Raw genomic sequence first — 57,671 nt, forward strand, 5'->3', positions numbered from 1 at the left:
TGCTCCCTATCCGTCGCTCGTGTTGCGTTTCGTTTTTTGCTGGGCGCCTCCGCGTCTTCCCTCCGCCCTCCTTCTTTCCTTTTCTCCCCCCCCCCCCCGCCCCCGGCCCCCCCCCCCCCCCCGCCCAGGAGCGGCATCCGGACGGTGAAGACAGCGCCGCCCCCGTTCCGGCCGCCCACCTCGACCGTGCCGCCGTATTGCCCGGCGATGTCGAGTACGAGCGCGAGACCCTCGCCCCGGGGCCGTACGCCGGTGCGCCGTTTCGTGGAGAAGCCCCGGCCGAAGATCCACTCGCGCAGGTCCCCGGCGACGCCGGGGCCGTTGTCGGTGACGCCGAGTTCCACTTCGTCGCCGGTCTCACGGAAGGACACCTCGATCCAGGGGGCGGGGGTGCCGAAGCAGCCCACGGCGTCCATGGCGTTGTCGATGAGGTTGCCGAGCACGGTGATGATCTCGCCGGACCGTTCGGGATGGCAGCCCAGTGAGGAGCGCGGGCCCAGTCGCAGGGTGATGCCGCGCTTCCCGGCAGCCATGGTCTTGCCGACCAACTGGGCGCGGATCAGCGGGTCTTCGACGCACCTCATGACATTCGCGACCTCGGCGAGCGGGACGCCCGGGGAGGCGGCGAGCAGTTCGGGGCGCTTCTCGGCGTGCCGGGCTAATTCCATCAGGCCATGCAGGGTGTGCAGCGCGTTGCGCCGCTCGTGCCGCCGGATACGGGGGTCGGCCAGATAGCGGCCGTCGCCGGGTGCGTCCAGCAGCGCGTGCTCCATGGACACCAGGAACGCTTCGCTCCGGCCGTGCGAGGACGGCGCCGCGCCTCCGGGGAGGGACGGCGTACTGGTATCTCGGCCCGGTCGTGCGGCTTTTGGCTGCGGGGCGGCTGGAAGAAGGTGGTGGATCACGTGGAACAGCCTTCCTGTGATGCTTGAACCGCGTGAGGTGGGTTCTATTGGATCCAGAAGGCCAGCGGCTCAGCAAGATCCGGAGGGTAACGAGATCTTGGCGAGATCACGCTGACCGACCGGGAAGCTGCTGGGGAAATGCGGACATCAGTGACCGAAGCCCTGGTGGTTCGTACATCTGCGGGCGCGGGGAGTGGCCGGATGTGTCGATTCGGCCGGCAGGGAAAGCAGTGATCACGACATCCGGGATGTGGTGAGTGCCGCATCGCGTGCTCGATCGCGGCGTGGGCGGCACCCGTTGGATTTACGCGGTAAACGAGGTGAACGCTGTCTTCGGGGTCAAGTCCGTTTGCGCCCACAAAGGCTGTGCGGCCCGGCCCATGGCCTAGCCTCCACCACGAACGCCCAGTGATACGACAGGAAGCCGATCCGTGCTGACCCGTATTCTCCCGCCGCCCGGTCCTGCCCGGATGCTCACCTTCATCACCATGGTGATGAGCCTGGGGCAAGGGCTGTGGATGGCGATCAACGCGATCTACGCGGTGACGATGGTCCACCTCACGCCGGGGCAACTCGGCCTCAGCTTGGGTATATCGGCTGCCCTGGTGCTCGTCTCCAGCATCCCGCTCGGCCATCTCGCGGACCGGGCCGGGCCGCGCACCATACAGATGTGGTCCTTCCTGGCGCTGGCCCCGCTGACCGCGGCGCTGCTGCTCGTCGAGGGCTTCTGGTCGTATCTGATCGTCACCTCGGTGCAGGGCTTCGCCTACCGGGCCGCCAACAACGCCCGCAAGGCGATGATCGCGGCGAACGTCCCGCAGAAGAACCGCGCCCATGTGATGGCGTACATCCGGGCCGCCCTCAACGTGACCATCGCGATCGGCGCCTGTCTCTCCGGCCTCGTCATCGCCTGGGGCGAGCGCGTCGGTTACCAGGGCGCGATCCTTTTCACGGCCCTCTGCTTTCTCGCCACCGGGCTGCTCTCCGCGAAGGAGGCGCCGGTGCCGGCCTCGGCGGGCGCGCCCTTCGCGGTGCTGCGCGACGCGTCGTTCCTGATGTTCACCGCCCTGGACGGGCTGCTCGTCACGCACGCCCTGCTGCTCGACCTCGTACTGCCGCTGTGGGTGATCCACCACACCGACGCCCCGCGCTGGATGAGCGCGGTCATCCTGCTGGTCAACACCGGTTTCGTGGTGGCCTTCCAGACCAGGGCAGCGCGCGGCACCGACGACACGAGGTCCGCCGCCTGGGCGAGTCTGCAGGGCGCGGGCTGTGTGGCGGCCGCCTGCCTGGTGTTCGCCCTGACCAGCGGTACGGGGGTCATCGCGGCCGTGGTCCTGCTGGTGGTCGGCGCCCTGCTGCACGCGCTCGGCGAGATCCGGCAGGCCGCGGGCAGCTGGACCATTGCCTTCGACCTCGCGCCCGACAACGCCCAGGGCCAGTACCAGGGCACGTACAAGATGGGCGGCGACATCGGCAAGATGTTCGCCCCCGCCGTCTTCGCCTGGCTGATCATCGACCACGGCACCATCGGCTGGATCGTCCTGGCCGTGTCGTACGCCCTCCTGGGTGCCGCCATGCCGGCGGTCGTGGCCCGTGGCGTACGCAGCCGGGCGGGATCGTCGACCGCCGAGCCCGCCGAGCCCGCCGAGCCCGCCGAGCCCGCCGAGCCCGCCGAGCCCGCCGAGCCCGCCGAGCCCGCCGAGTCCGTCGCCGGCTGATCAGGCGGCGTGCCGTGCGGGCCCCCACCCGTTCCTTCCCGAGCACCGAGGTTGATCTATGACCTGCACCATTGCCCCCCGGAGCGTGAATCTCCAAGGCGTTTGCCTGGTGGACGAGCGGCACGGCTGGGCCGTCGGCGACGGAGGCATGATCCTCGCCACCGACGACGGCGGCTTCCGGTGGCACGCCCAGGGCGGCACCGACAAGGACCTGCGGATGGTCTGCTTCGCCGACACAGAGCGCGGCTGGATAGCCGGCCGGGACGGCGTCGTCCTGCACACCACCGACGGCGGCCGGCACTGGGAGTGGCGGGACACCGGTACGGACCGCAATCTGTACGGCATCTCCTTCGAGCCCTCCGGTCGCACCGGCTGGGCGGTCGGCGACAGCGGCACCGTCCTGGCCTCCTTCGACGGCGGCCTGACCTGGCAGCCGCAGCGCAGCGACGGCACCCACTTCACCCGCTGCTTCACCCTCGACGAGAAGACCGCGTGGATCATTGGCAAGCACGGCGCCATCCACGCCACCCGTGACGCGGGCGCGACCTGGACCGTCCAGCACAGCGCCATCGAAGTCGATCTGCGTGGCATCTACGCCGTCTCGCGCGAGCTGTGCTGGGCGGTGGGCCGGATGGGCTCGCTGCTGCGCTCCGAGGACGGCGGCACCACCTGGATCCGCGAGGACGTGGGCACCGGCCTCGACCTGTACGGGCTGTGGGCGGCGCCCGACGGCCGGGAGGTCCGCACTTCCGGCGACGACGGCGCGGTGTTCGCCTCGCACGACGGCGGCCGTACCTGGTCCCCGCAGCCCAGCGGCACCGCCAAGGACGTCGTCTCGCTCGCCTTCATGCCGGACACCCGGCACGGCTGGATGGTCGGCGACTCCGGGCTGATCCTCGCCACCGGTGACGGTGGCGAGACCTGGACGCCGCAGCTCAGCGGCATCCACAAGGACCTGGTCGGGGTGTACGGAGCCGGCTCGGCGCGCTGGGCGGTCGGCCAGGACGGCCTGCTCGCCGTCACCACGGACGGCGGCTCCACCTGGCAGGTGGGGGAGACCGGCACCGGCGAACTCATCTGGGACCTCACCTTCCACACCGACGCGCGGCGCGGTTGGGCGGTGGGTGACGGCGGTACGGTACTGGCGACCGAGGACGGCGGTGCGAGCTGGCGCCGTCAGGAGGTACCCACCGAACTCGCCCTGCTGAGCGTGCACTTCGACGGTGAACGCGGTTGGGCGGTGGGTGACGGCGGTACGGTGCTGGCGACCGAGGACGGCGGTGCGAGCTGGCGCCGTCAGGAGGTACCCACCGAACTCGCCCTGCTGAGCGTGCACTTCGACGGCAAGCAGGGCTGGACGGTGGGCGCCGAGGGTCTCGTCCTCGTCAGCGACGACGGCGGCACCAGCTGGCGGCGCCAGGACTCCGGGACGCGGAGCACCCTGACCCAGGTCCATGCCGGACCGGACGGCACGGCCTGCGCGGTCGGGCGCGACGGCACCATCGTGACGACCCGCGACCACGGCGCCACCTGGACCTCTCCGCCCAGCGGGACCGAAGTGGCCCTCTGGGGCGTCGCGTTCACCGAATCCGGCGAGCACGGCTGGGCGGTCGGCGACGGCGGCACCGTACTGGCGACGGCGGACGCCGGCCGCAGCTGGACGGCGCAGGACAGCTCGATCGCCGACAACCTCAAGGCGGTCTGGGCGCAGCCGGACGGCGCACAGGTGTACGCGGTCGGGGACGGCAGCTCCGTCATCGCCACGGGCGACCTCGGCGCGGACTGGGTTTCACACGTCGCCAGCACCGGCCGGAACCTGTACGGCGTCCACCTCCTGCCCGGCGCCCGGGAGGGCTGGGTGGCCGGCGACGGCGGCACCGTACTGGGCCGCACCGGCGGTGGGCGCTGGACCCCGCAGCCGAGCGGCACGGCGGCGAACCTCTACTCCGTGTCCCCGGCCGGCCGCTCGACCGCATGGGCGGTGGGCCGGGCCGGAACGATCCTGGTGACGAGGGACGCCGGCACGACCTGGGCGCAGCAGACCAGCGGCAGCACCAAGGACCTCCTCGAAGTCTGCGTATGCCCGGACGCGTCGACGGCCTGGGCGGTCGGCGACCGCGGCACCATCCTCGCCACCACGGACGGCGGCGCGACCTGGGCCCACCAGCCGGCCCCGTACACGGACTGCGGTCTGTGGGCGGTGGACTTCGCGGACGAGTCGACGGGCTGGGCGGTCGGCACCGGCGGCACGGTCTTCGCCACCACGGACGGCGGGGCGACCTGGGAGAGCCAGGACAGCGGAGGACAGGACGACCTGATCGACGTGCACGCCGTCGACGCGAGGACCGCCTGGGCCGTGGGCCACCGGGGCACCGTGCTGCACACCCGGGACGGCGGTCGCAGCTGGCAGCGTCGTGAGAGCCCCACCCGGCAGAACTTCACCGCCGTGCACTTCTCGGCCGACGGCCGGACCGGCAGGGCCGTCGGCCGCAGCGACACCGTCATCACCTCGTACGACGGCGGGGACACCTGGCAGACCGGCACCACGGGCACGGGGGTGTCCCTGTGGAACGTCAGGGTGTTCTCCGACCGGGACTCCTGGATCGTCGGCGACGAGGGCACCGTACTGTCGAGCTCGGACGGCGGTGCGACCTGGGAGCAGCACTTCTACAGCCCCGAGAAGGACGCGGCCGCCGCCCGCCGCTGAGCGGGCACCGCCGCCGCAGGCCGACACCCATGGCCTCGGACAGTCACAAGCAGCTATGAGCAACCACACGCAGCCGCAGATCGCCGCAGAGGAAGACACCGACATGGCCCACGCATTCAAGGACGTTCCCGCCACCACCGCCGCCGAGCTCCTGGGCCGTGAACAGGTCATGGACACCGGCATCCGCCCCCTGTGGGACTCGCCGCGCGTCGCGGGACCGGCGTACACCGTGCGGTGCGAGCCCGGCGACAACCTGATGCTGCACGCCGCCATCTACCGCGCCGAGCCGGGATCGGTGATCGCCGTCGAGTCGGGTGACCTGGACTACGCGCTGGCCGGCGGCAACGTCTGCGCCATCGCTCAGCGCCGGGGCGTCGCGGCCTTCGTGGTCGACGGGGTCATCCGTGACCTCGGCGAGGTGCGCGAGGCGGGCTTCCCGGTCTTCTCGCGCGGCGTCATCCCGGTCCCCGGCGCCAAGAAGAAGCTCGGCACCCTCGGTGAGCCGGCCCGGGTCGGCGGCGTCCTGATCCACCCCGGCGACATCGTGGTCGCGGACGAGGAGGGCGTCGTGGTCGTCCCGTCCGCCCGCCAGGAGGAGATCCTCGCGGCGGCCCGGACCAAGCTGGCCAAGGAGGCCGCGGAGACCCTCGACGACTGGCAGGAGATCCACCACGCCCGGGTGGAGAAGGCCTTGAGCGACCTGGGCTTCGCGGGCTGACCGACGCACCTTCTCCACAGCTCGGTCACCTGGCTCGGTTCCACGGCGCACCCCGGGATTCACCCGGGGTGCGCCGTTCTGTCTTCCCGCGCGAAGCCGGGCACGCGCAACCCATTTGGGTACGAGGGGTGCCAACTGCCCTGTGCCGCGAGGTAAATGAGCAGAACGCGATTATCTCTGGTTATGGGTGTTTAGAAGGTCAGTGCGCGCAATGGAGCCGCCCGGGAATGCCGCGGTTAGCGTCGGACGCGTCCAGTTACCGATGCGTTCGGATCGACATGACCACTGCACTGAACCTGCGCCTGGGCGCCGGACTCCTGCACCACGCGAGCAGCCGGCCCGACAGCGTCGCCCTGACGGTCGGGGCTCGGGAATACGCCTACGGAGAGGCCGCGGACACCGCACGCCGCTGGGCCACACTGCTCGTCGAGGCCGCCGGTGGCCGGCCGCGGCGGGTCGGGGTGTTCGCGTACCGCAGCGAGGCCTCCTATCTCGGGGTGGCCGCCGCGCTGTTCGCGGGCGCCGCCTTCGTACCGCTGAACAGGAAGTTCCCGGCCGAGCGCACCCGTTCCATGCTGGAACGCGCCGACGTCGACGCGCTGATCGTCGACGCCGCCTCGCTGCCCGGCCTCGCCGGACTGCTGCGCGGGCTGCGGCGCAAGCCCGTCGTGCTGCTCCCGGACGTGGTGCGCGGCGAGGCCGGCGACCTCGGCGACGTACGGGTGCTGGACGCCACGGACCTGGCCGTGGCCGCGCCCCTGGAGCAACTGCCCGAGGTGGCGCCCGACGACATCGCCTATCTGCTGTTCACCTCGGGCAGCACCGGAGTGCCGAAGGGCGTCCCGGTCACCCACGGCAATGTGCGGGCCTTCCTCGACGCCAACCAGGCGCGCTACCGGCTCACCCCGGACGACCGGCTCACCCAGACCTTCGACCAGACCTTCGACCTGTCGGTCTTCGATCTGTTCATGGCCTGGGAGCACGGGGCCCGGGTGTGCGCCATGGACCCCATCGAGATCATCGCGCCCTTCAAGTACCTGGAGCGCAACGGGATCACCGTGTGGTTCTCGGTGCCCTCGGCCGCCGCGATGCTGCGCAAGCGCGGCGTGCTCAAGCCGGGGTCGATGCCCACCCTGCGCTGGAGTCTGTTCTGCGGCGAGGCGCTGCCCCGCGCCACTGCCGAGGTCTGGCAGGCCGCGGCCCCGCAGTCGGTCGTGGAGAACCTGTACGGGCCGACCGAGCTGACCATCGCCTGCACGGTCCACCGGTGGGATCCGGTGGCCAGCCCCGCCGCGTGCGTGCACGACAACGTGCCCATCGGGGTGCCCTATCCCGGGCTTCGAACCCTCGTCGTCGACGACGAGCTGAGGCCCGTACCCGACGGTGCGAGTGGTGAGCTGTGCGTGGCCGGGGCGCAGACCACCCCCGGCTACTGGCAGGCCCCCGAGATCACCGCCGAGCGTTACTTCACGCGTGCGGGACGCACCTACTACCGCACCGGTGACCTGGTGCGGCTCCAGGACGGCGAGTACGTCTGCCTCGGGCGCAACGACCAGCAGGTCAAGGTCGGTGGCCACCGCATCGAACTCGGCGAGATCGAGGCCGTGCTGCGCCGCGCCGGTGCCGTCGAGGCCGTCGCCCTGCTGTGGCCCGACCCCGACACCATCACCGCCGTGGTGTCCGGCGCCACGGGCACGGCCGCGCTGACCGCCGCCTGCGACAGCGCGCTGCCGAACTACATGGCTCCCCGTTCCGTGCACCTCATCGAGGAGATGCCGTTCAACGGCAACGGCAAGGTCGACCGCGCGGCGCTGCGTCGCCTGCTCGACGAGACGACCGCGGCCCACGGCTGACCCGCTCCCCTCCTCCTCCGCAGAAAGGCAACCGTGAGCAACGTCGACCAGCTCATCGCCCGCACCCTCGACATCGCCGAGGACCGCGTCACCGACGGACTCGACTACCAGTCGATCAGGGAGTGGGACTCGCTCGGCCATGTCTCGCTGATGGTCGCGATCGAGCAGGAGTACGGCGTCGATGTGGACGACGACCTCATGCTGACGCTCCGCTCGGTGAGAGCCATCCGCGAGTTCGCGGCATCCCGTGCCGCCGCCCCGGCCGCCGGCCCCGCTTCCGACGCGGCCCCCGCGACCGGCACCGCCCCCGCCGCGCCGTCCGCCCCCTCCGCCGGTGACCGCCGTCCCGTCCACCGCGGACTCGAAGGCGTCGTCTTCGACCAGACCGCCGTCACCCGCATAGACGGCACCGCCGGCACCCTCGAATACCGCGGCTACAGCATCCACGACCTGGCCGAGCACTCCTCCTTCGAAGAGGTCGCCCACCTCCTCGTGCACGGTGAACTCCCCGACGCCGACGCCCTGGAGGCATTCACCAAGCAGCTGCGCGCCTCCCGCGAGCTGCCCGAGCCGGTCCTCGCCCTGGCCCGCTCCCTCGCGTCCGCCCACCCCATGGACGCCCTGCGCACCTGCGTCTCCGCGCTCGGCGCGCACGCGCCCCGCCGCCCGGTCGGCATCGACGAGAGCTACGACGAGGCGCGCGAGACGGGTATCGAGCTGATCGCCCGAATACCGATGATCGTCGCAGCCCACCACGCCTTCCGCAGCGGTCGCGAGCCGCTGCGGCCCGCCGAGGACGCCGGCCACGCCGAGGCGTTCCTCACCGTGCTGCTCGGCGAGCGGCCCTCGCCGGCCGCCGTGCGGTTCATCAACAAGGGCTTCATCGTCCACGCCGACCACAGCTCCAACGCCTCCGCGTTCACCGCGCGGGTCGCCATCGGCTGCCGGGCCGGCATGACCGCCGCGCTCACCGCCGCCGTCGCGGCCTTCGCCGGATCCGTGCACGGCGGCGCCGCCGAGCGCGTCGTGGGTGTCATCGACCAGGTCGGCACCCCGGAGAACGCCGCGGCGCACGTCGCCGCGGTGCAGGGCCGGGGCGAGCCGGTGATGGGCTTCGGCCACCGCGTCTACCGCACCGAGGACCCCCGGGTGCGTCATCTGCGGTCCACCGTCGTCGAGTTGAGCGAGGAGCGCGGTGACACCACCGGCCTCGACATCCTCGACTCGGTCGCCGTCGCGATGACCCCGTACAGCCGCCACGGCGTGGCCGCCAACGTCGACCTCTACGCCGGTCTCGCCTACCGGATGCTCGGCCTGCCCGACGACCTTGCCGTCGCGCTGTTCGCCGTCGGCCGCACCCCCGGCTGGGTGGCCCAGGCCCTGGAGCAGCAGTCCAACAACGTGCTGATCCGCCCGCTGCTCGACTACGTCGGCCCGCGCGACCGCGCCTACCCGAGGACGGATGCCCGATGAGCCGTACCGCACCCTCACTCCCCGACTTCGCGGCCGCCCACGGCTTCGACCTCGGCGCCGTCCCGTACACCGGCCGCGTACTCCTCGAATCACTGCTGAGAGCAGCGGACTTCGAGCAGGCGGCCGTCCTCGGCAAGCGGCTCGCGGCCGGCGAGGACCCGGACCTGGAGATGCCGTTCCGCCCCGCCCGCATCCTGGTGCAGGACTACACCGGCATCCCGCTCCTGGTGGACCTGGCCGCGCTGCGCGACCGCGTCGCCGGGCCGGGCCGGGTCAACCCCGCGCTGCCCATCGACGTCGTCGTCGACCACTCGGTGCAGACCGACTGGGCGGGCCGGCCCGACGCGCTCGGGCTCAACGAGGCCCTGGAGATGTCCCGGAACCAGGAGCGCTACGCCTTCCTGAAGTGGGCCGAGGGCGCCTTCGACGGGCTGCGGGTCATCCCGCCGGGCCGCGGCATCGTCCACCAGATCAACCTGGAGCGCCTCGCGACCGTCGTCGCCGAAGGCCCGGACGGCAGTCTCTTCCCGGACACCGTGATCGGTACCGACAGCCACACCACCATGGTCAACGGCCTGGGCGTGCTCGGCTGGGGCGTCGGCGGCCTGGAGGCGGAGGCGCAGATGCTGGGCCTCGCCCAGCCGCTGCGCATCCCGGCGATCGTCGGCGTCCGCCTGACCGGAGCGGTGAGCCCCGGCACCTCGCCCACCGATGTCGTCCTCGCGCTCACCAAGCGGCTGCGCGAGGAGAACGTACGGGCCCTGATGCTGGAGTTCACCGGTCCCGGTGTCACCGAACTCACGGCACCCGACCGCTGCACCATCGCCAACATGGCTCCCGAGTACGGCGCCATGTCCGCGTTCTTCCCGGTGGACGAGGAGACCCTCGACTATCTGCGCCGCACCGGCCGCGGCGAGGCGGACATCACGCGGGTACGGGAGTACTGTCGCGCCCAGCGGCTGCTGCGCGAGGCCGCCGAGCCCGTTTTCGGCCGCACCATCGACTTCGACCTCGGCGAGGTCGGTCCGGGTCTCGCCGGTCCCAGCCGCCCCGACCAGTGGGTCTCCCTCGGCGAGCTGCCCGCCTCCTTCGAGGCGCTGCTCTCCGGCGAGGTGCGCACCGAGGCCGGCGTCACCGACGGTGACCTGGTCATCGCCGCCATCACCTCGTGCACCAGCACTTCCAACCCGAAGGCGATGCTGGCCGCCGGACTGCTCGCCCGGCGCGCCGTCGAACGCGGGCTGGCCGTGCCCGCGCATGTCAAGACCAGCCTCTCGCCCGGCTCCCGGGCGGTGACCCGCTATCTCGAGGACTCCGGGCTGCTCGCCGACCTGGAGCGGCTCGGCTTCCATGTCGCCGGCTACGGCTGCATGACCTGCAACGGCGGCAGCGGACCCCTGGGCGAGGGGGTCGGCGAGGCCGTGGACCGCGCGGGCCTGACCGTGGCCGCCGTGCTCAGCGGCAACCGCAACTTCGAATCCCGGGTCCACAGCCAGGTCCGCGCCGGCTATCTCGCCTCCCCCGCCCTGGTGGTCGCCCTCGCACTGGCCGGCACGGTCCGCGCCGACCTGGAGAACGAGCCGCTCGGCACCGACCAGGCCGGCGCACCCGTGTACCTGCGAGACCTGTGGCCGCACAGCGGTGAACTGTCCGAGCTGGAGGAAGAGTTCATCACCCCCGAGGTGTTCGCGCGGGACGAGGTACCCGGCGCCGCCTGGCAGGCCATCGCCACGCAGAACAGCGAGGTGTTCGACTGGGACGAGACCTCCACGTACATCCGTCCCCCCGCCTATGTCGACCCGGCGCCGGCCCTCGGCCCGCTGGCCGGGGTCCGGGCCCTGCTCGCCCTCGGTGACGACATCAGCACCGACCACATCTCGCCGGTCGGCGCCATCCCCGCGGACTCGCCCGCCGGGCGGCATCTGACCGGGCACGGGGTGCGCGACTTCAACTCCTACGGCTCACGGCGCGGCAACCACGAGGTGATGGCCCGCGGCGCCTTCAGCAACCCGCGGCTGCGCAACCACCTGGTCGGTGACCGGGACAGCGGCGGAACGACGCTGCATCTGCCGTCGGGCGAGCGGCTGCCCGTCTTCGAGGCCGCCGAACGGTACGCGGCCGAGGGCACCCCTCTCATCGTGCTGGCCGGCCACAGCTACGGCATGGGCTCCTCCCGCGACTGGGCGGCCAAGGGCCCCTGGCTGCTCGGCGTCCGCGCCGTCCTCGCCGAGAGCTTCGAGCGCATCCACCGCGCCAACCTGTGCGCGATGGGCATCCTGCCGCTGCTGCTCCCGCGGAGCTGGCCCGCGCTCGGCCTGACCGGGCGCGAGGAGTTCGCGCTCGACCTGGACCTGGACCGGGTCCGGGAGACCGGCGAGGTGCACGTCACCGCCGACAGCCGGGACCTCACCGTACGGGCCGATGTGCTCTCGGCGGGGGAGTGGGACGTACTGCGGGCGGGTGGCACGCTGCCGTACCTCCTGCGGCGCCTCGCAGCCGAGGAGGGGACCGGGCGATGACGACCGCGCACATCCTCGACACGCTCGGCCTGCGCGAGGCCGCCGGCGCCGACGCACTCGCCGCCGGCACGAAGACCTTCGTCCCGGTGCACCTGGGCACCCACGACGTGCCCATCGGCACGGTCCTTGACGCACTGGACGCCGACCCGACGCTGCTGCCGCCGCGCACCGGCCATCTCGGCAACTGGGAGGACATCGCGGCCGGCCGTGCAGGTCCGATGGACTTCAACACCGCCATCTGCGGAAGTGGTTACGGATATCCACTGATCTACGGCTTCACCCGCACCGAGGCCGAGACGGAGGGCGGCGACGAGGCGTACCAGCCGGGCTCGCTCATCGACCAGGGCAAGCGGCACGTCCTGCCGCTGCACACCTGGGACGGGGCGCGCTTCACCCGCCGCGACCGCAGCAAGGCGCTGTTCTGCCCACTGGTGCAGGCCGAGGTGGACGGGCAGCTGATCCCCCTGGTCGACCTGCACTGGCAGCGGATGCTCGCCCTGCCCGGCCGCTACCGCTTCAAGCAGTGGGCCGCCGCCCTCACCGACAACGAGCAGCTCGTCACCGACATGCTCACACTGCTCCTGGAGCAGGCCGCGGCCCAGGGCCGCAACCAGGCGTTCGCCGAGCTGATCAGCCAGGCGGTGCGGCTGGACGGCGAGGTGGCCCGCTGCGATCTGCGGCCGGACGGCACGGGCTATCTGCTCGACGGCCACCGCTACCCCTCCGCCCGCGCCCTCGCCGAGACGGTCATGCTGACCGTGCGCGCGCTGGTGGAGCCGGCAGAGTTCTTCGCCCGGCTGCCCGAACTGCCCCCGGTGCTCCCGGTGATGTCGCTTCAGCTCACCAATGTGCTGTTCGCGCTGCTCGACATGCACCACCCGGACGCCCCGGCGGGCGCCCCCGAGGGCCCGTTCATCACCCATCTGCACTGGGGCGCCCGGGCGATGGCCGGCTGTCCGCCGCGGCGCGGCGGCTATCTGTCCCGCCGCTCCACGGTGCGCTCGCTGCGCGCCATCACCGATCCGCTGGTCCAGCACTTCGACACGGCCCACCCCATGGCCTTCGTGCTCCTGCCGGCGCAGGCGTTCATGCTGTGCCCGCCGAGCACTTCGCCGTACGACGCCGAGGTGCTGGCCGGGCTGCTGCGGGCGGTACGGGCGGCCGGTCCCGAAGCCTCGTACGAGACCACTCTGACCTGGCTGGACGGAAACGCCGACCGCCTCTCGGGGTATCTGCGCGGCCGCTTCCGCAGCGGCAGCGGAGTGCCCGCGGACGGCGCCCTGCGCGACCCCGCGGTCCCCGTGGAGCCTGAAGGCTTCCGTGAACTGACCTTCCGTCAAGCCTGTGGTGCGGTCGCCGCGTTCGAGGAGGTGCTGGGATGAGGCTCAGCCACCACGAGGTCGTCATCGCCCTCAAGGAGCCCTTCGTCAGCAACACCGGTGTCACCACCGAGGTGCGTCAGAGCATCGTCACGCTCGACTGGGAGGGCCTGCGCGGCTACGGGACCTCGCGCGGCGCCGACCCGGCCGAACTCGACGCCTGCGGACCACTGCCGGCCGGCTCCTCGCCGTACGCCGTACGTGCCGTGCTGGAGCGGCTGACGGTGAACCCGGCCACCCGGGCCGCCGTGGACATGGCGCTGCACGACCTGCTCGGCAAGGCGACCGGCCGGCCCCTGCGCCACCTCCTCGGCCTCGACGGCCTGCCCGTCGAACCCACCGCCCTGTCCATCGGCGCCTGCCCCGACGCGGAACTGGTCGAGCGGGCCCGGGAGCTGGCCGACTGGCCGGTCCTCAAGCTCAAGCTCACCCCCGGGGACGACGGCAGCCGCGCCGGAGTGCTCCGCTCGGTCTACGGCGGCCGCATCCGCGTCGACGGCAACGGCTCCTGGGCCCCCGACCAGGCGCTGCGCGTCGCCGAGGAGCTGCACCGGCACGACGTCGAACTGCTGGAGCAGCCCGTCGCACCCGGAGCGCTCGACAGCCTCCGTTACGTCCACGAGCGCTCGCCGGTCCCCGTCTTCGCCGACGAGGACTGCGCGGGCCCCGAGGACGTGCTCAGGCTGCGCGGTCGCGTGAGCGGCATCAACATCAAGCTGCTCACGTGCGGAGGTCTCTCGAAGGCCCACGAGATGCTGCTGCTCGCCCGGGCCTGCGGACTGCGCACCATGCTCGGCTGCAAGGTGGAGAGCGCGCTCGGCACCACCGCCATGGCGCAGCTCGCCGGCCTCGCCGACCACCTCGACCTGGACGGTCCCGTCGGCCTGCTCGACGACCCGTTCACCGGAGCCCGTATCGACCGCGGCGTCCTCACCCTGCCCGAGACGCCCGGCATCGGCGCCACCCCCGTCCACCGACTCCACTCAGAGGACTGACATGCGGCTTCGCTGCGCCGTGCTCGACGACTTCCAGAACGTCGCCACCACCATGGCGGACTGGAGCCCGGTCCAGGACCGGGTGGAGGTCGTCCCCTTCGCCGAACACTTCGCCACCGAGGACGAACTGGCCGCGGTACTGGCGGACTTCGAGATCGTGGTGACGCTGCGCGAGCGCGTCCCGTTTCCCGCCTCCCTGCTCGACCGGCTGCCCCGGCTCAAGCTGCTCGTCGCCTCCGGCATGCGCAACTCGGTCATCGACTACGCGGCCGCCGAGCGGGGCGGCGTCACGGTGTGCGGCACCAAGAGCACCTCCACCCCGCCGGTGGAACTGACCTGGGCGCTGCTCCTCGGCCTGGCCCGCTCCCTCGTCACCGAGAACAACGTGCTGCGGTCCGGCGGCCCCTGGCAGTCCACCGTCGGCGCCGATCTGCACGGCCGCCGGCTCGGACTGCTCGGCCTCGGCAAGATCGGCAGCAGGGTGGCCCAGGTGGGCCTCGCCTTCGGCATGGAGGTGACGGCCTGGAGCCAGCACCTGACCAAGGAGCGCGCCGAGGAGGTCGGCGTCCAACTGTCGTCCTCCAAGGAAGAGTTGCTGGAGTCCAGTGACTTCGTCTCCCTGCACCTCGTGCTCAGCGACCGCACACGCTCCGTGCTGGGTGCCCCCGAACTGGCCCTGCTGAAGCCGACCGCCTACCTGGTGAACACGTCCCGCGCGGGCCTGATCGACCAGGACGCCCTGCTGGCCGTGCTCCACGAGGGCCGGATCGCGGGCGCCGGAGTCGACGTCTTCGACCTCGAACCGCTGCCCGCCGACCACCCGATGCGCACCGCCCCGCTCCTGCTGGCCACCCCGCACCTCGGCTATGTCGCGCGGAGCAACTACCGCACGTACTACGGCCACGCCGTCGAGGACATCGAGGCCTATCTGTCCGGCGCGCCGATCCGCCTCCTCGGCTGACGACTCCCCGCCACGAGGCCGGGGCGCCCCCGGTCCCGTACGTCCAGAAGACCCGCAACCCACCTTGGAGAACCACCGGTGAGCAGCCCGCACCGCCGCATGATGAAGCTCGGCGCCTTCCTGCCCGCGCCCGGACACCACGTCGCCGCTTGGCGCCACCCCGAGGCCCGTCCCGACGGCGGCCTCGACTTCGACTACTACCGCTCGCTGGTGCAGACCGCCGAGCGCGGCAAGTTCGACATGGTGTTCCTGTCCGACGGCGCCGGGGTGCGCACCAAGTACAAGGACGCCGACGAGCTCAGCCGGCAGGGCCGCATGGTCCACTTCGAGCCGATGACGCTGCTGTCCGCGCTCGCCGTGCACACCACGCACATCGGCCTGACGGCGACCTCCTCGACGACGTACAACGAACCCTTCACCGTGGCCCGGCAGTTCGCCTCGCTCGACCACCTCAGCGCGGGTCGTTCCGGCTGGAACGTGGTGACCTCCGCGACCGACGCCGAGGCGCGCAACTACAACCTGGACAAGCAGCCGGAGCACTCCGCGCGCTACCACCGGGCCCGCGAGTTCATGGAGGTCGTCACCGGCCTCTGGGACAGCTGGGAGGACGACGCCTTCCTCTACGACAAGGAGTCGGGCCGCTTCTTCGACCCGGAGAAGCTGCACATCCTGGGCCACCGGGGCGAGCACTTCTCGGTGAAGGGCCCGCTCAACGTGGCACGCCCGCCGCAGGGCTACCCGGTGATCGTGCAGGCCGGCTCCTCCCCGGACGGCCAGGACTTCGCCGCGCGCTGGGCCGAGGTGGTCTTCACCGTGCAGCAGACCCTGGACCAGGCGCAGGTCTACTACCGCGGCCTGAAGAAGCAGATCACGGACTACGGCCGCGACCCCGAGGACGTCAAGATCCTCCCCGGCGCCTTCATCGTCGTCGGCCGCACCCAGGCCGAGGCCGAGGACAAGTACGAGACGCTCCAGTCGCTGGTCGACCCGGTCGTCGGCCTCGGCATGCTCTCCTACCAGCTGGGCATGGTGGACATCTCCGGCTACCCGCTGGACGGACCGCTGCCCGAGCTGCCGGCCACCGAGGGCAGCACCAGCAAACAGCAGATGATCTACGAGCAGGCGCGGCGGCAGGGCCTCACCATCCGCGAGCTGTATCTGTCGGTGGCGGCCGGCCGCGGCCACCGTTTTCTGCTCGGCACCCCCGAGACCGTCGCGGACCAGCTGGAGGAGTGGTTCGTCAGCGAGGCCGCCGACGGCTTCAACATCATGCCGGACTACCACCCCGGCGGCCTCGACGCGATCGTCGACCTGCTGGTGCCCGAACTGCAGCGCCGGGGCCTGGTCCGCACGGAGTACGAGGGCACCACGCTGCGGGAGAACCTGGGCCTGCCGCGCCCGTCCTTCGGGTCGGCGGCAGCGGGGAGCGGTCGGTGACGGTCCCCGGGACGGGCACGGGCACGGGCACCGCCACCGTCGACGGCGGCGAGCTGCGCGCCGTGCTGCGCGCGCACGCCGCCGGGGTGGCCGTGCTGACCGCCGCCGACGCGGCCGGACCGCTCGGCGTGACCGTGACCTCCTTCACCTCGGTCAGCGCGAGCCCGGCCCTGGTCTCCGTCACGCTCGCCGACACCTCCACCACCTGGGCCCGGATCAAGGCCTGCGACCGGTTCGGCATCCAGCTGCTCGGCGCGCACCAGGCGGAGACGGCGATGCGCTTCGCGCTACCCGGCGACCGGTTCGCGCCGCCCACCGCCTGGCGGCCGGACCCGGACGGGGTGCCGCTGCTCGACGACTGCCTGAGCTGGCTGCTCTGCTCCCCGTACGAGCGGCTGCGGCTCGGCGACCACCATCTGCTGGTGGGCGCCGTCGAGTACGTACGGCACGGGGTACCCGGCGACAGCCTGGTGCATCTGCACGGTGATCTGCGGTCCGTCACCGCCCACACCCCAGCGAGGACCTGACCATGCCCGGCATCGCGCCGCTCTCACCGGCAAGGACCTGACCATGCCCAAAGTTCTGCTCCTCTCCCGCCAGCCGCTTGCCAAGCGCCCGCTGCAGGAGTGGCTGGACCGCAGCGCGGACGAGATCGTCCTGCTGACCACCCCGAAGGCGGTCGCAGGGGCGGCGGAGACGCTCGCCGAGCACTTTCCCATGCACCAGCTGGTCGAGGACTACCACGGCTGGTCCGCCGAACAGGCCGCGGAGGAGGCCGCGCTCCGTCATGGGGCCGAGCTGGTCGCCAGCACCAGCGAGAGCGATGTGCTGCGCGCGGCCCGGCTCCGGGCCCGCCTCGGACTGCCGGGCCAGGACCTCGCGTCGGCGACGGCGTACCGCGACAAGGTGGTGATGAAGGAATTGGCGCAGGCGGCCGGAATCGGGGTGCCCGCCTTCGCCCCGGTCGACAGCATCGCCGACCTGCTGGAGTTCATCGGGACCGAGGGCTTTCCCGTGGTGGTGAAGCCGCGGCTGGGCGCGGGCTCGGAGGGTGTGGCGATCCTGCGCGGCCCAAAGGACGTGAGTGCGTTCCTGTCCCGCGAACGCACCTCGGACGTGCCGTACTTGCCGGGCCAGTGGATGGCCGAGGGCTATGCGACGGGTGAGTTCTTCCACGTCGACGGCATCATGCGGGACGGCCGGATCGTGCACGCCTGGCCCGGCCAGTACAGCGGCGGCCTCGCCGAGCGCATCCACGACGGACTGCACATCGGGAGCGTGCTGCTGGCACCGGACGACCCCCGTACGGCGGTCATGCGGCGGATGGCGCAGGACGTGATCGCGGCCCTGCCGGCCGCCCCGCATCCGCTCGCCTTCCATCTGGAGGCGTGGATCTCGCCCGAGGGCGAGCCGGTGCTGTGCGAGATCGCCAGCCGTGCGGGCGGTGCGCTGGTCGCCGAGGCCTACGAGCGAGCCTTCGGCGTGCAGCTGGCCCGGGAGGGCCTGCGCGCCCAGTGCGGCGGGTCCCTGACCCTCGCCGAGCAGCCGGCCGCCCCCTCGGTGGCCGTCGGCTGGGTGCTGCTCCCGCCGGGCCACGGCGAGTTCGTACCCCCGGCCGGGCCGTGTCCGGTGCCGGGGGCGGAGGTCGAGCTGCTGCTGGCGCCCGGCACCCGGCGCCAGGGAGTGGAGCACGTCTCGGACGCCGTGGCCACGGTCTTCGTGACGGCGGCGACCGCGGAGGCGGTCCGCAAGCTGCTCGCGGAGGCGATGGACTGGTGGCACGAGAACACGGCGTGGCGCTGACGCCGTCGGCCCCGACGCCCGCCTTCCCCCGACCCCGTCTTCCCGCCCTTCCTCCAGCTCCTTCCCACAGACAAGGAACCGCCATGGCTCCCGAGGCCCCCAACTCCTCCGAACACGTACTGGTCGTGGGCCCCGGCCGCGACTTCCCGGCCCGTATCCGCGAGGCCCTGCCGGGCACCCGCACCACCGTGATCTGCCAGCTCGACTACATCGGCAAGGTCCGCACGCCCGGCGAGAACGCGCGGGTGATCGGCGTCCGCGGCGACGCCCCCGACCAGGAGTGGATCGACCTGGCGGCGGCGGCGCACGCCCTCGACCCGTTCACCCGGATCGGCACCTTCGGCGAGCGCGACCAGGATCACTACGCGGTGATAGCGCGGGCGCTCGGCCTGCGGGCACACACGGTGGAGACGGTGACGCTGGTCCACGACAAGGAGGCGATGCGGGTACGGCTGCGGGAAGCGGGGGTGGACGCGACAGCCTGCGCCCGCGTCTCGGACCTGGAGGAACTCCGCGCCTTCGTCCGCGCGAACGGCACCCCTTGCGTGGTCAAGCCGGTCTCCAGCTCGGGCAGCGCGGGCGTCACGAAGGTCCGTGACGAGAGCGAGCTCGCCGAGGCCTTCGAGCGGGCGGCCGGCAGCTATCTGGGTCTGTCGAACTCGGGTGTGCTGGTGGAGGAGTTCCTGGAGGGCCCGCAGTTCAGCGTGGAGGCGTTCTCGGAGGCCGGGGAACACGTGATGGTGGCCGTCACGCGCAAGTACTCGGATCCGGAGAGCTTCGTGGAGCTGGGCCATGTCTCGCCGGCCGAACTCCAGGCGGGGGACACCGAGGCGATCTCGGCCTGTGTGAGCTCCGTACTCGACGCGCTGGCCATCGAGTTCGGGCCCACGCACACGGAGGTCGTCCTCACTCCCGAGGGCCCGCGGGTGATCGAGACGCATGTCCGGATGGGCGGCGACATGATTCCCACGCTCACGATGGAGGCGACGGGCGTGGACATCGACGACTGCACCGCCCGCCAGACGCTGGGTGAGAAGGTGCTGCCCGGCATCCGCTCCCGACTGGCCGAGCCCCGCCCCACCCCCGGCAGCTCGGCGATCTGGTTCGCCTCGGTGGGCGCCCCCGGCACCCTGGACGAGATCCTGGGCCTGGCACAGGCCCGTGCCCTGCCCGGTGTGACCGAGGCGGAGGCGATGGTCCGCCCCGGCGCGGAGGTGGGCGCACTGGAGAGCTCGGTTTCCCGGGTGGCCTACGCCCGTGCCCTGGCCGGCACGGCGGACGATGCGGTCAGGACGGCTCGTGAGGCGGTGAGAGGCCTGGAGTTCCGGCTGCTGGTGCGTTCGCTGGATACGGACACGGTGTGACGCACGGGCGGCGCCCCGATGGGTCCGTAACAGCTCTCTTGCAACGTGACGCCTTCTGTTCCGGGAGTCCGTTCTCCGGGACGCCCGGAACAAGGACACCGAGATCCTCGCTCCGCGCCACCGGATCGGTGCTCCAACGTCGCCTCGTCGCCGACCAGGTCGCATGAGGTTCTCCGCGCGCGCAACGCGAATCGCAGCAGTACGCCCGATCACCACGCCGGGCCGGTCGGCGGATCCGGGTTCCACGATCCATCGCGATCCGGGAAAGCTGGACCAGCTGGCGCGGCCGGGCGATCGAGCCGCTCATCCGCGAGGCGCTTGCCCGGACACTGCCCGACGACCAGCTCCCCGCGGCCCCCGCGGTCGGCGGCTGCTGGACCCGTACCGACGACATCGAGATCGACATCGTCGGGGCGGACCGCGCCCCATCGCCAAGGAGATGTTCTTCGTCGGCTCCATCAAGTGGCTGGAGCGGTCGCCCTTTGACCGGCACGACCTGGCAGCTCTCCACCGCCACCGCGCCGCCCTCACCGACGAACCCGTTTCCCGTCGTGGCGGTCTCGCGCGGCGGAGTCGACTGTCCGGGGCTCGATGCCGCCTACGGGCCCGACGATTCGCTGACCGCCTGGCCGCTGTGAGCGGATGAAGGACACCGCGTCGCTGACGTGGCGGACACGCAGGCATGAAAGGGGTCGACACGTCCTGGCTCAAGAACCGACCGCAAGATGCTCGTTCGGATCAACAGGCTCATCGAGGACGTCAAGCGTGATCCGTTCACGGGGATCGGCAAGCCTGAGCCGCTCAAGTACCACTTGCCGGGAGCGTGGTCGCGGAGGATCGACGACGAGCACCGGCTCGTCTACCTGGTCATGGACAAGGAGACCGTCATCCTCGCCGCCCGCTACCGCTACTGACCTTGGAAGCGGTTCCCGGTGGGAGGGTATGCCGGGATCGCGCTCCCGCACTCGGATGACGACCTCCGGGAAATCGGCAACTTCGCAGGTGGGGGCTCTGCCGCAGACATTCCGGTTCGACGCGTGAGCGGATGGGACAACGTCACGTCGGCGGCCTGGCGGACATGCGGGTCGGATGGGGTCCGGTCCTTCGGGGTCGGGCCCTTTGTTTTTCCCCGTGCCGGGATGGTGTCGGGAAATCCCGCGGTCTCACCTCCGTACCCGCCTCGCCCCTCCGTCAGGCCGCCCGAGATGAAGTAAGATTCAATCTACGTAAGAATCTATCTACGTTAATCAATCTGGGGGCACGTCGTGGAGTTCCGGGGGCGAGCCGGAGATCTTGAGCTGCTGGCCGAGCAGTACCGGACGGTGGCAGAGGGCTTCGGAGCCACTCGTGGGCGGGCTGTGATCATGACGGGCCGGCGGCGAGTGGGGAAGTCGCGACTGGTCCAGGAGTTCTGCGACCGCTCGGGAGCGCCGTACGTGGTGTTCCAGGCCACCCGGGGGCGTAACCCCGTGACGGAGCGCGCCGACTTCGCCGCGACCCTCGCGCAGTCCCCACTGCCGGGGGCGGAGCTGATCGCCGGCCTCCAGGCGCAGGACTGGAACCAGGCCCTGCGCTCGCTGGCGCTCGCGGTACCCGATGACTCACCCAGCATCGCGGTGATCGACGAGGTGCCCTGGCTGGTCGAGCAGGATCAGGAATTCGAGGGCGCGCTCCAAACCGTCTGGGACCGTCACCTCTCTTCCAAGCCCGTGCTCCTGCTGCTGGTCGGCAGTGATACATCGGTGATGGAGGCACTGCAGTCGTACGGGCGCCCCTTCTTCGGCCGGGCGGCGAAAATGACCGTCCGTCCCCTGAACCTGGCCGACGTGCAGGCCATGACCGGGCTCGACGCCGCGGCGGCCGTCGACGCCCAGTTGATCACTGGCGGATTCCCCGAGATCGTGCAGTCGTGGCGACCGGGAATGGGGCGTACGGCGTTCTTGCGGGCCTCGGTCGCCAATCCCCTCTCGCCCCTGCTGGTGGCCGGCGAGCTGTCCCTGCTGGGCGAGTTCCCCGAGGCCTCGCACTCACGGGCCGTACTGGAAGCGGTCGGCAGCGGCGAGCGCACGTTCAGCGCGATCGCGGCCCGGGTCGGCGGCGCCGGCGCCCTGCCGTCCGGCACGCTCTCCCCGCTGCTGACCACGCTGCAGGCCAAGCGGGTCCTGGCCGCTGATCTCCCCCTGTCCGTCAAGCCGGACAGCAAGAACAAGCGCTACCGGATCGCCGACCCGTATCTGCGGTTCTGGCTGGCCTTTCTGGCGCGCGCGATCCCGCTCATCGAACGTGGCCGCGGTGACTTGGCGATGGAACGCATCGAGCGGTCATGGACCACCTGGCGCGGGCGGGCGGTCGAGCCGCTGATCCGCGAGTCCTTGCTGCGGCTGATGCCCGGTGACGAGTGGCCCGAGACCGAGGCCATCGGCGGTTGGTGGAACCGTCAGAACAACCCCGAGATCGATCTCGTCGGTGCGGACCGCGAACCGGCGGCCCGGCGGGTGCACTTCGTCGGATCGGTCAAGTGGCTGGAGACCCAGCCGTTCGGCCGTCATGAGTACGACGCCTTGGTACGCGACATGCTCGCTGTCCCCGGTACCACCCCGCACACTCCACTGGTCGCGGTCTCCCGCTGCGGGGTGGCCGACGATCTGCCGCTGACCGCGCACTGGGGACCAAAGGACCTCGTTCGGGCATGGCGGCCCCGATAGCCGCGGAACCCGAGGTCTCTCTCACCTCGTGAGTGCCCCGGAACGACGGAGCCGCTTGAGGTTCACGCCGCGCCGGTCCCCGATGTGCGCGCCGTGCCCGGGTAGTCGGGCGGGGTCGCCCAGCCGAGGAGGATGCCGGCGACGGCCGCGAGCGGGCGGGAGCGGATCTTCAGGGCGAGGGTTTCGAGGAGCCGGAACGTCGTGTAGTACAGGCCGGTGAGGAGCGCGGTGACCGCGCTCGCCACCGAGGCCGAGCCGAAGTCGACGCCGATGTGGACCAGCAGGGTCAGCACGAGCCCCGCGACGATCGGCACGACCGTGCGCATGAAACTGGCGAAGAGGTTCACGGGAATTCCTGTCTCACGGGTCAGGAGTCGGGGTTCACGATGCGGGGTTCAGGGCGCGGGATTCGGGACGGCGGGTTCAGGACGCGGGACGGTGGGTTCAGGACGTGGGGTCGAGGTGGACGACGACCTTGCGCAGCGCCGCCTCGATCGCCTCGGTGATCGAGGCGACAAGAGCGGCGGCGTCGATGGTCTTGTCGAACGCCGCGATCGTGGTGGCGAGTTGGGCGATGGCGGCGCTGTGTGCCGCCTCGGTCGCCTGCACGAGACGCACGCGGGCGTTGGTGTCCTTGACGTAGGACTCCAGGGCCCAGTACGGATTCGTCTTCACGTCCGGGGCGTCGGCAGGGGCCGGGATCACCCCGTCCATGGTCAGGACCGCCTTCGCCGCGGCGGACGCCACGTTGTCGACGTCCTGCGTCTCCAGCACACCGCCGCCGGCGATGAGCTTCGCGGTGACCGCGGCCGCGACCTTGTTGATGTCGTCGGTGGTGAGTGCCATGTCTGTCTCCGTTCCGGCGGCCCACGCGCGCAGCGCGGACTCGCTCAGGTAGCAGATGGATCGGTCGAGCGGGGTCGAGGTGAACTGCCAGAACAGCGGCGACCTGCCGGACGGGCTGGGCTTCGCGTGCGCCTCGGCCTGCGCGTAGGCCGCCGCTCCGGACCAGGGATAGGCGGGATACCAGAGCGGGACGGCGGTGGGCGCGTGGCCGGCGGCCAGGTCGCTCGCCGAGGTGTAGACGCCGACCCGCTGGCCGGGGAACGCGGCTTGCACCTGGGCGATCCAGGCGGTGGCGTAGGTGTGGATCCCGGCCGCCGTGACACCCGCGTAGTTCGAGCCGTCGGACCTGCGTTCCAGGTCGAGCCAGTGCACGAAGCCCTGGCCCGCGTGCGGCCGGACGGCGGCGATGTAGTTCGCCGCCTCCGCGGCGACGTCCTGGTTGGGCCAGCCGAAATGGTAGGCGCCGGGTACGAGACCGGCCTCGATGATGCCCTTGATGTGCAGGGCGAAGCGCTCGTCGTGGGTGTGCCGGCCCTCGCTGGCCTTGGCGAAGGCGAAGACCACGCCTTCCGCCTTCCGGGCCTTCCAGTCCTGGGCTCCCTGATAGACGGAGAGATCGATTCCGCGGCATGTGGCCATGGCGGGCCGCCCCCTTTCATGGTGTCGATCGCGTACTGGATGTGCGTGGCGTGCTCGCGCCGCGGCGGGATCCCGGTGCGGGTGCGGGTGCGGGTGCGGGTGCGATCGCGTCTCGCGGTCCGTCCCATCCGCTCGGCAGACGGGACCGCGCGTCCCGCCGTACGGGACCGCGCGGTCCCGCCGGACGACCGCCCCGTCCCGCCGGACGACCGCCCCGTCCCGCCGGACGACCGCCCCGTCCCGCCGGACGACCGCCCCGTCCCGCCGGACGACCGCCCCCGACCGCCCCGTCCCGCCGGACGACCGACCCGTCCCGCCGGACGGCCGCCCGGCGACCGGTCCGGTGACGGCGACGGGCACCCCGTGACGCTGACACGCACCCCGTGACCGTTGCGTCACCGTCGCGTCAACTCCCCTTCCGGCACCGCGCCGTCATCCCGGGCGGCCGTGCGTCCCGGGCGTCGAGAGCAAGGGCGAGGGCGTTCGCGTGCCGTCCTTGGCCCGGTACGGGAACATGGCGGCGAAGCGCGCCGAGGGTTCGAGTCCCAGTTCCTCGCGGAGCAGCCGCCGGAACCCCTCGTAATGCCGGATCGCCTCCACGACGTTGTTCTCGGCCAGGTGCACGGCCACCAGCGCGCAGTGCGCGCTCTCCCGGAGGGGTTCGATCGCGACGCACTTGAGGGCGGCCTCCAGCGCGAGTGCGTAGCAGCCGCGTCCGATGAACCATGTGCTCAGCGATTCGAGCGCGTGCAGGCGGAGTTGGCGCAGCCGCTCCCGTTCGAAGGAGATCCACTCCTCGTCCCATCCCGGCAGCAGCTCGCCGCCCTCCAGGAGGCCCAGCGGGGGCGGCGCGTCGATCGCCTCGTGCGCGGGGCCGGTCAGGCGCAGGGCCGCCCGGGTGAGGTCGTCGACGTCCACGGACACGCCGTCCGCCAGGTACAGCGTGTCGCCGTCGGCGCGTACGGCCGGATGGCGCGCCCGGCGCAGCCGCCACAGCGCCGTGCGCAGGCTGCCGTGCGCGTGCTCCTCGGTGACGTCGGGCCACAGGGTCCCGGCGACGACGGAACGCGTCGCGTGCTTGTGCAGGCCGAGGTAGGCCAGCAGCCGCTGTTCGTTCGCCGGGACGGTGATGCTCCCGTTCGCGCCCTCCAGCCGGAAGGCGTCGAACAGGCGCAGTCTGGCCGTCGCCGCCTGTCCCGGCTCTGTCAGGTGGTCTCTTCGTGGCTTCGTGGGTAATTCGTTCCAGACCATCGATCGTTCCCGTTCCCCCGTGTCGAGGCCGCCGGCTGAGCGGCCTGTGTGCCCGGGCGGTTCGCATGTGCCCGGGTGGCCAGAGTGAAAGGCCGGAGGCGGTCTGTCACGTGGTGTTCCGCTCAGCGAACCGGACCTCGTGGGCCCGCGGTCGACCGCCCGCCGGGGCTGCCCCGACGCTCCGCCTGGCCGGGAGCGTGAGGGGCGGCTCCCGGCCAGGGGCATGGCGGCGCCCCGTGTCCGCGGCCCTGGGGGGCCACGGCCGCGGCACGGGCCGACCGCCGATGGACAGAGTGAGCCCCCGGCCACCGGCTGTCGCGTCCCGTTCCGTTCAACGGACCCGGTCACCGTTCGTGCGGCTCGGCGTCCGGGGCGGCCCGGCGGGGGAACGGGAAAAGACGCAGGCCAAGCGGGAAAGGACGCAGGTCAGGCAGGAAAAGGGCGCGGGTCGCTGCTCGTGTCCAGGCCCGGTGACATGGCCGTGACGGCGTGGTGACGGGCGGCCCCGCACAGTCTGCGGCATGCGACAGCACGGATGCGGGCGATGACCGCCCAGATCATCGAACCCATGGGCGACGCGGCCCAGTGGGCGGCCGTGGAGCCGGACGGCTCCACGCCGTCGACCGAGGTCACCATCGCCGACGAGACGGTCGTGGTCGGCTACGGCCCCGACCGGCGCGGCGCGAAGGTCTCCGCGACGCCGCGCGCCGACGGGCACCGCCTGCGGCGCGCTCTCGCACCGGTGGACCTGAGCGGGTTCACCGAACTCCGGCTGTCCGTCCGGGCCGATCGCCCGGCGGGCTACGGCGGTGCCCCCTTCTTCCTCGAACTCCGCCTCGGATCGGCGGCGACCGCGATCGACGACCCCGCGAACACCTGGCACCGCCTGCTGCCGGTGAGGGCCGCGGGCCGCTGGGAGACCGTGCGCCTGAGCCTCGACGACCTCACCGCGGCCGGCGCCCTGACCGGGATGCAGTTGCGCTGCCTCGGCGGCACGGGATTCACCGCCTACCTCGACGACGTGATCGCGGTCGCGCCGCGGCCGTTCGCCGACGCCGACCGTGCCCTCGCCGTACGCCTGGCCGGCATCGAGATCGGCGGCACCGCCGTACCCGTGACCGTACGCGCGGCCGGCGAGCCGTCGCCGGTGGCACCGGCACTCGACGTCGTCCAGTTCGACGTGCGTTACGCGTACGACCGTGTGGTGGACGCCGTCGTTCCCCGTGATTTCACCGCCGCCGGTTCGCGGCAGGCGGTTCCCGGCGACCCGTACGACATCGACTACGCCGTCACGCCGGTCGCCGCCACGCGCGGCGACCAGGCGGCTCTGCTCGAAGCGGTGCTGGACCGGCTGTCCCCCGTGGACGAGCTGGTCGCCGACGGCGAGCGGCTGCCGGCCCGTCTCGTGTGGATCCCCGGTCCGAACCGCATCGGCGGCTTCCTGACCGATGTCCCCGCCCTCACCTACCGCGTGAGCGTCCGGCGCACCCCGCCGGCCGTCCCGCCGGTCCGCCCGGTCGACGAACTCGCCGTCACCGCAGACCTCTTGGAGACCGTATGACCACGGCCCTCGCCAACACCCGCAGCCGGCCTGTCGAACTGCACCTGAGCTCGGGCGTGGTCGTCGTCGGACCGCACGGCCAGGTGCCCTGCGACGCCGAGGACCTCGATCTCGGCCAGGTCCGATTCCTGTGCCGTACCGGCGTCCTGGTCGCGCACACCGTGTCCGCCACACCGGCTCGCCGCCCCCGCAAGCGCGGCTGAGAGCAAGAAAGGAGAACCCTGCGATGGCCTTCAACATCGGCGTCAACGTCATCGAGACCGACGGCACCGAGGCACCCACGGTCACGGGTGCCGCCGTCTCGGTCGGCGCGTTCAACGTGCTGACCCAACGCGGCGTACCCAACACACCGGTACGGGTGACCAGTTTCGTGCAGTTCGTGGCTCAGTTCGGCAGCTACTTCGCCAGTGGTCTGGGCGCGTACCTGGTGAAGGGGTTCTTCGACAACGGCGGTCAGACGGCGTACGTCAACCGGGTGGTCGACCCGACGCTGAGCGCCGCCGACGCGGTCGCGAGCCGGACGCTGCCCGACACCGGCGGCACCAACGGCACCCTGCGCCTGGAGGCCGGCTATCGCGGACAGGCCGACCCCGGCGCGTGGGGCCGCGGGCTGTTCGTGCGGACGGCGCTCAGCGCGTCGGCGTCCAGCCGGCTGCGCGAGTCGGCACGGGCCACGGTCACCGGTTCCCCGCTCGCCGCCACGGTCAACCTGTCCTCGCCGCCGACCCTGTCGGTCAAGGTGGACGGCGCGAGCGCACCGACCGCGCTCACCTTCGTCAGCACCGACTTCGCCAATCCGGCGGCCGCCACCCGGCAGGAGATCCGCGACGCGATCAACCGGCAGACGCATCTGCTGGTCGCCTCGCTCAGCGGCGGCAACGCGCTGGTCCTCACCTCGACCGGCGAGCGGGCCGCGGTCGGCGGCGGCTGGACCGGGCTCCAGGTCACCGCGGACGCGACGGCACTCGGCTTCGCCGTGATGGCCAACCCGGTACAGGGCACGCCGGTCGCGCTGAACGCCGGAGGCACCCAACTGGCCAGGCCGGACGGCTTCGACGTGGGCGACGCGATCGTCGTCACCGACAACACCACCACCGCCCGCGTCCGGCTGCTCTCCGTCGACCCGGCGAGCGGCGCCGTCACCTGGGCGCCGGATCTGCCCAACCCCGGCGCGTTCACCGACCTGCGCGCGGTCGCCGTCTCCAACGCCGAGTTCGACCTGACCATCGCGCAGGGGACCGGCGACACCGACCACGCCGTCGAGACGTACACCGGGCTGTCGATGGAGTCCGGCGTCGCGAACTACGCGCCCACCGTGCTGAACAACCCGCTCTCCGGGTCGCGTTACGTACGACTGGTCGACGTCGGCACGCCGAGCCCCGGAGCCGACCGGCCGGCCGCGACGAACGGCTTCCTGTCGTTGCAGGGAGGTGCCGACGGCACTCCCACCGCCACCCACTTCATCGGCGATCCCGCGGCCCGCACCGGCTTCTTCGCGTTCGACCCGTTCGGCGTCCAGCTGGTGTGCTGCGAGCGCACCGACACCGCGATCGCCCAAGCGGCCCTCGCCTACTGCGCCGGCCGGGGTGACGCCATGTTCGTCGGCTCCGTCCCGGAGGGCTTCGTGGCCGCCGGGCAGGCCGTCGCGTACGGGCAGGCGCTCCAGACGAGGAAGGCGTACGGGGCCCTGTACGGGCCGTGGATCGTCGTACCCGACCCGATCGGGACCGGGGCCAGTCCGCAGATCACGCTCCCGCCGGTCGGGCACGTGCTGGGAGTCTGCGCGCGGATCGAGGCGACCCGCGGGATCTGGAAGGCACCGGCCGGCGACGAGGCCAACCTGCTCGGCGTCCTCGACGTGGAGACCCGCCTCTCCGACGCCGACCACACGGACCTCGTGGTCAACGGCGCCGTCAACGGCATCCGGCCGGTGCCGCGGGCCGGGATCGTGGTGGACGCCTCCCGGACGCTCAGCTCCGACCCGCGCTGGCGCTACGTCAACGTGCGGCTGCTGTTCAACTTCGTCGAGAGCAGCCTCCGTACCGGACTGCGCTGGGCACGGCAGGAGCCCAACCGCGAATCGCTGTGGAGCGCCGTCAAGTTCGGCACCGTGACCCCGTTCCTGATGGGGCTGTGGCGCCAGGGCGCGTTCGGCACCGGCAGCCCCGAACAGACCTTCACGGTCACCGTCGACGCCACCAACAACCCACCGGACCAGGTGCAGCAGGGCCTGCTCCAGGTCCAGGTGCTGTTCTACCCGTCCCGGCCGGCCGAGACGATCGTGATCATCGTCGGCCAGCAGGCGAGCGGCGCAACGACCAGTGAGGTCTGAGCCCACCGGACGGTCCACCGGAAGGTCACACCGGACAGTCCCAGCGGATGGTCCCACCAGAGGGAAAGTGAGGAGCGGTCATGCCCAGGGTCAACGACTTCGACGAGGGTTACCGGGCCAATGAGTTCGTCCTCGTCATCGAGGGCGTCGAGAGCCCCAGCGTGAGCAAGGTGTCCGGGCTCAGCGAGGGGGAGCTGGACACGATCGAGCAACCGGACGGCGGCAGCGGTCATGTGTACAAACTGGCCGCCGCGAAGATGAAGTTCGAGCCGCTGACCATCGAGCGGCGGGTCGACGGCAGCGCCGACGACAAGCGGTTCCTGGACTGGTTCCAGCAGACGTTCCGCCTCAACGCCCCACGGCAGGGCGGCTCTTCGGTGCGCAAGAACGGCATGATCGTCAAGCGTCACTTCGGGGATGTCGTCCTGCAGTTCGCCTTCTACGGCGCCTGGGTCAAGTCGTCCAAGTTCACCGACCTCGAAGCCGGGTCGACGAACCTCTTCCTGCAGACCATCGTGCTGGAGCACGAGGGTCTGGAACGCGTCTCCTAGGAGCCCGCAGATGACCCTCACCGATACCGCGCCCGGCCGGGCCGGCGTCCGCGAACTGGACGTCACCCTCCCGATCGGCTACGCCGACCACGACGGACAGACGCACCGGCAGGTGACGCTGCGCAAGATGACCGGCCGCGAGGAGGCGCTCCTCGCCGACCCGGCCAACCAGCGCAACGGCGGCCGGCTGGTCACCGCGCTGCTGCACAGCTGTGTCGTGCGGCTCGGCGACCTGCAACAGGTGCGCCGCGGCGACATCGACGCCATGTACTCCCTCGACCGCAACTTCCTGCTGATCCGGCTGCGCAGCTTCACGTTCGGGCCGGAGCTGCGGGCCGGCTACACCTGCCCGTCCTGCGGTGACCGCTTCGAGCAGACCGAGGACCTGGACACGCTGCCGGTGCGCCCGCTCGCCGACGGGGAACCTCCGCAGGACGTGGTCGTCGAACTCCTCGACGGGTACGTCGACCGCGACGGGTCGGTGCACACCGCGATGACGCTGCGGCCGGCGCGCGGCGACGACGAGGCGGCGGCGGCACCGCAGTTGCGCAAGAACGCGTCGCTGGGCAAGAACGCGCTGCTCGCCCGCTGCCTGAAGTCCCTCGGGGACCTGCCGCCGCACCGGCTGGAGGCGCTCGGCCCGAAGATCCTGGCCGATCTCACCCTGACCGACCGCCGGCTGATCGACCGGGCCTTCAACGACGGAGCGCCGGGCATCGACCTGATCCGCGAGCTGGACTGCCCGGCCTGCGGGCACGAGATGCGGGCCACCTTGGACATGACGAATTTTTTAGTTCTGGAGTGAGTCTCGACCAGCTCCGCCGGGAGGTCTTCTTCCTCGGCTACCACCTGCACTGGCCCTACGGCGAGCTGATGGACATGGCCGCCGGGGACCGGCGCGAGTTCGTGGATCTGCTCGTCGAACAGATCCAGCGGGAGAACGCCCAGGTCGAGGCGGCCCGCGACCGGAACTGACCCGCACTGACCACCAGCCGACCCGCGCTTTGACCGGGTCGGACAGCCGACGGAGGGGAGGGCCGACACGATGCCGGTGATCATGCTGCTGCGCGGGCTGACCGCCTCGCTCTGCGCGACGGTCCGCGCCCTGACGCCGTGGCTGGAGATCGTCGACCACGAGTCGGTGGTCGTCGAGCGCGCCCGCGCCGCGTTCCTGGTGCACTGGTGGGGGTTCGAGACCCCTCTCACCCGGCTGAACCTGAGCGGGTACGTCGTCAACATCGGCCGGCTGGAAGAGCGGTTCGCGGCAGCCCAGCGCTCGGTGCCGGTGAGCCAGGGTGGCCCGAACGCCGTGGGGTCGCTGCTCGGGCTCGCCGGGAAGGTCGCCGGCATGGCGCTGGACCCGCTGTACGCCGCGGCCGGGATCTATCTCCTCCTGAGATTCTCCGAGTTCAGCTGGAAGACGCTGGGCCTCGCGGTGGTGTGGGGACTGGCCCCGTTCCTGCTCGCCGTCGGCCTGGTGGTCGCGCCGGTCGGCACCGGCGTCCTCGTGGGTGGCGGACTGGCTGCCGCGGGCTTCGGCTACGGCCTGCTCGTGGCGCTCGGCGACCGCCGTGAAGTACGCGCCGCCTACGACCTGTTCGGGTCGCTGACCCAACTGTTCATCGCCGTGCGGGACGTGATCGGCCAGGTGCTCGGCGACCGGATGCGCAACCCGCTCACGGCGGGTCTCGTCATCGTCGGAACGCGGCTCGGGCTGCTGTTCGGCCAGCTGCTCGGCGCCGTGGCTTTCCTGGTCGTCCGGGTGGGTCCGGCGCTCGCACCGGTCGCCGCGCTGATGAACGGCCTCGCCTCGCTCGCGGGCGGGGCGGCCACCGCGATCGGCGAGGTGGCCGCGGGCGCGACGTCCCAGGTCGACGGCGCGCTCTCGGCCGACCGCCTCCTCACCCGGGTGACCGGCGTGCTGCGGAGCCAACTCACCGCGGCGGGCGCCGCGTTCGGGGGCGGTCTCCGTGTCCTGGAGTCCGCGCTGTCGACGGTGGGCGGCAAGCTGACCGCGGGCACGTCGGCCGCCGAACTCGGCACGTTCGTCGGAGACTTGATCACCGGGCATCCGACCGTCCGGGCCGTCACCGGGCTGCGTACCGAGGCGGACGTCTTCCTGGCCGCCCTGGACGCCGCACCGAAGAAGGCCAAGAAATCGCCGTCCGGGCCGAGCCGGCTCGCGCCGCTGATCGCCGCGCTGCCGGAGCTGCCCTCCGTCACCTTCCCGCCCCTGCCCTCGCTTCCGTCGCTGTCCGCGCTGCCCGATGCGACGGTGCCGCCCCCGGTGCCCGTCGCCGAACCGCCGTTCGTGGTGCGGGTCCCGGCCGTCCGGGTTCCGGCCGTGACCGGACCGGCCCTGCCGGAGCTGCCGCGCTTGCTGAGCGCGCCGGTCGACCTCGCGCCGCTGAAGGCGATCGTCGACCACCTGCTGCCGGCCGCGCTGGCGGGCCCGGTGCGGGAGAAGGTGGACCGGCTGCTCTCCGACTTCCCGGTCGCCGAGCTCCCGGAGAGCGACGTGCTCCGGCCGGTGGTGCGCACACTGCGGCTGCGGGTGCCCGGCGCCGACCCGGACGATGTGCGCCGCTTCCAGGACGGACTCCTGGCGCGGCTGCGGAAACAGCCCTACCTGACCGGCGCGGGCGGGTGATGACGATGCCGATCGACTTCGCCACGGCCGCCGCCCGGTTCGCCGGGGCCTTCGCCGCCCAGGAGCACGCCATGCGCGTGGCGCGGCGCGCCGTGCGGCCGGTACTGGAACGCCGGCTGCTGGCCGGGCGGCAGGCCGACCGGGCCACCGCGCGCTTCCCGGCGCTGCGGTTCGTCGACGGCGCGGTGACCCTGCGCGTCGTACCGTCGCAGCGCCGTGCGCTCACCCGCACCGCGCCCGTGCCGAGCCTGGCCGACGCCGGGCTCGCGTTCCTCGCCGGACTGACCCGGCCGCTGCGGCTCGACGACGCGGCCGCGATCCCCGACCTGCTGAGCCAACTCCTCGTGATCGCGGCCGCGTTGGACGCCTCGGTGTCCGGCGCGGCGCCGCGGCCGGCCATGTTCGACAGCTCGGACCTCGTCGGAGCCGCGGTGACGGCCTTCCGGGCCCTCTCGGAGGCCAGCGTCAAGGGCGGTGAGCTCGAACGGTTCACCGACCAGATCCGGCCCTTCGCGCCGGCACCCCGGGCCGAGACAGCACCGCCCTCCCCGTCGTCGGCGTCTCCGGCCGGTTCGCTGGACGGGATCGCGGCGGGCATCGCCACCGGGATCGCGGTCGTCGCGCTGCTGCCCGCCGTGGCCGAGTCGCTGCTGGGCGCACTCGGCACGGTGGTCCGGCGCACCCTCCAGCGGCAGTTCGAGGCGGTGCTGGAGCTGCGGCGCGACGCGCTGAGCACCGCGTACGCCCAGTTCGCCGGCCTGATCGGCACGGCGACGCGACTGACCCGCGGGATCGCCGGACTGCTCGGCTCGCACCTGGACCTCACGGTGCGCCTCCTGCTGGCGTTCGGCACCGCCCTCGGTACCCGGATCCGTGACTTCGTCGGCGCGCTCGGCTACGCGCTGCGTGGCGTGGTCCGGTTCACGCGGGTGGCGCTGTTCGTCGTCACCACCGCGTTCGACTTCAACCTGGCCCGTCTGATCCCGTGGATCGGCGGCACGTTCGTTCCGGACGTGGCCGCCTTCTCGCTCGACGACCTCCTCGACAAGCCCGGGACCGGACTCAACCGGAACCTCTACCTGGCTCTCTCGGGCGTCCTGGACTGGATCCGGAAACGGGTGCGCCGCAGCCCGCTGGTGCTGTGGCCGTACGCGCGCCGGCAGCTCCGCCGCGCCCGCCTGCTCCTTGACGCGCTGTTCGACACACACGGTCCTGGGCATGATCTCCTGCCCGCGTTCCCCGAGGGCCGGCCCCTCGCCTTCCACTCGGACTTCCCGCGCCTGGTCGACCCGGCGCTCGGCCCGGCCCTGGCCGGCGCGGTCGGCGCGCTGGGCGACGGGCTGCGCGCCGCCGTCCGGGGAGCGCTCACCAGCACCGCCACCGGCCTGGGCGAGCTCGCCGACGCGAGCGTCGCCGCACAGCGCGACGCGAGCCGGCTCCCGGGTCTCGACCGGATCGGCGGCCAGTCCGTCGCGCTCGCCGACCGGGTGTTCGGCGACGAGATCCGGCGGCAGAGCGCGGCCCCGCCACCGGACCAGCTCGCGCGGACGCTCGAATCCTGGTTGGCGAGCGGCGGATTCGTGGTGGTCGGCGCGGTCATCGACGGGTACGTCGGAGGGCTGGTCGACCGCGCGGGCGATCCGCTCCCCACGTCACCGCGGATCCTGCGCCGGGCCGCGCTCGGACGGGTCGTGCTGCCCCGGCTGACCCTGCGCGTCCGCGCCGGCGGCGACCTCGACGAGGACCTCGCCGCCGCGGTGGCCGCCGCGTTCGCCGGCGCCGTCCGGGACGCCTTCCGCACGGGCGAGCGGCGGCTGCGCGTCCTCACCGAGGGGGTGCGGGTCTGACATGGACGAGACCGAGGAACTCATCACCCAGCTCGGACTGCTGCTCACCCAGACCCGGTTCGGGCGCCGCGCCCTGGAGGACATCGAGCGCGCCACCTCGACCTACGGCACGTTCGCGTTCACGTCCGTCATCACCGCCGGGCCGAACTTCGGCGCGCCGCCGATGCACGAGGGCGCCCTCAAGGTCCACGTGGTCAACATCAACGACCTGGCGCCGGGCGGCGGGTTCGGCGACTTCCTCTCCGGGCTGCTCGGCGGCATCGGCGGGTTCGTCGGCAACCTGATCGGCGGCGCCGCCGGGGGTGCGCTCTCGCAGTTCCGGCTGGTCTGGTCGTTCCAGGACATCGCGAAGCTCGCCGAGCACGTCGAACACATCCTCACCATGATCGGCGGCCCCGCGGTCACCGCCACGGCCAAGCCCGCGCCCGGCGCCGGGGTTCCGCCGAGCCCGGCGACGGGACTGATCGCCCAGTTGGAAAGCATCAAGAGCGCGGTCGACTCCCTCACCAAGCTGTTCCAGGCCGCCGGTGCCCCGCCCGTCGGCGCACAGCCGCCGGTCGACCAACTGGGCAGTGCCACCGCGCTGTTGAACGCCGTCGCGAAGGTCGTGGACGGTCTGGTCCTCGCGCTGCCCATCGCCGTCGGCTCGCTCGCGCTGCTGATCAGCCGGCTCGGAGACATCCGCCAGGGGATCGCCGAGACACTCCGCTTCGGACTGCGGGTCACCCTGCTCCTGCGCGGCGCGCTCCTCGTCCTCGCGCTGGACACGGTGGCCGTCGTGGCCCGGGTCGGAGCCTCCGTCGTAGGCGTCCTGGCGTCCACCGTGGACGGGATCATCGGCGGCGTCTTCGACGGCGTCCAGCAGGCGCTCCTCGCGGTGCTGCGGATCGGCGTCGTGCTCGGCGACGCCGTCAGGGCCACCGTGGACGGTCTGCTCAACTGGCTGGTCCCGACGATCGACGCGGTCCTGCGCAACCTCGGCGACCTCCGGGCGTTCCGGGTCGTCACGCATCTGGTCCGGATCCTGCCCGCGGTCCTCCCGCTGGTCTTCGAGCTGCTGACCGACACCAAGGTGTCCGACCAGCAGCAGAACGCGCTCACCGACGCGGGCAAGCTCGGTCTGCCGGCCACCGCGTTCGACAGCGTGGGCCCGGTGGCCGTCCGGCCCGCGCCGCCGAACTTCGCCGCGGTGCTGTCCGACCCGGCGTTCGTCGCGGGCCTGACCGAACCGCTCGGCAAGGTGCGCAAGCTCGGCACGGACGCGCTCGACCTCGGCACCGGGCGGCTCTCGGACGGGCTGCGCACCATCGGGTCCACCCTGGAGGCCGCCGCGCGGGCCGAGACCAAGCTGTCCGACGCGCGCCTCGGCCGCGCACTCGACGACGTCAGCACCCAGTCGGCACGGCTGGCCGACAGGCTCGTGGTCGGCGAGGCGGCGACACCGCAGACCGGCCTGACCGCGGTCGCGAACGCGTACGAGGCATGGCTGGCCCACGGCGGACTCGACGGCCTGCTGTCCTCGATCACCGGCCACTTCGCGAGTCCGGCGGGTCACGACGGGATCCCGCGCCGCGCGGCCGAGACGGCCGACCGGACCCGGGCCACCGTCCAGATCGACGAGGTGGTCGTCGACGTGGAGAGCGCCGCGCCCGGCCCGGTCGCGGCACCCACCGTCACCTGGACCACCACCGAACCCGCCCTCTCCACCGCCCCGTCGGACGACATCGATCAGCACGCCCGGATGTGGTTCGACTACGACCAGCGCGGCGGCGGCAGCCGGCTGCCCCTACCGATCTAGGAGTCGTCATGGCACGCACCGCCGGCTACCTCGCCAACCTCATCGCCGTCCCACCGCTGATCTTCCGGTTCCAGTTCAACCCGGAGCTGCTGTCCGAGAAGAAGAGCTTCGCCTACCGGGAGACCACCAGCCTCGGCAACTGGGCGTTCGACCAGACCAAGGCGTCCAAGGGCTTCGGCAACGTCAGCGGGATCGCCACCGACCTGAAGGAGATCGGCAGTTCGCTGGTCGGGACGAAGGCCCTGGAGGCCGACTTCGGCAAGCCGCGCTCGTTCGCGCTGGACTTCGCCCTCGACGCGCGGTCCCTCCCCGACATCCCGGCGCAGCAGAACGGCGACGGCTCGGCGTCGGACGACGCGCGGTTCGGCGGCCGGATCGAGCCCAGCCTCGCGGTGCTGCGCTCGTTCATCAACCCGGCCTGGGACCCGGTCAACGACGTACTCGCCTGGTTCAGCGGTGCCAAGACGTTCTGCCCGCCGGCCCAGCCACCGCTGTGCACGCTCAAGCTCGGCGGCATCGACCTGGACTGTGTGATGACCGACCTCAACATCAAGATCACCAAGTTCAAGCCCGACCTCACGCCGGAGCGCGCCGAGGTCAGCCTGACCCTCAACGAACAGACCGCGTCGATCACCACCAGCCTCGACGTGCTCGACCGGCTGGTCGAGGTCGGCAAGTCCTACGGGCAACTGGACCTCCGGGACTGGGTGCAGGCCGTACCGGGCGCCGGCCTGGTGCAGAACATCTTCGAACTCTGAGAGGGGCGCCCGATCATGTCCGTGTCGATCACCTCGCGGTACCGGCAGGCCGCGGTCTACCCGGCCGTGGACGCCACCGGCACCACGCGGCCCACCGTGGCGATCCGCCGGTACACGCCGCCCGCCGCCGACGACATCAACTACGAGCACCGGGTCACCGGCGTCGAGGACATCGAGTACCTGTCCTGGCGCTACTTCGGCGACAGCCAGGTGTGGTGGCGCATCGCCGACGCCAACCCGGTGGAGTTCCCGCTCGACCTGCGACCGGGCGCCGCCCTGTCGGTACCGGCCTCGCAGGACATCGGCGTGGTCAGCCGGGACCGGGTGTTCTGAGATGGCCGTAGCGACCCCGTCCCCGACGGGCAGCGACAACCGGTCCCCGTTCGCCACCGTGCAGATCGGCACCGGCCCGGGCGACCTGGCCGATGTCACGGTGCCGGTGCGCTCGGTCGCCGTGGAGGACCACGACCGGCTCACGGACGAGGCGAAGGTGGTCCTCGACGACCCCACGGGCGTGCTCGCGCACGCCCTGTTCGAGGGCCTGGTGGTACGGCTCGACCTGGGCCGGCGGATGCAGCACACGGCGTTGTTCGAGGGGGTCGTGGTGAGCAGCCGGGTACTGGCCGGCCCCGAGGGGCAGCACATCGAACTGACCGCCCGGGACTACAGCCACCGGCTGGCGCAGACCCCGTTCGACCCGGAGACATGGAACACCGGCGAACCGCTCAGCGCCCTGCTCCGCAAACTGGTCACCGCGCCCGGCACCGGGATCACGGTGGGAACGATCGAGCCGGTCGACGACACCGCGCCCGACGCCCGCGGCGCCGGCCGCTACGTCGCCACCTCGGTCTGGGACTTCATCCTGGACCAGGCCCGCGGCCAGGGCTGCCTGGCGTTCGTGGAACTGGCCGACAACAAGGAGTCCCGGTTCTCGTTCCGGCCCATCGCCGCCATCGCGGCCTCCGAGCCGATCGGCACGCTGCGGTACTGCCGGGTGGGCAGCGACCTGGTCACGTTCACCTACGAGCGGATCAGCTCCGGCGCGCTCCCGGTCCGCTCGGCGAGCACCGTCGATCCGGACACCGGCCGGCTCGTCGACCAGCCGGCACCGCTCACCCCGCCCCGGCCTCCGCTGGCCGCACCGCAGACGGGCCGCGCCCCGGCCGCGGGGGACCGGATGCGCGCGGCGATCGAGGCGCTGACCGGGAAGGCGGCCGTGGCACAGGCCCAGCTCGGCACGCCGGCCGAGCGGGTCGTCGGCAAGGCGGCGGGCACCGCCCAGGACGCCAGGAACCGCGTGAGCGCCGACCCGACCCGGATCGTCGGGATGAGCGGCCGGGGCAAGGCCGTCGGCAACGCGCTCCTGCGGGCCAAGGCGATGCTGCGGATCACCGGCCTCGCGCCGTGGGCCGAGGGGGTCTGGTACCTGACGAAGGTCAACCACGTGTACACCCGCGACCTGGCCGGCGACCGCCAGGAGTCCAGCTACTTCACCCACATCACCGCGACCCGGTGACAGGAGGCCCGACATGCTGTCCGACGAGCTGACCCGGCACACCGGCAACTACTACGGCAAGTACCGCGGGATCGTACGGGACAACACCGACGACGGGCGGCGCGGCCGGCTCCGGGTGATCGTGCCGGACATCTTCGGCCCGGAGGCGCTCGTCACCGCCGAGCCGTGCTTCCCGCACGGGCACTTCTTCGTGCCGCCCAAGGACGCCAACGTATGGGTGGAGTTCGCGGCCGGCGACACCCGGGCCCCGATCTGGGTGGGGGTCTGGTACCCGGCGGACGCCGTCCCGCCCGAGGCCGCGGTGACGCCGCCCGACCACCAGGTCATCCGGACCACCGCCGGGCACACCGTCGACCTCACCGACACCGGCGGCGGGGAACGGATCCTGATCCGGCACAGCGGCGGCGCCTCCGTCTCGATCGAGTCCGACGGCAGCGTGCGCGTGAGCGCCGACCACATCGTGCTGGACGGGTCGAAGGTCGAGGTGGGCGGCGGCGCGAGCGAGCCGACGCTCCTCGGCAACGGGTTCGGCCAGTTGTGGAGCCAGCTGCTCACGCACGTCCACGGCCCGCCCGGCTCCCCGTCGCCCCAACTCGCGCCGCTCGTCCTGCAACCCGGCGTGCACCTGAGCCAGTCCGCCGTCGTGAAGTGAACGAAGTGAAGGAGACCCCATGGCCGACGCCCGCGGAGCGGCGTTCCCGTTCCGGATCGACCCGCACACCGGCGGCATCGCCTGGACCGAAGGCACCGAGAAGATCCGCGACGACCTGCGGGTCCTGCTCGGCACCCGGCTCGGAGAGCGGCCCATGCTGCGCGACTTCGGCACCCGGGTGCACACACTGGTCCACGAGCCGGACGACGACGTGACCGCCGACCTGCTCCGCAAGCAGGCGCACGAGGCGGTCGTACGGTGGGAGCGGCGCGTCGTCGTCACCCGGGCCCGGCTGTCCCGTTCGGACGGCGGACTGCGGCTGCTGCTGAGCTACGTGCACAGCGACAAGCCGGTGTCCGCCGAGATGATCGTCCCCCTGGTGTAGGCGATGACGACACCGGCACCCGCGATCGACTACACCGACAAGGACTTCGCGTCCCTGCGGACGGCGATGCTCCGGCTGGCCCAGCAGCGCCTGCCGGAGTGGACCGACCAGAGTCCCGCCGACCTCGGCATGCTGCTGGTCGACCTGTTCGCCTACGTCGGCGACATCACGCTCTACTACCAGGACCGCATCGCCAGCGAGCTGTTCCCGGGCACCGCCACCGAGCGGGCCAGCATCGTGGACCTGCTGCGGCTGATCGGCTACGAGCTGACCCCGGCCGCGCCCGCCATGGCCGATCTGATGCTCACCTTCCCCCGGCCGGCCGGGGCGCGGACCGTGACCGTCCCCAGCGGCGCGCGGTTCGCCGCCCGGCCGCCGGGCGCCGCCGCGATCGAGTTCACCTACCTCGGCCCCGACCTGGACCTGGTTCTCCTCTCCGACCAACTGCGCCCGGGCGCCGGCCCGGACGGCAAGCCGGTGGTGCGCTACGACCGGCTTCCGGTCGAGCAGAGCCACGCGGTCGGGCCGGTGCTGATCGGCTCGTCCACCGGCGAGGCCAGCCAGTCCTTCGCGCTGCCCGACGCGTCCGTGGTCGTCGCGTCCGTGGTCGTCGAGGTGAACGAGGGCGCCGGCTGGGTGACCTGGGACCGCCGGGACAGCCTGCTCTTCGACATCGCCCCGGACGGGCGGGCCGTGTTCTCGCACCCGGAGGCGCGCTACTACCAGCTCCTCTTCGACGCCGACGGGATCGGGCACGCGGTGTTCGGCGCGGGCCGGGTGCCGCCCGCCGGACCGAGCAACGTCCGCGCCTCCTACCGGGTCTGCCAGGGCACCGCGGGCAACCTCGCGGCCGGCACGGTCACCACCGCGCTCACCACCATCGACACGCTGCAGGCCGTGGTGAACGAGGCCGCGGCGGCGGGCGGCAGCGACGCCGAACGCTCCGACCACGCCGCGCGGTACGCCCCGTTCGCGTTCCGGTCGACCAACCGGGCGGTGACCGCGAGCGACTACGAGGCGCTGGCGCACAGCACCGGCACGGTGGCCAAGGTCCGGGCCCGCAGCGTCTCCTGGAACCAGATCGACCTGTTCGTCGCGCCCGCCGGGGACACCCTGGTCCCGGTCCCGGAAGCACTGCGCAACCGGCTCGTCGGCTACTTCGAGGACAAGCGCATGGCCGGCTGCCTGGTCCGGGTGCTGGACGCGCAGCCGGTCGCCGTGGACATCGGCGTCGAACTGCTGGTCGACGAGCGGTTCGTCACGGACGCGGTGGCCGGGCAGGTCGAGGCCGCGATCACCGCGCTCCTGTCGTTCTCCCGGGTCGACTTCGGCCGGCCGCTGTTCCAGAGCGAGGTGTTCGCCGCCGCCGAGTCCGTCCCCGGGGTCCTCGCGGCGACCGTGACCGGCCTTCGCCGGCAGGACCGGCCCGCGCCGGACGTCGACGCGGAGCTGGCGCGGCACAACCTGCCCCCGCTCGCCGAACTGCCCGCCTTCCTGCGCGACGCCGTCTCGCTCGACGTGGCCACCGACGGGCGGATCGACATCGGCGAGTTCGAGATAGCCGTCCCCGGCACCCTCGACGTGACCGTACGGACGACACTGCCATGAGGATCGACACGTTCACCGCGAGCGCCGACCTGATCGGCCGACGGACCTGGGTCCGCTGGGCGTTCACGCCCGACGCGGGCGAGACGGTGCTCGACGCGCCGCCGGTCACCGTACGGCGCAAGACGCGCGACTTCGCGTTCCCGGACACCGGCGCGCCCTGGCTGCTCTACGACAGCGCCGCGTTCCCGCCCGCACCGGTGCCCGGGGCGCTCACCGTGACCGATCTGCCGGACAGCGACGCCGCCGCCGGCGCGCTGCGGGTCCGGGAGCGGACCGTCACCGTGACCGAGACGGTCGCCGCGGTGTCCCGTGAGGTGCTCCGGCTCGTCACCCGCACCGTCTTCGGCGCGGACCGCGCCGTGCTGCGCCTGGAACTCGACCTGCTCGACGTCGGCGGCGTCGGCCGCGGCGAGCTGGACGCGGGCACGCCGTACTACTACGAGCTGGACAGCGCGGCCCTGGGCCGGCCGCTGCTGGCCGTCGCCACCCCCGGCGACGTGCACGGCGCGCACCGCACGCTGTACGAGCTGATCCCCGAGGTGTACCGGCGTCACGACACCGTCACCCGGGTCCCCGACGCCGCCACCGGACTGCTTCCCGAGGCCGGCACCAACGGCGGGCAGTTACGCCGCTTCGTCGACGTGTACGGCGCCGCCGTCGACGCGATCCGCAGCTCCGCCGACAACCTGCGCGGACTGCGCGCCGTGTCGGACGTGGACAGCCGGTTCCTGCCCCTGCTGTCGCAGTGGGTCGGCTGGGACCTGACCGCCGACACGGACCTGGCACGGCAGCGCAACGAGATCCGCACCGCGCCGAGGCTCTACGACTCCGTCGGCACCGTCCCCGGACTGCGCAGCCTCGTCGACTTCTACACCGGCTGGTCCACCCGGGTCGCCGAGTTCTCCCAGCACGTCGCGCGGGCCGGGCTGGCGCCGCAGCGCAATGTCTTCGCCGCGGCCCGGCGCGACGGGGCGTGGTGGGGCGCCGAGGAGGCGTCCGCCGTGCTCGGCTTCACCGCCCCGCACGACGTCGCGACCGGCACCGCCACCACCAACGCCGTGCTGACCGGCGCGGCCGGCGAGCCGTTCGCGCTGCGCACCGGGATGACCGTCACCATCGCGCCGGACGGCGGCCTGCCGATCACCCTGACGTTCGGCCCGGCCGACTTCGCCGACCTCGGCGCCGCGACCGCCGCCGAGGTCGCGGCGGTCGTGAACCGGGACATCGGCGAACTGCGCGCGGACGGGACCGGCGGCGCGGTGCGGCTCGTGTCGCGCCTCACCGGCGAGGCGTCCCGTATCGAGGTGCGCACCGCGGCCGCGAGCCTGGTCTCGCTGGACGGCGCGGCCCGCGGCCGGCTCGCCACCGTGACCGACCCGACCGGCCGGCTGTGGATGGCGCACGCCTCCACCGTCGGCGCCGGCGGGGTGGTCCCCCGGCTGCACCTCAAGGCGTACTTCCGGGGAGCCTGGGCGGACACCCGGGTGGTCGAGCCCCAGCCGGTCGCGCCGCAGGCCGAACCCGCGCCGGTCGCGCTGCCGGACGGCCGGCTCGGCCTGGCCTGGGTCGAGCACCCGGACACCGGTGCGGCGCGGCTGCGCTGGCGGCTGGGGACACCGTCCGCACCGACCCCGGCCCGGCTGCGCGGCGACGCGTCGGCCCCGTACGCGCTGACCACCGACACGGTTCTGACCCTCACCGGCTACGGCGCCACCGAGCGGTTCACCGTGCGCGCGGCCGACTACGCCGATCCGTCCGCGGCCCGCGCGGACGAGGTCACCGCCGCGTTCAACGCGCAGCTCACCGGTGTCACGGCGGCCGTCGCCGGGGACGGTTCGCTGGCCCTGGCCACGACCTCGACCGGACCGGGGGTCGCGCTGAGCGCCGATCTGGCCGCGTCGACCGCGGCCCGGGCACTGGGGTTCGGCGACCGCGCGCTGACCGGGCAGGGCGGCTGGCAGCCCGACGTCGACTGGGCCGCCGCCACGGACATTCCGGCGGTACCGGCGGGCCGGCACGCCGACTGCGCCGCCGTACTCGACCCGGAGGGGGCGGTACGGCTGTGCTGGGCGAGCCGGCTCGACGGGTGGCGGCTGTACCGGCTGCGGTGGGACGGCCGGGTACGGATCGCCACCGCGACCGGGGCGCGGGTGCTGGCCGGGGACGGCGCGGTCACCCCGCTCACCGGGCTGCCGTCGGCGGACGTACGGGGTGTCGCGGTCGACGCCGACGGGTCGAGCTGGTTCGCCACCGGCGCCGGGGGAGCCGTACGCCGGCCGGACGGGACGACGACCGTGTTCACACCGGGCACCACCGCCGGAAGCCTCTCCACCACCGATGTACGGACCGTGGCCGTGGACCCGTCCGGCACGGTGTGGTTCGGCCACGGCGGGGGCGCCGCCGCGCTCTCCACGGGCGGCTCGTGGCAGGTGGTCACCGCGACGACGGGTGGTCTCGCGAGCAACGACGTGCGGCACGTCACCGCCGACTTCACCGGCGCGGTGTGGTTCGCCACCGGCGCGGGCCTGTCCCGGCTCGACCCGGCGGGCACCTGGACCACGTTCCTGGCCGGAACGGAGGTGCGGCACGCGGCACCGGCCCAGGACGGCTCGCTGTGGACGGCACTGGCGCACGGCGTCGCCCGCGTCGGCGCCGACGGGTCGGTGCGCACCGTGGACCTCGGCGCCGCCGCCGACGTCCGGCAGGTCGCCCCGGCACCCCCGGCGGCGAACCCGAAGCCGCAGGCGGACGACGCGGGGCCGGTGTGGGCCGCGACCGCCGCCGGCCCGGCCGAGATCCGGTCGGTACGCGACATCCGCGTCCACACGCCCGCCGAAGGTCTGCCCAGTGGTGACTGCCGGGCCGTCCTCGTCGACCAGGGCACCGTCTGGGCGGGTACCGCCGCCGGTCTGTCCTTCCTGGACGGTTCCGGATCGTGGCGCACCGTGTCCGGACTCGCCACCCCGGTCCGGGCGTTGAGCGGCTCCTGGTCCGCTCCGGGCTGGTTCGCCCCCGGTGGCCCCGGCGAGCGCGAACCGCATCTGACCGGCGACGGAAACCGGCTGTGGCTGGCGTCGGCCGTCCGGCACGCCTACGCGGACCCGGACGACCGCTGGCAGATCGTCGTACGGCACCTCGACTTCCCGTCCGCCGGCTGGTCGGCGCCGACCGCCGTCACCGGTGTCACCGGCACCGACCGGGAACCGGCGCTCGCCCCGCTGCCGTCCGGCGCCGCCCGCGTCTACTTCCGCTCCGACCGGGGCGGCGGCCCGCGCCTGTGGTCCGCCGATCTGGACGCCACCGGCAGCCCGTCGGCACCCACGGTGGTCACCAGCGGGCCGGCCTCGGACGCGAACCCGGCCCCGGTCCCGTTTCCCGACGGTACGACGTGGCTGTTGTTCCGCAGCGACCGCAACGTCGGTCTCGGCCGGCTCGGCGGCGGTGTCCCCGGCCCCGGCCTCGCCCAGGCCGGCCGACGCGCGCCGGAGGAGGCGTCCGTCCGCCGGTTCGCCGGCACCGTCACCGCGACCCTCGCCGACCTCGACCGCAACCGCGGCACCCGGCAGTTCGGCGATCTGCTCGACTACACGCCGCAGCGGCCGGACGGGTCCGCCCTGGCCGCCGACGAGGTCTACACGCCGTCCACGATCGGGCTCTACGTCGAACGCGGGCCCACCGGCCGGCCGCTCGTGCAGCGCGACGCCGACCGTCTGCGACAGCTCCTGGAGCGGTTCCTGCCGGTCAACCTGCGGGCCGTCGTCGTGCTCGGCTCGGGCCCGCTGGAGGAGCTGGTCTTCCCGGCGGGGCACGAGCTCGCCGACGCGTTCAGCGACGACTACCCGATCGCCGAGGTGCTCCGGATCGCCGAGGAGACCGCGGTCGCCCTGCCCGGCTGGCAGGTGTTCCTGTCCACCGACGGTACGAGCGTCACCGTCGACCCCACCAAGCCCACCACCCTGCGCCGACGCGTCTGGTGGCCACCGTTCCGGTAGGAGGAGCGCACATGTCCGCAAGCGAGTACCCGGCCGGTCAGCTGAACGGTCAGTACCGCGACGTCCTGTACGACGCCGCGGGCCGGGTGGTGTGGGACCACGGCTGGCGGTCCAACACGATCGTCGGGGACTGCCGCCGGCTGCTGGCCACCATGCTGCGCGGCACCCCCGGCTCGACCGGGCTGCTCGGCCTGCGGGTCGGTGCCGGGCTGAGCCAGTGGGACGGCGCCGGTCCGCCGCCGGCCGGCGCCGCGCAGACCGCGCTGGTCGACCCGCACCCGCACACCGTCGCCGCGGCGGACCTGCGGATGGACTTCCTCGACTCGGCGGCCGTGTCCGCCGCGCCCACCAACCGGCTGCAGATCCAGGCGACCCTCGGGCCCGGCGTGCCGAACTGGCCGGACGCGAACCACGTCAGCGGCAATCTGCGCGAGTTCGGCCTGATCGCGAGCCTGGACGGGACCACCGTGCTCGTCAACTACGTCACCCACCCCGTCATCGCCAAGGATCCCGCGAGCACGTTGCAGCGGACCGTCTGGCTGACGTTCTGAAGCGGAGAACCCATGGCCTCGATGACCTCCAGCACGTTCCACCCGCTGCTGCGGTACGTGAACGTGCGGCTCCAGCAGGGCGTACCGATCGTCGACTCGGACCTCAACGAGCTGGACGACGTCCGCAAGTTCGAGCTCAGGGCGTTCCTCAAGTGGTACGTCGGCGACGGCGTGCCCGAGGGCACCAACGGCTTCCAGATCACCGGCGGTCTGAGCAACGACTTCACCATCGGCGCCGGAGCGCCGGCCGGCGGCAGCGGCGCCGAGCTGGACACCGCGCTCGCGCACACCGGCCGGATCATCGTCGACGGTCTGGATGTCATGATCACGACCGATCTGGCGTTCTCGGCCCAGCCGCTGCACGCGTCGCAGTCCGGCGCCTCGGCCCTCGCTGCGAAGCTCGGGGTACCCGTCGTGCCGGCCCTCACCACCCCGGGCACGGCCACGACCCTGGTCGCCTACCTGGACGTATGGGAGCACCTGGTCACTCCCGACGACGATCCGAACCTGATCCTGCCCGCGCTCGGCGTCGAGTCGTGCGCCCGGATCAAGCGCGAGTGGGTGGTGCGCGTGGGGGCCGCCGTACCGGTGTCCGGGTCCTCGGACTTCCTGGCCGGGCACTCCTACACCGGGCTCGCCGGGCTCACCCGCCCGGCCGCCACCGCCCTCATCGCGTCGTCGAACATCGTGGACAAGCGCCAGCGGCGGCTGCTGCTTCCGCCGGCGCACCTGATCGCCGACACCGTGGGCGTCGACCCGTTCGACTACCGCGGCGGTGTCAACCGTCCGCTGATCAGCCTGCGCAGCGCGATCAACGCGCTGCTGGCCGGCCAGCTCCCCACCACGGGCGAGGTCGCCGTCGCCAACGGCCCGGGCGCCGACCTGCTCGGCAAGGCGGTGTTCCTGGACAACGCGAACGGTCTGGTGATCGTCTGGCAGTCCAGCCAGTCGGGCATCAGCCAGGTGGCCCTGGCCCGGATCGACCTGGCCAACCCGAGCCTCACGAGCGTTTCGGCGACCCCGTTGACCAGCGGCGGCGTGCACGCGGCACCGACGGCCCTGATGCTGCCCAACGGGGATTTCCTGGTCGCCTACCAGACCGCGGCGACCGAGGACCCGAACGCCGACCTGAAGCTGAAGCGGGGGCCGTTGGCCTCCCTCGCGGGAGCCGGCGAGGTGACGATCGCCGCCACCGCCAACGTCGCCGACCAGCGGGCGCAGGCGGTCCTGGCGGGCGACTTCGTGGTCTTCGTCTTCGACCAGTCGGGCAGCAGCACCGACAAGTGGTCCTACCTCCGCTACAAGCACACCGACAACTCCTTCCCGGACACCGCGCCGGTGCAGCTGGCGGTGAACTCCGGCGGCCGGGCCGTGCACACGGCGTCGGCCGGGAACGTGGTGTTCATCGCCTTCCACGACGGCACCAAGCTCACCGCCGTGCTGCTGAACCCGGTCACCAACACCGTCAGCAGCAGTACGCAGCAGACCGGGCAGGCGACCGACATCCACGTCCTGGCGCTCAGCGCCACGTCGGCGCTGGTGTTCTACAACAGCGGCAGCGGGCTGTCCGTGCTCACGTTCAGCGGGACCACCTGGTCCGGTCCGGCCGCCGTCTCCGGCACCGACGCCAACGACAGCCAGCCGGCCGCGGTCCAGGACGCCGACGGCACCGTCTGGCTGCTGTCCACCCGGAAGTTCTCCGACAACACCAACCACGTCGTCGTACGCCGCCGCAACGCGGCCAGCGGCGACTGGACCGCGCCGCAGCGGCTGGCCCCGAGCGCGGGCAACGACGGGTTCCCGGCCGCGGTTCCCGTCCCGGGCCAGGGCATCTGGGCCGTCTGGGCGAACGACCGCAACGGCTCCACCAACACCGACCTGTTCGCACGGCGGGTCATCACCGCCATCTGAGAGATCCGAGAAGGGCGTTCCATGCCACAGCCACGCATCACCAAGTCCACCGTCCCGGCCACCAACTCCTACACGGTCAGCGACGCGAAGGCGTTCGTACTGCACTTCCACCAGGACATCGCCGCCGGGGTCACCAAGGCCGTCAACATCACCTACGGTGTGACCGCCGCCGACCCGATCCTCGAACTCACCCTCACCGGCAACGCCCCGATCAACCTGCTGACCGTCCCGCCGGGCCAGGAGGTGACGGTCGGCGACTTCACCGTGGGGGTCACGGTCGGCCCGCCGGACACCGACACCGACACCGTCCTGGTCAACTGCCGGATCACCAACCAGACCCTCGGCTCCCTCGGCTCCCCGTGGACCCTGCGCGGCAGCCGGACCGCGCCGAACCAGTGGGACATCCGGTTCTCCGACACCACCGCCCTGGTCGACTACGTGATCTGCGACCCGCGCGCGGTGGTCCAGGACCCGGGAACGGCGCTGGAACAGGATCACGTCACGCTGGTGGCCGACGACGCGACGGGCCTGGCCTCCGAGCCGACCGTGCTCGGGCTCGCCAACCTGCCGCCGAACGCGTTCACGCCGAGCTACCTCTGGCACCATGACGCCGAACTGGCGATCCTTCCGATGGACGAGACCACCGACACCCCGACGCTCGACGTGACGCTTCCGGGCGTGTACGCGACGATCGCAGCCCCGCTGACACTCACCACCTCGTTCGGCACCGACGGCTTCCTCACCAACGTGAGCGAGCCCAGGCAGCTGACGATCAGCCACCGGCCGCAGGACATCGTGCTGGTGCTGGACCGCTCCGGCAGCATGGCCGCCGAGAACAAGTGGACCAACGCCGTCATCGCCACCCGGGCCCTCGTCCACCTCATCGCCGACGCCCGCGCGGGCGTCAACGACCAGGACCGGATCGGCATCGTCACGTTCACCGACCCCGGCGGCTGGCACGGGCTGCCGGTCTCCGACGAGGTCGAGATCGCGATGCCGCTCACGGCACTGAAGGACGCGCGCGAGGCCATCAACACGCTCGACCTGGGACAGCCGGCCGACAACACCAACATCGGCGACGGCCTCGTCGCCGCCCTCGACCTGCTCGCCGACGCCGGCCCGATCGGCGACCGGCGTTTCACCGTGGTCTGCATGACCGACGGGCTCCAGAACGCGGGCCACTACTACATCGGTGACACAGTGCCGGACAACGCGCCGCCCGGGACGGTGGAGGCGCTCACCAGCGTCACCGGTGCCAGGAAGCTGATCCTGGCCGGCGCGCGCATGTACGTCATCGGCCTCGGCTCGACCATCGACGTCGAACTGCTCAGGAAACTCACCGACACCGGCTTCAACCAGGTCCTCGACCCGGCCGGCCTGCCCGGGGTGTTCACCGACATGCTGCACTTCTCCCAGGAGGTCAACCGGCCCAGCCCGAGCGACAAGGCGCCCGAGCCCATCCCCAGCGAGGCCGGCCGGGTCTACGTCAGGACCACGGACGCCGACCGGGTCGTCCTCTCGGTGATCGCCCCGCCGACGGACGGCACCATCGCGCTCGACCTGTGGGACGGCCTCGGCTTCGTCCCGCCCAGCCCGGTGCCCGAAGCCAACGTGTCGGAGACCGACCAGGCCCTTTCGGTCGGCGCGCCGGACAAGCTGCCCGAGGGGGAGGTCATATGGCGGGTGAGCCTGCTGGACAGGACCACCCAGGAGCCGAAGGCGCTGACACCGGACCAGGTGCTGCTCTACGAGGACCTGCACCTCAAGGCCGAACTGACGCTGGACCAGCAGGCGTACCTGACCGGCGACGACATGGTCCTGACGGTCCGCATCCGCCGCGACGCGGCACCGGTCCTCGGCGCCGTCGTCCGCGCCGAACTCGACGCCCCCGCCGTGGGCCTTGGCGAGGCGCTGTCGGCGGCCGCCCTGTCGGCGGCCCCGCCGGCGGCCACGGCACCGGCGAACCCGGGCGGCAGGGACGTCCCGCCGCCGGCCGAGCAGCGCGTCATCGACCTGATGCGCCACAACGGCTGGTCCCGGTGGCCGCGCCACCAGGCGCCGGGCCTGTTCGCGGACGGCACCGACCTCCTGCACGACAAGAACGGCACAGGCGACTACACCAACACGTTCAGCCGGGTGCTCAAGGCCGGCGCGTACGGCTGGAAGGTCTTCGCCGACGGCCAGGACCCGCAGGGCAACGCGTTCGACCGCCAGCTCACCGTCTCCACGGTGGCCGCGGTGAAGGTCGACGCCCGTACGACGAGGGTGAGGACCGAACGCATCCTCCACCACCCCAGCGGGCTGCGGGCGACGAGGATCACCGTCACACCGCAGGACGTGCGGCACGAGCGGCTGGGCCCCGGTCACGACGACGAGGTCGTCTTCGCCCTGAAGGACGGCATGTTCGAGGAGATCCTCGACCACCAGCCCGCGCCGGTGTTCACCGACGGGACCTATCAGCGGGTCATCCTGTTCAAGGCCAACCAGCATCCGGTCGTCTCGGTCCGCGCCGCGGGCACGCTGCTCAAACCGATCGACGCCACCGGGTGACACACCCGCGGCCACGCGCCCGGATCCCCGCTCCGGGCGCGTGGCCGAAGGGCGGCGCGGGTCAGGCCGCTGTGATCAGTCCTGCGCCATTCCCGTCTTCACCCCGGCGCCGCACAGCGGCACCACGGCCTCCCGTCCGCCCAGCGCGCCCTCCCGGACCGCCGCCCAGCAGGCCACCCCCGTGGACTCCACGTACAGCCCGCGCCCCGCGAGATCCGTCTGCGCGTGGCGGATCTGGTCCTCCGTCACGGTCAGGAAGGCGCCCCCGGAGGCGCGCACCGCGCGCAGGATCTGGCGGGCCCGGAGCGGATGCGGGATCGCGATGCCCTCGGCGAACGTGGGCGCCATGGGGGTGACACCGACGAGGTCGTCGGCGCCCTCGGACCAGGCGCGGGCCAGCGGGGCGACCGCGGCGGACTGGACGGCGTACAGGGCGGGCCTGCGGTCGATGAGCCCCGCCGCGTGCAGTTCGGCCACGGCGAGGGCGGCGCCGAGGAGCAGTGTGCCGTTGCCGACCGGCACCACGACGACGTCCGGAAGTCGTCCGCCGAGGTCCTCCCAGAGTTCGTGGACGTACGTCTTCGTGCCGTGCAGGAAGTACGGGTTGAACACGTGCGAGGCGTAGAACACGCCGTCCTCGTCGGCCGCCTCGCGGGCCGCCCGCGCCGTCGCCTCGCGGTCGCCCTCGACCACCCGCAGCCGCGCCCCGTGCGCCTCGATCTGCTCCAGCTTCTTCGCGGAGGTGCCCTCGGGGACGTACACGGTGCAATGCAGCCCGGCCCGCGCGCAGTACGCGGCGACGGCCGTGCCCGCGTTGCCGCTGCTGTCCGCGAGCACCTGCCGGGGCCGCAGCCGCAGCGCCAGCTCGGCCAGCAGCACGGCCCCGCGGTCCTTGAACGACAGCGTCGGCATCAGGAAGTCGAGCTTGGCCGAGACGCCCTCGCGAAGCGGGACCAGAGGAGTGCGGCCCTCGCCGAGGCTGACCGTGGGCGCGGCCAGCGGCAGGCACTCCGCGTACCGCCACAGCGAGTTCACCCGCCCGGTCAGGGAGGTGAGGGGAGCCGGCGTCGGCGCGAAGTCCAGATCGAGCGGGCCGCGGCAGACCGGGCAGCACCAGGCGAGCGAGCCGGCGGGGACACGGGTGCCGTCCGTCGGGCAGAAGCAGTCCGGCAGTGGAGTCATAGGCGCAGGGTAGACGCGCCCGGGGGTGACGGAGCGTCACGAGCTGACGCCCGCTGTCATGGCCCCGCCGTGCCGCGCTTACGATGCGCCCAGTCATTCGGCAGTCGTACACAGGTTCCACCGCAGGTGGATGAGGAGCAAGGGAACTCGTGGCCATACCCCCGCCGCCCGGCCCGCAGCAGCCCGAGGGACAGTACCCGCCGCCAGGGACGCCGCCGGGCGCTCCGGAGGCACCGCCCGGCACCCCGGTGGCGCCCGGTGCGCACCCGCCTCCGTATCCGCACGCTCCGTACCCCCAGGGCCCTTTGCCGCAAGGGCCATACCCGCAAGGGCCGTACCAGCAAGGGCCGTACCAGCAGTTCCCGTACGCGGGCCCGTACCAGCCCTGGGGGCAGGGTTACTCGCCGTACAACCGGCCCGTGCCCTTCAACGGGTTCGCGATCACCGCGCTGGTGCTCGGCATCCTCTGCTTCCTGCCCGCCGTCGGGCTGGTGCTCGGGATCGTGGCGCTCGTCCAGATCAAGAAGCGCGGCGAGCGCGGCAAGGGGATGGCGGTGGGCGGCATGGTGATGTCGTCGATCGGTGTCCTCCTGCTCGTGCTCATGGTCGCCACCGGGGGAGCGGGCGACTTCTGGGACGGCGTCAAGGAGGGGGCGGGCGGCACCGGCAACACGTTCTCCCTGCACAAGGGCGAGTGCTTCGACGCGCCGGGCGACACCCTGGAGGGCCTCGCCTACGACGTCGACACGGTGCCGTGCGCCGGGAAGCACGACGCCGAGGTGTTCGCCGAGGTGGCGGCGCACGGCGACTCCTACCCCGGCGACTCCGCGGTCTCCGCCGAAGCCGGCGACCAGTGCTACGCGCTCACGGACACGTACGCGATGGACGGCTGGGCCGTCCCGGACAACGTCGACGTCTACTACTTCACGCCGACCCCGCAGAGCTGGCGCACGGGCGACCGCGAGATCACCTGCATGTTCGGGAACACCGACGAGCAGGGCACCCTGACCGGCTCCCTGCGCAAGGACGCCACGACGCTCGACGCGGACCAGCTCGCCTACCTGAAGGCCGCGCGGATCCTCAACAGGGCGATGGACTCGGCCCCCGACAAGGCGTACGTCGAGGACGATCTGCCGGGCCACAAGAAGTGGGCGACCCGGGTCTCGGGCGCGCTCGCCGCACAGGCGGGCCTGCTCCGCGGCCACCCGTTCGCCCCGGCGGCGAGCGCGCGGGTCGCGGCCCTGGTCAAGGACCTCGACCGGTCCCGGAAGGAGTGGGCGAAGGCCGCGGACGCGCCGGACGCGGACACCTTCTACGCGCACTACGAAAAGGGCGTGAAGCTCATCGACCCCAAGAAGACGGTCACCACCCGCAAGGTTCTGGGGCTCGCCACCACTCCGCCGAAGCACGACGACGCCGAGGGCGGCGACAACGGTGGTGAAGGCGGCGGCGGAATCGAGGTGTGACGGCGGCCACAGTGGGGAGAAAGCGCCTGCGTAATGCCCTCAAGGGGCATGCGTCATCACATCGAGTGATTCTCTGGCCTTTGCTTGCATGGCACAACCCACGGTTGCCACGCTGTTGCTGTCTGTACAACCTGATGGGAGCGGCTAAGTGACTTTCGGTGAGCAGCCGGCGTACTTGCGTGTCGCGGGTGATCTCCGCAAGAAGATCGTCGACGGCTCGCTGCCACCGCACACCCGACTCCCCTCGCAGGCCAGAATCCGCGAGGAGTACGGCGTCTCGGACACGGTCGCCCTGGAGGCGCGCAAGGTCCTGATGGCCGAGGGCCTGGTCGAGGGCCGCTCCGGTTCGGGAACCTACGTACGGGAGCGGCCGGTGCCGCGCCGCGTGGCCCGGTCCGGATACCGGCCGGACAGCGGTGCCACCCCCTTCCGCCAGGAGCAGGCCGACCTCGCCGTGCGCGGCACCTGGGAGTCCCACAGCCGGCAGGTCGAGGCGAGCGGCGCGATCGCCGAGCGGCTGGCCATCCAGCCGGGCGACCGTGTGATGTGCACGAACTACGTCTACCGGGACGGCGGCGAGGCGATGATGCTCTCCACGTCGTGGGAGTCGCTCGCCGTCACGGGGCGTACGCCGGTGATGCTCCCCGAGGAGGGCCCGCTCGGCGGCATGGGTGTCGTCGAGCGCATGGCGGCCATCGACGTGATCGTGGACAACGTCACCGAGGAAGTGGGCGCGCGCCCCGGCCTCGCCGAGGAACTCCTCGCGCTGGGCGGCGTACCCGGGCATGTGGTCGTCGTCATCCAGCGCACCTTCTACGCCTCGGGCCGTCCAGTGGAGACGGCGGACGTGGTGGTCCCGGCCGACCGGTACCGGATCGCCTACCACCTGCCCGTGAAGTGACCGCGCGGCACCTCCGTACGGCACTTCGTACGCCCTTTCACGCGCCGTAGCGTCCGGCCTCTGGGCGTGCGCCATGACCGGCGGTCCCCGTGCGGACCGCCGGTGCCTCAACGGGGCCGTCCGTGAACCCGGTTGGAATCTGGCCGTTCTCAACTGGCGGGCCGGGGAAGGACTTAGCCCTGTTCGAGGGCGCGCGGGGAGCCGAGGGCGGCGCGTTCGACGGCGTGCGCCCCCCGGGCCGGCGTTCCCTACTGGCCGGTTGCGTACCTCTTCGTGAAAAGACGTATTCGCTGCGTGAAGGTTAGGCGTAGGCTCGGGCATATGCGGAATGCGGTTTCCTTGGAATGCGGGGTTCGGCGGGGGCCCGGGGCGGGAAGCGGAGGGGCTTGATGACCGACAGCACGATCACTCTTCCCTGGCTCGTCATACGGCAGGACGACAACGGCAATCGCTATCGCGTGGGCAGGTACGCGACCCGCGCCGAGGCGCAGAAGATCGCGGACAGCCTCGACGACCGCGGGCACAAACAGCTCTACTGGGTCGAGCGGATAGGGCAGAACGGAACCCACTGATCCATCCCGCCCGGGACCCCGCCCCGCTCCCGTAGGCTCCGGCGCATGACGGAACGGATCGTGGTGGTCGGAGGCGCCCTGGTGCGCGACGGGCGCCTGCTCGCCGCCCGCCGCAGCGCACCCCCCGAACTCGCCGGGCGCTGGGAACTGCCGGGCGGCAAGGTCGAGCCGGGCGAGACCCCCGAGCGGGCCCTCGTGCGCGAGCTGCGCGAAGAGCTCGGCGTCGACGCGGAGGCGCTGGAGCGCGTCCCCGGCGAGTGGCCCCTGAAGCCGGGATACGTCCTCGTGGTGTGGGCCGCCCGGCTGCTGCCCGGCTCGGCCGAACCCGGAGCCCTCCAGGATCACGACGAGCTGCGCTGGCTGACCCCCGAAGAGGTCTGGGACGTGGACTGGCTGGACCAGGACGTACCGGCGGTCAAGGGCGCGCTGCCGTGGCTCGATCCGGGCGCGTGACGAGCCGGGCGCGGAATTCGTACGCCGTTCGCGCCATAGTGTGCCCCCTGGTGCGGTAAGGCATCACGCATACCGGGTATGTGCCCATTAATCCCACGAAACCCGACATGGGTGGGTTCCTGGCCTGGGAAGTGATCGGCTTGATCGACACCGAAGGCGACTGCGCAGAGTGGACCTTTCCCGCGGAGCCCGGTGCCGTCCGCACCGCCCGCGCCGTCGTCCGGGGACAGCTGCACGAATGGGGTCTCGACTCTCTCGGTGACATCGCCGCACTGCTGGTCAGTGAACTGGTGACGAACTCGCTCCGGCACGCGACGGGCCCGATCGGTGTCCGCCTCGTACGTCCCGGGGACGTGCCGGACGCTCTCCGCGTCGAGGTCTCCGACCCGCTGCCGGACCCGCCCCGCGAACGGGCCGCCGACACCTCCGACGAGAGCGGCCGCGGACTCCAGCTCGTGGCCGGCTCGTGCAGACGCTGGGGCACCCGGCCCGCGGACACCGGCAAGACCGTCTGGTTCGAGCTGGCCGTGCCGGGCTGAGACGCGGAGGGTTCCGACGACCGCGCGGTGTCCGGCCGGATCATGACCCCGACGGGTGTCGGATTGTTTGATTCGACGGGGCGCCACCTGGTTAGAAGACTTGGGAGTATGTCGCGGCCGGTCCAAAAACCATCGGGACCGTGCTGTGATCGTGAACACCGTGTCGTGCGGCGCCGTAGTGCTGGATACTGCGGGCAGCCGCCTCCGGTGACCGGTGCCGGACGCGGTGAGCTGGAGGGGACGGTTCGCGTGAGCGAGATACCAGCGAAGGCCACGGAGTCCGAGGACCCGTCGGACGGCGCGAGGGCTGATGCGGCGGGCGATTCGGCGCGCGCCGTTCCCGGCGGGGCCGGGGGCGGGACCACGGGCGAAGAGGCCGACGGCGCGGTGGCAGGCCTGGCCGGTGACGCGGTCGGCGAGGCGCCGGGTGACGCCATGTGGCAGAGCAGCCCACCCGGTTCGATCTACGACTACATCAAGGCCGCCTCCTTCTCCATCGGCGCCGACGGGCTGGTCGACCAGTGGAGTCTGCGGGCCGAGCAGCTCTTCGGGATCTCCGCGGAGCGGGCCGTCGGCATGGACCCCATCGAGGCGTTCGTCACCGCCGACCAGCGTGAGTTCGGTCAGCGGAAGATGGCGGAGATCCTGGACGGCCGCGAGTGGACCGGTCTGGTGCCCTTCCGGACGCCCGCCTCCGAGGACACCGGTGAGGGCGCCGAGAGCTCCGGGGGCACCGAGGGCCTCGCCGAGGTCTATGTGATGCCGACCACGACCGAGCACGGTGAGCGGGCCGCCCTCTGCATCGTCGTGGACGTCCGCACCCTGCGGAACATCGAGACGGACCTCGCCGCCTCGCAGGCGATTTTCGGTCAATCTCCTTTCGGATTCCTGCTGATCGACACGGACCTCCGGGTCCGGCGCGCCAACCAGCGGTTCGCCTCCATTTTCGGCGGAAGCGTCGACGACCACCGCGGCAAGGGCGTTCACGACTATCTCCCGCGCGCGGAGGCCGAGCGGGTGACGGCGATCCTGCGCCGGGTCCTGGAGACCGGTGACTCGATCACGGACATGCACGTCACCGGACAGGTCCCCGGCTCCGACGAGCGCCGCCACTGGTCCATCAACCTCTACCGGGTGCACAGCGGCAGCGGCCGTCCCATCGGTATCGCCTGGCTCGGAACCGACATCACCTCCCGCCGCGCCGCCGCCAGGGAAGCGGCCGCCGCACGGCGAAATCTCGCCCTTCTGAACGAGGCGGGCGCCCGCATAGGCAACTCCCTCGACCTGGAGACCACCGCACGCGAACTCCTCGACGTCGTGGTCCCCGGCTTCTGCGACCTCGCGACGGTCGACCTGTACCAGGGTCTGCTGGCCGGCGACGAGACCCCGCCGGGCCTCGCGGACGGCAGTGCCGAACTCCGCCGGGTCGCCTTCGCCAGCGCCGTCTCCGACGCGCCCTTCGTCGGCGGGCCGGCGCCCGTCGCCGTCGGCGCGGTCCACCACTACCCGTTCAACTCGCTCTGCGCGGACGCCCTGCGCACCGCGAGGCCGCAGCACATCCCCGCCGAAGAGGGCGGCCTCATCCAGTCCACGCTCGCGGTCCCGATGGTCGCCCACGACACCGTCGTGGGACTCGCCCAGTTCTCCCGTACGAAGGGCAGCGAGCCCTTCGGGGAACGCGACCGCGCCCTCGCCGTGGAGCTGGCCGCCCGCGCGGCCGTCTGTATCGACAACGCGCGCCTGTACCGCCGCGAGCACGAACGCGCCCTCATCCTGCAACGGTCCCTGCTGCCCCCGGGCGACCCCGAGGCCTCCGGTCTCGACATCGCGTGCCGCTATCTGCCGGGCAACGCGGCGACGGAGGTCGGCGGCGACTGGTTCGACGTCATCGAACTCCCCGGCCACCGCACGGCCCTCGTGGTGGGCGACGTGATGGGCCGCGGGCTGCGCGCCGCCGTCGCGATGGGCGAACTCCGCACCGCGGTACGCACCTTGGCCCTGCTCGACCTCGAACCCGCCGAGGTCCTCTCGGCGCTGGACGAGATCGCGCGCGGCCTCGGCACCCCCGGAGGGGTCCAGCAGGCCACCCGCACGGCCCGCCAGCCCCGCGACGCCGACCTCTCCGAGGTGTACCTCGCGACCTGCGTGTACGCCGTCTACGACTCGGTGACGCGCCGGTGCACCTTCGCCAACGCGGGCCACCTGCCCCCGGTGCTGGTCGAGCCCGGAGAGACCGCGCTGATGCTCGACGTGCCGCCCGGGATGCCGCTCGGGGTGGGTGGCGAACCCTTCGAGGAGGTGGAGGTCGAACTGCCCGAAGGCGCACTGCTGGCGCTCTACACGGATGGACTGGTCGAATCGCGCGACCACCCCCTCGACGAGGGTCTGCAAGCGTTCGTCGGCGCCCTCACCGACCCCTCCAGCGCGCTGGAGGACGTCTGCGACCACGTCCTCAACACCCTCGACACCCACCACGGCGAGGACGACATCGCCCTGCTCATGGCACGCGTCCAGGGGCTGCCGGCCGACTCCGTCGGTGACTGGACCCTGCCGCGTGAACCGCGCAGCGTCGGGCGGGCCCGTGAGTACGCGCGCACCCAGCTGGTCGCCTGGGACCTGG

General features: G+C 72.2%; 45 protein-coding genes and 1 pseudogene (1 of these 46 running past the window's edge). 41 read left to right on the forward strand and 5 right to left on the reverse strand.

The genetic code is table 11. The features are described from left to right. Positions 1-773, reverse strand: a 773-nt coding sequence (locus tag ACZ6KY_RS05595; RefSeq protein WP_469309031.1) for a sensor histidine kinase, incomplete at its 3' end; no start/stop codon positions are given. A 563-nt stretch (positions 774-1,336) separates the two neighbouring features. Here ACZ6KY_RS05595 and ACZ6KY_RS05600 point away from each other — a divergent pair. From ACZ6KY_RS05600 to ACZ6KY_RS05675, 16 genes and pseudogenes are all read left to right on the forward strand, one after another. Further along, the gene (locus ACZ6KY_RS05600; protein ID WP_469309032.1) at positions 1,337-2,626 is read left to right on the forward strand and encodes an MFS transporter; all 1,290 of its coding nucleotides are present in this window, start codon (positions 1,337-1,339) and stop codon (positions 2,624-2,626) included. Positions 2,627-2,684: 58 nt separating this feature from the next. Further along, positions 2,685-5,333, forward strand: coding sequence for a YCF48-related protein (locus ACZ6KY_RS05605; protein WP_469309033.1), 2,649 nt, complete (start codon positions 2,685-2,687; stop codon positions 5,331-5,333). Between the two features lie 55 nt (positions 5,334-5,388). Further along, positions 5,389-6,051, forward strand: coding sequence for an RraA family protein (locus ACZ6KY_RS05610; protein WP_469309034.1), 663 nt, complete (start codon positions 5,389-5,391; stop codon positions 6,049-6,051). Between the two features lie 278 nt (positions 6,052-6,329). Continuing rightward, positions 6,330-7,904, forward strand: coding sequence for an amino acid adenylation domain-containing protein (locus ACZ6KY_RS05615; protein WP_469309035.1), 1,575 nt, complete (start codon positions 6,330-6,332; stop codon positions 7,902-7,904). 33 nt (positions 7,905-7,937) lie between these two features. Further along, positions 7,938-9,377 (forward strand): citrate/2-methylcitrate synthase, encoded by a 1,440-nt coding sequence (locus ACZ6KY_RS05620; protein WP_469309036.1) that lies wholly within the window; start codon positions 7,938-7,940, stop codon positions 9,375-9,377. After that, positions 9,374-11,896: an aconitate hydratase AcnA gene (gene acnA, locus ACZ6KY_RS05625; protein ID WP_469309037.1), complete on the forward strand. Its 2,523-nt coding sequence runs from the start codon at positions 9,374-9,376 to the stop codon at positions 11,894-11,896. The genes ACZ6KY_RS05620 and acnA overlap by 4 nt, the downstream gene beginning before the upstream one ends. After that, the gene (locus ACZ6KY_RS05630) at positions 11,893-13,278 is read left to right on the forward strand and encodes a DUF6025 family protein (RefSeq protein WP_469309038.1); all 1,386 of its coding nucleotides are present in this window, start codon (positions 11,893-11,895) and stop codon (positions 13,276-13,278) included. Before acnA ends, ACZ6KY_RS05630 begins: the two co-directional genes overlap by 4 nt. Continuing rightward, complete coding sequence (locus tag ACZ6KY_RS05635) at positions 13,275-14,270, forward strand: dipeptide epimerase (protein ID WP_469309039.1); 996 nt, start codon at positions 13,275-13,277, stop codon at positions 14,268-14,270. Before ACZ6KY_RS05630 ends, ACZ6KY_RS05635 begins: the two co-directional genes overlap by 4 nt. Position 14,271: 1 nt before the next feature. Further along, positions 14,272-15,231, forward strand: a complete 960-nt coding sequence (locus ACZ6KY_RS05640; protein WP_469309040.1) for a D-2-hydroxyacid dehydrogenase family protein — start codon at positions 14,272-14,274, stop codon at positions 15,229-15,231. Between the two features lie 78 nt (positions 15,232-15,309). Continuing rightward, on the forward strand, positions 15,310-16,668 hold the full coding sequence (locus tag ACZ6KY_RS05645) for an LLM class flavin-dependent oxidoreductase (protein ID WP_469309041.1): 1,359 nt from the start codon (positions 15,310-15,312) through the stop codon (positions 16,666-16,668). Then, positions 16,665-17,195, forward strand: coding sequence for a flavin reductase family protein (locus tag ACZ6KY_RS05650; protein ID WP_469309042.1), 531 nt, complete (start codon positions 16,665-16,667; stop codon positions 17,193-17,195). Before ACZ6KY_RS05645 ends, ACZ6KY_RS05650 begins: the two co-directional genes overlap by 4 nt. A gap of 43 nt (positions 17,196-17,238) precedes the next feature. Continuing rightward, positions 17,239-18,471: an ATP-grasp domain-containing protein gene (locus ACZ6KY_RS05655; protein ID WP_469309043.1), complete on the forward strand. Its 1,233-nt coding sequence runs from the start codon at positions 17,239-17,241 to the stop codon at positions 18,469-18,471. A gap of 83 nt (positions 18,472-18,554) precedes the next feature. Continuing rightward, positions 18,555-19,835 (forward strand): ATP-grasp domain-containing protein, encoded by a 1,281-nt coding sequence (locus ACZ6KY_RS05660; RefSeq protein WP_469309044.1) that lies wholly within the window; start codon positions 18,555-18,557, stop codon positions 19,833-19,835. Positions 19,836-20,092: 257 nt separating this feature from the next. Then, positions 20,093-20,473 (forward strand): annotated as a pseudogene (locus ACZ6KY_RS05665) (ATP-binding protein); the annotation flags it as partial. An 87-nt stretch (positions 20,474-20,560) separates the two neighbouring features. After that, positions 20,561-20,749 carry a Txe/YoeB family addiction module toxin gene (locus ACZ6KY_RS05670; RefSeq protein WP_469309045.1) on the forward strand — a complete coding sequence of 63 codons (189 nt, stop codon included), beginning with the start codon at positions 20,561-20,563 and terminating at the stop codon, positions 20,747-20,749. Between the two features lie 351 nt (positions 20,750-21,100). Next, complete coding sequence (locus ACZ6KY_RS05675; protein ID WP_469309046.1) at positions 21,101-22,540, forward strand: ATP-binding protein; 1,440 nt, start codon at positions 21,101-21,103, stop codon at positions 22,538-22,540. Positions 22,541-22,602: 62 nt separating this feature from the next. Here ACZ6KY_RS05675 and ACZ6KY_RS05680 read toward each other — a convergent pair whose 3' ends face one another. The 3 genes from ACZ6KY_RS05680 to ACZ6KY_RS05690 form a co-directional block, all read right to left on the reverse strand. Further along, on the reverse strand, positions 22,603-22,887 hold the full coding sequence (locus tag ACZ6KY_RS05680) for a hypothetical protein (RefSeq protein ID WP_469309047.1): 285 nt from the start codon (positions 22,885-22,887) through the stop codon (positions 22,603-22,605). Positions 22,888-22,984: 97 nt separating this feature from the next. Then, positions 22,985-24,025, reverse strand: a complete 1,041-nt coding sequence (locus ACZ6KY_RS05685; protein ID WP_469309048.1) for a glycoside hydrolase family 25 protein — start codon at positions 24,023-24,025, stop codon at positions 22,985-22,987. Positions 24,026-24,457: 432 nt separating this feature from the next. After that, entirely contained in the window at positions 24,458-25,276 is an 819-nt protein-coding gene (locus tag ACZ6KY_RS05690; RefSeq protein WP_469309049.1) for an AfsR/SARP family transcriptional regulator, read from the reverse strand. Positions 25,277-25,820: 544 nt separating this feature from the next. Here ACZ6KY_RS05690 and ACZ6KY_RS05695 point away from each other — a divergent pair. The 19 genes from ACZ6KY_RS05695 (at position 25,821) to ACZ6KY_RS05785 (ending at position 49,938) form a co-directional block, all read left to right on the forward strand. Continuing rightward, complete coding sequence (locus ACZ6KY_RS05695) at positions 25,821-26,837, forward strand: CIA30 family protein (RefSeq protein WP_469309050.1); 1,017 nt, start codon at positions 25,821-25,823, stop codon at positions 26,835-26,837. Continuing rightward, a complete protein-coding gene (locus ACZ6KY_RS05700) occupies positions 26,834-27,040 on the forward strand; it encodes a hypothetical protein (protein ID WP_469309051.1) in 207 nt (68 codons plus the stop codon). Before ACZ6KY_RS05695 ends, ACZ6KY_RS05700 begins: the two co-directional genes overlap by 4 nt. Positions 27,041-27,063: 23 nt before the next feature. After that, the gene (locus ACZ6KY_RS05705) at positions 27,064-29,169 is read left to right on the forward strand and encodes a phage tail sheath subtilisin-like domain-containing protein (protein WP_469309052.1); all 2,106 of its coding nucleotides are present in this window, start codon (positions 27,064-27,066) and stop codon (positions 29,167-29,169) included. Between the two features lie 80 nt (positions 29,170-29,249). Continuing rightward, complete coding sequence (locus ACZ6KY_RS05710) at positions 29,250-29,720, forward strand: phage tail protein (RefSeq protein WP_261702309.1); 471 nt, start codon at positions 29,250-29,252, stop codon at positions 29,718-29,720. Between the two features lie 10 nt (positions 29,721-29,730). Next, complete coding sequence (locus tag ACZ6KY_RS05715; RefSeq protein WP_469309053.1) at positions 29,731-30,525, forward strand: T4 family baseplate hub assembly chaperone; 795 nt, start codon at positions 29,731-29,733, stop codon at positions 30,523-30,525. After that, positions 30,522-30,695 carry a hypothetical protein gene (locus tag ACZ6KY_RS05720; protein WP_261702311.1) on the forward strand — a complete coding sequence of 58 codons (174 nt, stop codon included), beginning with the start codon at positions 30,522-30,524 and terminating at the stop codon, positions 30,693-30,695. Before ACZ6KY_RS05715 ends, ACZ6KY_RS05720 begins: the two co-directional genes overlap by 4 nt. A 70-nt stretch (positions 30,696-30,765) precedes the next feature. Then, entirely contained in the window at positions 30,766-32,370 is a 1,605-nt protein-coding gene (locus ACZ6KY_RS05725) for a hypothetical protein (RefSeq protein ID WP_469309054.1), read from the forward strand. A gap of 5 nt (positions 32,371-32,375) precedes the next feature. Next, complete coding sequence (locus tag ACZ6KY_RS05730; RefSeq protein WP_469309055.1) at positions 32,376-34,217, forward strand: hypothetical protein; 1,842 nt, start codon at positions 32,376-32,378, stop codon at positions 34,215-34,217. A gap of 1 nt (position 34,218) precedes the next feature. Continuing rightward, the gene (locus tag ACZ6KY_RS05735) at positions 34,219-36,015 is read left to right on the forward strand and encodes a hypothetical protein (protein ID WP_469309056.1); all 1,797 of its coding nucleotides are present in this window, start codon (positions 34,219-34,221) and stop codon (positions 36,013-36,015) included. Between the two features lie 8 nt (positions 36,016-36,023). After that, positions 36,024-36,773 (forward strand): hypothetical protein, encoded by a 750-nt coding sequence (locus ACZ6KY_RS05740; RefSeq protein ID WP_469309057.1) that lies wholly within the window; start codon positions 36,024-36,026, stop codon positions 36,771-36,773. 15 nt (positions 36,774-36,788) lie between these two features. Then, positions 36,789-37,106 (forward strand): hypothetical protein, encoded by a 318-nt coding sequence (locus ACZ6KY_RS05745; protein WP_469309058.1) that lies wholly within the window; start codon positions 36,789-36,791, stop codon positions 37,104-37,106. A 1-nt stretch (position 37,107) separates the two neighbouring features. After that, a complete protein-coding gene (locus tag ACZ6KY_RS05750) occupies positions 37,108-38,289 on the forward strand; it encodes a hypothetical protein (protein ID WP_469309059.1) in 1,182 nt (393 codons plus the stop codon). Positions 38,290-38,302: 13 nt separating this feature from the next. After that, positions 38,303-38,941 carry a phage baseplate assembly protein V gene (locus ACZ6KY_RS05755; protein ID WP_469309060.1) on the forward strand — a complete coding sequence of 213 codons (639 nt, stop codon included), beginning with the start codon at positions 38,303-38,305 and terminating at the stop codon, positions 38,939-38,941. A gap of 19 nt (positions 38,942-38,960) precedes the next feature. After that, on the forward strand, positions 38,961-39,326 hold the full coding sequence (locus ACZ6KY_RS05760; RefSeq protein WP_469309061.1) for a GPW/gp25 family protein: 366 nt from the start codon (positions 38,961-38,963) through the stop codon (positions 39,324-39,326). 3 nt (positions 39,327-39,329) lie between these two features. After that, positions 39,330-40,934, forward strand: a complete 1,605-nt coding sequence (locus ACZ6KY_RS05765) for a baseplate J/gp47 family protein (RefSeq protein WP_469309062.1) — start codon at positions 39,330-39,332, stop codon at positions 40,932-40,934. Continuing rightward, positions 40,931-44,926, forward strand: coding sequence for a hypothetical protein (locus tag ACZ6KY_RS05770; protein WP_469309063.1), 3,996 nt, complete (start codon positions 40,931-40,933; stop codon positions 44,924-44,926). The genes ACZ6KY_RS05765 and ACZ6KY_RS05770 overlap by 4 nt, the downstream gene beginning before the upstream one ends. An 11-nt stretch (positions 44,927-44,937) precedes the next feature. Continuing rightward, the gene (locus tag ACZ6KY_RS05775; protein ID WP_469309064.1) at positions 44,938-45,477 is read left to right on the forward strand and encodes a hypothetical protein; all 540 of its coding nucleotides are present in this window, start codon (positions 44,938-44,940) and stop codon (positions 45,475-45,477) included. 12 nt (positions 45,478-45,489) lie between these two features. Next, positions 45,490-47,388 carry a sialidase family protein gene (locus ACZ6KY_RS05780; protein ID WP_469309065.1) on the forward strand — a complete coding sequence of 633 codons (1,899 nt, stop codon included), beginning with the start codon at positions 45,490-45,492 and terminating at the stop codon, positions 47,386-47,388. A gap of 21 nt (positions 47,389-47,409) precedes the next feature. After that, a complete protein-coding gene (locus tag ACZ6KY_RS05785; RefSeq protein ID WP_469309066.1) occupies positions 47,410-49,938 on the forward strand; it encodes a vWA domain-containing protein in 2,529 nt (842 codons plus the stop codon). Positions 49,939-50,013: 75 nt separating this feature from the next. Here ACZ6KY_RS05785 and ACZ6KY_RS05790 read toward each other — a convergent pair whose 3' ends face one another. After that, positions 50,014-51,120 (reverse strand): threonine synthase, encoded by a 1,107-nt coding sequence (locus ACZ6KY_RS05790; RefSeq protein WP_469309067.1) that lies wholly within the window; start codon positions 51,118-51,120, stop codon positions 50,014-50,016. A 419-nt stretch (positions 51,121-51,539) separates the two neighbouring features. On the opposite strand from ACZ6KY_RS05790, the gene ACZ6KY_RS05795 reads away from it, so the two are divergent. The 6 genes from ACZ6KY_RS05795 to ACZ6KY_RS05820 form a co-directional block, all read left to right on the forward strand. Beyond that, positions 51,540-52,586 (forward strand): DUF4190 domain-containing protein, encoded by a 1,047-nt coding sequence (locus ACZ6KY_RS05795; protein ID WP_469309068.1) that lies wholly within the window; start codon positions 51,540-51,542, stop codon positions 52,584-52,586. 148 nt (positions 52,587-52,734) lie between these two features. Next, the gene (locus ACZ6KY_RS05800; RefSeq protein ID WP_469309069.1) at positions 52,735-53,487 is read left to right on the forward strand and encodes a GntR family transcriptional regulator; all 753 of its coding nucleotides are present in this window, start codon (positions 52,735-52,737) and stop codon (positions 53,485-53,487) included. A 389-nt stretch (positions 53,488-53,876) separates the two neighbouring features. Further along, a complete protein-coding gene (locus ACZ6KY_RS05805; protein WP_469309070.1) occupies positions 53,877-54,059 on the forward strand; it encodes an SPOR domain-containing protein in 183 nt (60 codons plus the stop codon). 45 nt (positions 54,060-54,104) lie between these two features. Then, positions 54,105-54,512, forward strand: coding sequence for a (deoxy)nucleoside triphosphate pyrophosphohydrolase (locus ACZ6KY_RS05810; RefSeq protein WP_469309071.1), 408 nt, complete (start codon positions 54,105-54,107; stop codon positions 54,510-54,512). 107 nt (positions 54,513-54,619) lie between these two features. Beyond that, positions 54,620-55,051: an ATP-binding protein gene (locus ACZ6KY_RS05815; RefSeq protein ID WP_469309072.1), complete on the forward strand. Its 432-nt coding sequence runs from the start codon at positions 54,620-54,622 to the stop codon at positions 55,049-55,051. Between the two features lie 249 nt (positions 55,052-55,300). Next, positions 55,301-57,671 carry the 5' portion of a SpoIIE family protein phosphatase gene (locus ACZ6KY_RS05820; RefSeq protein WP_469309073.1) on the forward strand. Its footprint extends 326 nt past the window's final position, so only the first 2,371 of its 2,697 coding nucleotides appear in the window; it begins with the start codon at positions 55,301-55,303; its stop codon lies off the right edge, out of view.

Source organism: Streptomyces sp. NPDC042002, assembly GCF_055588305.1.

Excerpts from the sequence above, each read along its gene's own strand:
- ACZ6KY_RS05660 (WP_469309044.1), top strand. The coding sequence starts at position 18,555 with ATGGCTCCCGAGGCCCCCAACTCCTCCGAACACGTACTGGTCGTGGGC.
- ACZ6KY_RS05810 (WP_469309071.1), top strand. The coding sequence starts at position 54,105 with ATGACGGAACGGATCGTGGTGGTCGGAGGCGCCCTGGTGCGCGACGGG.
- ACZ6KY_RS05805 (WP_469309070.1), top strand. The coding sequence starts at position 53,877 with ATGACCGACAGCACGATCACTCTTCCCTGGCTCGTCATACGGCAGGAC.
- ACZ6KY_RS05685 (WP_469309048.1), bottom strand. The coding sequence starts at position 24,025 with ATGGCCACATGCCGCGGAATCGATCTCTCCGTCTATCAGGGAGCCCAG.
- ACZ6KY_RS05610 (WP_469309034.1), top strand. The coding sequence starts at position 5,389 with ATGAGCAACCACACGCAGCCGCAGATCGCCGCAGAGGAAGACACCGAC.
- ACZ6KY_RS05655 (WP_469309043.1), top strand. The coding sequence starts at position 17,239 with ATGCCCAAAGTTCTGCTCCTCTCCCGCCAGCCGCTTGCCAAGCGCCCG.
- ACZ6KY_RS05790 (WP_469309067.1), bottom strand. The coding sequence starts at position 51,120 with ATGACTCCACTGCCGGACTGCTTCTGCCCGACGGACGGCACCCGTGTC.
- ACZ6KY_RS05700 (WP_469309051.1), top strand. The coding sequence starts at position 26,834 with ATGACCACGGCCCTCGCCAACACCCGCAGCCGGCCTGTCGAACTGCAC.
- ACZ6KY_RS05740 (WP_469309057.1), top strand. The coding sequence starts at position 36,024 with ATGGCACGCACCGCCGGCTACCTCGCCAACCTCATCGCCGTCCCACCG.
- ACZ6KY_RS05765 (WP_469309062.1), top strand. The coding sequence starts at position 39,330 with ATGACGACACCGGCACCCGCGATCGACTACACCGACAAGGACTTCGCG.
- ACZ6KY_RS05730 (WP_469309055.1), top strand. The coding sequence starts at position 32,376 with ATGCCGATCGACTTCGCCACGGCCGCCGCCCGGTTCGCCGGGGCCTTC.
- ACZ6KY_RS05735 (WP_469309056.1), top strand. The coding sequence starts at position 34,219 with ATGGACGAGACCGAGGAACTCATCACCCAGCTCGGACTGCTGCTCACC.
- ACZ6KY_RS05760 (WP_469309061.1), top strand. The coding sequence starts at position 38,961 with ATGGCCGACGCCCGCGGAGCGGCGTTCCCGTTCCGGATCGACCCGCAC.
- ACZ6KY_RS05690 (WP_469309049.1), bottom strand. The coding sequence starts at position 25,276 with ATGGTCTGGAACGAATTACCCACGAAGCCACGAAGAGACCACCTGACA.
- ACZ6KY_RS05640 (WP_469309040.1), top strand. The coding sequence starts at position 14,272 with ATGCGGCTTCGCTGCGCCGTGCTCGACGACTTCCAGAACGTCGCCACC.
- ACZ6KY_RS05630 (WP_469309038.1), top strand. The coding sequence starts at position 11,893 with ATGACGACCGCGCACATCCTCGACACGCTCGGCCTGCGCGAGGCCGCC.
- ACZ6KY_RS05715 (WP_469309053.1), top strand. The coding sequence starts at position 29,731 with ATGACCCTCACCGATACCGCGCCCGGCCGGGCCGGCGTCCGCGAACTG.
- ACZ6KY_RS05775 (WP_469309064.1), top strand. The coding sequence starts at position 44,938 with ATGTCCGCAAGCGAGTACCCGGCCGGTCAGCTGAACGGTCAGTACCGC.
- ACZ6KY_RS05755 (WP_469309060.1), top strand. The coding sequence starts at position 38,303 with ATGCTGTCCGACGAGCTGACCCGGCACACCGGCAACTACTACGGCAAG.
- ACZ6KY_RS05725 (WP_469309054.1), top strand. The coding sequence starts at position 30,766 with ATGCCGGTGATCATGCTGCTGCGCGGGCTGACCGCCTCGCTCTGCGCG.
- ACZ6KY_RS05770 (WP_469309063.1), top strand. The coding sequence starts at position 40,931 with ATGAGGATCGACACGTTCACCGCGAGCGCCGACCTGATCGGCCGACGG.
- ACZ6KY_RS05785 (WP_469309066.1), top strand. The coding sequence starts at position 47,410 with ATGCCACAGCCACGCATCACCAAGTCCACCGTCCCGGCCACCAACTCC.
- acnA (WP_469309037.1), top strand. The coding sequence starts at position 9,374 with ATGAGCCGTACCGCACCCTCACTCCCCGACTTCGCGGCCGCCCACGGC.
- ACZ6KY_RS05780 (WP_469309065.1), top strand. The coding sequence starts at position 45,490 with ATGGCCTCGATGACCTCCAGCACGTTCCACCCGCTGCTGCGGTACGTG.
- ACZ6KY_RS05745 (WP_469309058.1), top strand. The coding sequence starts at position 36,789 with ATGTCCGTGTCGATCACCTCGCGGTACCGGCAGGCCGCGGTCTACCCG.
- ACZ6KY_RS05670 (WP_469309045.1), top strand. The coding sequence starts at position 20,561 with ATGCTCGTTCGGATCAACAGGCTCATCGAGGACGTCAAGCGTGATCCG.
- ACZ6KY_RS05705 (WP_469309052.1), top strand. The coding sequence starts at position 27,064 with ATGGCCTTCAACATCGGCGTCAACGTCATCGAGACCGACGGCACCGAG.
- ACZ6KY_RS05815 (WP_469309072.1), top strand. The coding sequence starts at position 54,620 with ATGGGTGGGTTCCTGGCCTGGGAAGTGATCGGCTTGATCGACACCGAA.
- ACZ6KY_RS05695 (WP_469309050.1), top strand. The coding sequence starts at position 25,821 with ATGACCGCCCAGATCATCGAACCCATGGGCGACGCGGCCCAGTGGGCG.
- ACZ6KY_RS05635 (WP_469309039.1), top strand. The coding sequence starts at position 13,275 with ATGAGGCTCAGCCACCACGAGGTCGTCATCGCCCTCAAGGAGCCCTTC.
- ACZ6KY_RS05750 (WP_469309059.1), top strand. The coding sequence starts at position 37,108 with ATGGCCGTAGCGACCCCGTCCCCGACGGGCAGCGACAACCGGTCCCCG.
- ACZ6KY_RS05710 (WP_261702309.1), top strand. The coding sequence starts at position 29,250 with ATGCCCAGGGTCAACGACTTCGACGAGGGTTACCGGGCCAATGAGTTC.
- ACZ6KY_RS05615 (WP_469309035.1), top strand. The coding sequence starts at position 6,330 with ATGACCACTGCACTGAACCTGCGCCTGGGCGCCGGACTCCTGCACCAC.
- ACZ6KY_RS05605 (WP_469309033.1), top strand. The coding sequence starts at position 2,685 with ATGACCTGCACCATTGCCCCCCGGAGCGTGAATCTCCAAGGCGTTTGC.